This is a genomic window from Leptodesmis sp., from assembly GCF_052746595.1.
Map to the genome: position 1 here is coordinate 72189 of NZ_JBRAGO010000001.1, position 48666 is coordinate 120854.

The window sequence follows — 48666 nt, forward strand, 5'->3', positions numbered from 1 at the left end:
TACCTTAAAAACCCTTCCCCTAGCCCCTTCCTGAATTACCGTGAAGCAAGACCATGACCTTTACAATAACCTGAAACAAATTCGGCTGCGGCTGGGGATGAGCCAGCAGGATTTAGCCGCGATCGCTGGTGTCTCACGACAAACTATTGGCGGGGTGGAATCTGGACACATCTCCCCTTCCACTACGGTGGCATTGCGATTGGCAAAAGCATTGGGATGTCAGGTCGAAGATTTGTTTTGGCTTGAACACGATACGCCTGAAATTGAAGCCATTCCTGCCCAACAGCCCCCCGTCAGCGAATCACTGCGCTTGAGTCTGGCACGAGTCGGTGGACGCTGGATCGCCCATTCGCTTCTCGGTAATAATGCGTTCCGTTTAGAAATGATTCCTGCTGATGGTGAAGGAAGCTATGAGGCTGGCGCGCCCACAGTGCAGGTGAAGTTGCTGGATGATCTGAGTAAGTTGCATAATACCGTTGTCCTCGCAGGTTGCACTCCAGCATTTTCTCTATGGGCACGGGCAGCAGAACGTTGGCATCCAGACCTGCGCGTCCACTGGACGTTTGACAACAGCATGAGTGCCCTGCATCGGCTCTGTCGCGGCGAAGTCCATTTAGCTGGAATGCACTTACATGACCCTGTTACTGAAAACCATAACGTCCCCTTTGTGCAGGCTGTTTTACAAGATACTCCAGCCGTTTTAATTAACCTGGGCATTTGGGAGGAAGGGTTACTCACGCCAGCAGGCAATCCCCTAAATCTCAAAACGGTAGAGGATTTGACCCTGCCTGGAGTAACAATTGTAAACCGGGAAGAGGGGGCTGGCAGCCGTCAACTTCTAGAACGATCGCTGCAAGCCGCAGGCATTCAGCAGCAATTTATCAAAGGATTTGATCGTATTGTGCATGGCCACTTAGAAGTTGCTCATGCAATCGCAACAGGTGCAGCCTCCGCGGGAGTCAGTACCGCGTCGGTTGCAGCGGCTTTTGGCTTAGGGTTTATTCCCCTGCATCGCTCCCGTTACGATCTGGTTGTGCTCAAATCCTATCTAGAGGAACCGCCTGTACAGCAATTACTCAGCACATTAGGACACCGCCGAGTGTTATCGCAGCTGCAGGCATTAGGTGGATACGACACCAGCCAGACAGGTGAGGTCGTCGCAACCGTAAATCCAGCTTGACCAAGTACCAATTTGCGAGACAGCAAAGGGGACTTGCTCTCCCATTCCATTGGTTGGCTTTAAATCGGAACTCTTGCCTATTAGACCCAATCATCATCAGTAGGATGGGCAGAGTCAGCAACCTAGCTCTTGAAAAGGAGAGATCGATCGCTAAGTTGAGGGAACCACTCGTTTTTGTAAAGCGTCGGCCCGTCGCTTTGCGGTTGCATTTTGCGGATCCAGTTTGAGCACTTGTTCATACGCTTCTAAAGCAGGCATGGTTAACTGCTTGCGCTCGTAGGCATGGCCCAGGTTGTTCAACGCCGTAACGTAAGTGGGATCAATCTTCAGCGCTTCTTTGTACTGGCGGATCGCGAGGTCGTACTGTTCCTGAGCAAAGTAGGCAAAGCCCAGCGCATTGTAAACCAGAGCGCTTTCCTGTTCCGGCAAGTCTTCCGCTTTCAAGGCTTTTTGGAAGAGGGCGATCGCCTGAGAATAAACTCGCTTATCCAGATAAAGGCTCCCTAATTCGTAATATTCCTGGGCCGTACCTTTTTCTTTCGTTAGCTTATTTTGTAACTTGCCTAAGGTCGTTTCAATCTTGCGTGTTTTGAGAATTTGCCGAAAGATTGCCCAGGCTGCCGCGCTCAACAGCAGCAATAGGATTGAGATATAAACAACTGGAAGCCCGTTTTCCATGTCAACTCTTAATCACTGTTTGATTTGTTAAGAACAATTTTAAGGCACTCACTGTCCCAACCAATCTTACCGCGATGGGGAAGGGGGTGGGGATCGGAGATTGGAGATGAGGAAGCAGGAATTGGGGGAAATTAGCGGAGGGAGTGACGTTCCTGGCTGAGAAGGGCAACGCTGAGGGTAACAATGAGTACACCGAGAAGCTGAACATTGGTTAAGGTTTCCTGGATGGTAAACCAGGCCAGCACAACGGTCAGGGCGGGGTTAGTAGCCGCAACCATAGATGCTGAAGTGGCTCCAATCAGCCGGATGCCAAAGTTATTCAGCAGGTGTCCGCCAAAGGTAAAAATTGCTGATAACAGGCTACCGATCCATAAAGCCAGCCAGGGAAGTTGGACATCCTGCAGGTTCCCCAGAATTAAACTGATCCCAGACAAAAGCAGGGCGATCGTGAAACTCAGCCAGGTGAACGGCACCGGATGCATGGTTTCAAAGCTTTTTTGGGCCAGGATGGTGTAGAAGGCATAGGTAAATCCGGAGGCCAGCCCCAGCAGAATGCCGATCCAGGTATTTTGACTCACGGAAGTATGAGCAATGGGCATGGTCAGGGCGCTGCCCAGCAAAATAGCCACCATGACTCCCCAACGTAAGAGCGTAGGACGGTTCCCAAAAAATCGCCAGGATAATAACGCCGTAAACATGGGATAGGAAAAAAACAGAGTCAGGGCAATGCCCGTAGGAATTAACCCGATCGAGATATACAGCAGCGCCAGATACAGGAACATCAACACGCCGCTTCCCAGACATTGCCAGAGGAGCGATCGCTGTTCTGGTAAGTGTAACTGGTGTACCTCTTTCCAGGTTCCCGCGTAAAGCCAGGGAGCCAACAGCGCCATAGCAGGCACGACCACCAGCATTCGCATAAACAGCAGTAGAAAGGAATGCTGCAGAGTAGGAGTGACAAACCCACCAATCTCAGTGATTCCAAATAGTAGATGCGAACTGAACAGAACTCGCACCACCACATTCTGAAAACAGAAAAAGACAGATGACAATAAAACGGTGACAAAGCCCAGCACGATCGCAGATTCCTCAATGACCTCCTTGATCATACCGATTGCCATTCCTGAACTTTTTTCATCCAGCTGAAATATGGTCGCCACAACCTTGACATAACTCCGGTCTAGATTGGCAATGGAAACAGTTTTAAAGTTCTACAAAAATAAAACGCACCATGGCTATTCATCTCTCCTGGAAACAACCGATCTCCTACATTGCGATTGCAGCCTTGGGAGCAGGCGTGGCAATCACGGGCGATCGCTTACTCACTCCACCAGCATCCATTGCCCAAGCTCCTACATCCTCACAGACCACTGCTGCAAAACCAAATCCTCAACCGGCTCCGGTTAATTCTCAAACTCCAACAAACTTTATCACCGCTGCTGTTGACAAGGTCGGCCCTGCAGTGGTGCGGATTGACTCAACTCAAAAAGTGCAAAGTTTTCTCCCTGAAGGATTCGATGATCCGATGTTCCGACAGTTCTTTGGTGGCAAAATACCCTCATCACAAGAAGTCAGACGTGGTGTTGGTTCTGGTTTCATTATTGATGGCGATGGTAAAATTCTAACGAATGCCCACGTAGTTGCAGGTTCAGATACCGTCAAAGTGACATTGACTGATGGACGCAGTTTTACAGGCAAGGTTTTGGGTGCAGATAGCGTGACTGATGTGGCAGTCATAAAAATTGATGCAAATAATCTGCCTGCTGTACCATTGGGTAATTCTGACCAGTTGAAGCCAGGAGAATGGGCGATCGCGATCGGTAATCCCCTTGGTCTGGACAATACCGTGACTGAAGGAATCATCAGCGCTACAGGCCGCTCCAGCAATAATGTAGGTGTGCCTGCGGAACGGGTCAACTTCATTCAGACGGATGCCGCCATTAATCCAGGCAACTCCGGTGGGCCATTATTAAATGCCCAGGGAAAGGTGATTGGGATGAATACAGCCATTATTCAAAATGCTCAAGGCATCGGATTTGCTATTCCCATCAACACAGCCAAGAATATTGCCGATCAACTTATTGCGAAGGGTAAGGTCGAACATGCTTATCTGGGAATTCAAATGGTCAATTTGAGTCCCGAACTGAAAAAGCAAATCAACCAAGATCCTAATAGCAATATAACGGTGCAACAGGATCAGGGAGTGTTAATTGCAAAAGTAATGCCAGATTCTCCTGCCGCCAAAGCTGGATTAAAGAGCGGAGACGTGATCGACAAGATCAACAATCAGACCATGAAAGATTCCAGCGCCATACAGCAACTGGTTGAGCAAACCCCCGTAGGCAATGAGTTGCAGATTGGAGTCACTCGTAATGGTCAACCCATGACTCTTCCCGTTCGGGTTGGCACACTACCCAGACAAGACAGTTAAGAATGGGGTGGCACCGTGGAGGGTGAGCAAGTAGCCCATGATAAGTGGACAGCAGAAACTTGCCCATCCTCTCAGCACGCCATTCCTGGACTCAGTACCATGAATTCTTGCGTGTTCCTCTATGTTTCGTTCATGTTCTTATAGGTAGCTACTGCAGATGGGGAAATGCGGTTGAGGTAGCGGAAGATCCAGTATTTGAAGATTGTGTCCAGGATAACTGGGAAGGTGGCAATAAACAGAAAGATAAAATCTCGGCTGGCAGGTAATCCCAGATGTCTTGCTATCCCTTCTAGCAACACCTCCCATCCGTGGGGAGAGTGGAAACCGACGAACATATCAGTAAACAGGATGATGATAAAGGCTTTGGCACTGTCGCTCAGACCATATACCGTTTCATCAATAAAGCTTTTTAAGATTTGCAAATCTCGCCGATTTGTAATCAGCACGATCGCAAACGCAATCAGGGCAAACAAATCTGCAAACACATTCTTCACGGCCCCAGCACTGGTTTTGGAGTAGCTGGCTGCAATTTCCTGGGCCTTCTCTTGCAATAACTTTTCCATTCCCGCTTCTGACTCGTTGATAATATCAGGCGCTCTGCCCAGCATCTTGTCAAACTCAAGTCTTTCCTTAAAGGTATTAAATTCCTTTAAAGCTTCTTCCTCAAGCTCAAAATTAATAAAAATCCCCTGCTTTTCTGGCTCCCAAATGCGATCAACGATCGGACCAATCACAAAGGTTTTAGAAAATTGCTGGGTCAGCAGCGGCACGATAATCAGCAATAAAATCAGCCGCATGGAAATTAATGTTTTGGCTTTGGAGTTGCGGAAGGTTTGCACTACTTCCTGCTCTGAATTAGGATCTAAATCCCGTTTAATGCGATTTAATGTACCCAAAATTGAGCGGGGTAAAGCTCCAGTTTTATCTAATACACTGTTGTCATCCTCTTCACTAAAGTCTCCATCATAAACCTGCTGAGGTCTTTGGGCGCTGTAAGCCTTCGCATTTGCTCTTACCGATACATTTGGATTCTGAACTTGAGAGACGGGAACCAGTGCCTTTGATCTGGAAGTTTCTGGCTTGTAGCGTTCCAGAACCGCATCAATAAACTGCAGCTTTTCTAAAAAAATATCTGCTTTTTCTCGATCTCCCGGAGTCAAGGTCATAGAGCGGTTGTACAACGTCGAATTAGTAGAATCCACCACAAAACGACTGGCCTTAAACTCCGTTAAACGCACTTCAGCAATTTTCAAATATTTTCTGAGTTCTGCCTCAAAATAAGCCAGAACATTTTCGCTATGGCGACCAGCATGGCGGGAGATTTTCTCCCCGTTAAAGTGTTGATCTTCAATGGCCTTAATCATTAAGGCCGCATCATAAGCCTGGTCTAATGCTCGTTCAGGAGTTTGGGTTAGCCAGCGGTTGGCATTGCGGAAATAGCGACGAATGGGTGTCATAAAAGATGAACTCATAAAAGAACACACTCACTGAATGGCAAGCTTAGATTCCAGAAATAGAGGTTTATAGCCATACTCAACGATTTCCTATCCTAAGACGCTAAAGTTAGAGTACGAAGTGATTTTAACAAAATCGTTCAAAGACAATTGGCTAATCACAAACTTACCTGGATTACAGGCCCAACTCGTAGCGGCAAAACCACCCAACTGATTCAGCACTGTTGTACCTGGGTCAAGCAGGCGGGTAGACCAGATAACTTGCAGACACCGATCGCCCTGCCAGGAGTTTTGGTACTGGCAGCCAACGGAGATAATCGTATTGACCTGGATGCCTGGTTAACAGGAGCCTTGCAGGGAACTTATCCCTTTCATTCCACCACGCCACTGGGCTTCTTCCAGGATGAGATCACTCTTTTCTGGCCGTTACTGATTCAGCAGCTTGATTTGAAAGCTCAGTTTCCAATGCGGCTGAACCCAGAGAATGAGCAAGAACTGGCCGCCCGGTTCTGGCGATCGTCACTGGATGAAATCATTGTCCGTCAACCCACTGTTAACGAAGAACGGTTCGTGCGCCGCCTGCTGGATTTATTGCAACTGACTCATCTGGCAGGCATTCCCCTGAACGATATGCCCACCATTCTGCAGCAGGGACTGGCCGGACAGGAGCAGGAATTACCGCTGCCCTTTGCCCAGGTCAAAACATTGTTACAGGAGTGGGAACGCTGGTGTTTGGAGCGGGGCTTGCTGACCTATGGCATTATGACGGCTCTGTACTGGCAGTACTTACTTCCCCATGCCACCTATCAGCGCCATTTGCGAGAACGGTATCAGATGGTGCTGGCCGATGACGTGGATGAGTATCCTGCGATCGCCCGTTCCCTGTTCGAGGTTTTTATTCAGGGAGGAAGTGAGATCGTCTTCACCTACAACCCGGATGGAGCCGTGCGCTTAGGGTTAGGAGCCGATCCAGCTTACCTGGCAGAGCTCGCGAATCGGTGCCAGATTGTGGCTTTGACTCATCCACCAGTCCCCTGCCTGGGTAGCGAGTGGGGTAATGCGATCGTGGAGTTTGTCACCGATCCGATGGTACTTCTGGCACTACCGGAAGCCATCCAGACGATCCAAACAACTTCACGGGCAGAATTGTTGCGACAAGTTGCCGAATTAATCGTTAAAGCGGTGCAATCCGGGCAAGTCGAACCCAGGGAAGTGGCCGTAATTGCCCCCGGTTTGGATGCAATCGCCCGCTACACCCTGAGCGAAATCCTGACCAAACATCAAATTCCCGTTGAATCTCTGAATGATCAGCGACCACTCATCAGTTTCCCGATTATTCGTTCCCTGCTCACCCTATTGGCCTTGATCTACCCTGGCTTAGGTCGTTTGATCAATCGCGATGCCGTCGCCGAAATGCTCGTCGTCCTCACCCAAAAGCAAGGCACTCCCACCCCCCTGATCGACCCTGTAAGAGCCGGATTGTTAGCCGATTCCTGCTTTGCCCCCCATCCCGATCGCCCCCGATTGCTGCCTGCCACAACCTTTCCCCGCTGGGATCGACTGGGTTATCGGGCTTCTGAAACTTACCAAGCTCTCTTGCAGTGGATTGAAACCCAAAAAAACCAGCTAGAGCAGCGCCTGATTCCCAATGCCGTGACTCTTCTGGATCGCGCCATTCAACATTTTCTGATTGCAGAGCAGACGCTACCGTTTGATCAGCTTTCCGCCCTCCGACAATTTATTGAAACTGCCCAGCACTATTGGGACATTAGTAATCGTCTGAAGCAAAGCCAGTTACCCAACAGTGATGCTCCGGCCTTTATGACTGTCGGTCAGTTTATTCAACTGCTGCGCAATGGAACGGTTACTTCCAATCCTTATCCAGTACGGCCGATCGGCCCCAGCAGCAATGCAGTGACGTTAGCGAATGTGTTTCAATACCGTTCCAATCGGCGTGCTCATCGCTGGCAGTTCTGGCTGGATGCCGGTTCACCCCGCTGGCTGAGTGGCGTGGATGCGTTATTTGCGGCACCGCTATTCCTGCATGAATGGTCAGGACGGGCCTGGACAGTAGCAGATGCATTGACAGCTAACGAGCAACGCCTCCGTCGAATTCTCCTGGATCTGCTGAGTCGGGCTGAGGAGCGGGTTTATCTCTGCCATAGTGACCTGGCTACCAGTGGGCAGGAGCAGACAGGAGTTTTGTTGTCGCTGGTGAATGCGGCGATCACGGTAAGTGGATAGGCAGAAACGCTACCAGAAGAATTGATAGATTTGCCGTTTACCGTGTAAACTGTCGGCAGGCGATCGTGAGCTGGCGCTGGCTCATCCCTAATCATTCGGTTTGCTGAAACGAGAGAGTGGAGTCCCTTGATGCCAACGCCAAATCCAGATGAGGTGATGAGTATCCTTTAGGGATAATCGTGGATAAGGGGCTGACTGGGCAATTCTTCCAGAAGTTTTTGCTTAAATTAGTACGTCCTATCACCAATTCGCAGCGCTATACAGCCCAGGTGAAACGAAAACAGGGGCGCATTGCTGACACCCCTACAGACTAAAAATATTGGAACAATGAATCTAAATCATGCCACCTGCGGCCTGAAAACGGGCACGTGCCCGTTTTAGGGCTTTAGAGGCTTTGATGAAATCCTGACGGGAGGCTCCACTTTGCTGTGCTCTGGCAAATTCTTCCTGAGCTTGATTGAAAGCAATCCGGGCTTCTTCCTTGTCGATCGCATCACCCCGTTCAGCAGCATTGACTAGGATCGTCACCTCGTCCGCTTCCACTTCGGCAAAGCCACCCATCAAGGCAATGGGAACCCAGGTTTTATCCGCCCGAACTCGCATCACGCCGGTATCCAACGCAGTCAGCAACGGTGCGTGCCCCGTCAGAATACCCAATTGGCCAGTAGTGCTGGGCAGAATTACTTCCTCTGCCTCTGAATCCCAGACCGTCTTGTCTGGAGCAACAACACGAACAGTGAGAGTCATATCTTTTCTCTAGGGATGGTTGAGATAATTGGTGAAGCGAGGAATTGGGAATTGAGGATTAGGAATTGGGGAATAGTATGAAACCCTAATCCCTAGTCCCTAATCCCTAGTTCCTACTTCCCTTCAGCTTTCAGTTTCGCGCCTTTTTCGATCGCTTCGTCAATGCTGCCGACCATGTAGAAGGACTGCTCTGGCAGATCATCCAGTTCGCCAGACAGAATCATCTTGAAGCCCTTGATGGTGTCGGTCAGGGGGACGTACTTACCAGGAGATCCTGTAAATACTTCCGCTACGAAGAAAGGTTGAGACAGGAACTTTTCAATCTTGCGGGCACGGGCTACCGTCAGGCGATCGTCTTCCGACAGTTCTTCAATCCCCAGAATCGCAATAATGTCTTGCAGTTCCTTATAGCGCTGCAGGGTGGCCTGTACCGCACGCGCGGTGGAATAGTGATCATCACCCACAACATCCGGTTGCAACATGGTGGAGGTAGAACCGAGGGGATCCACAGCGGGATAAATGCCCTTAGAGGCCAGACTACGAGACAGCACGGTAGTTCCGTCCAGGTGAGCAAAGGTGGTGGCAGGAGCGGGATCAGTCAAATCGTCCGCTGGCACGTAAACGGCTTGAATCGAGGTGATGGAACCTTCGGTGGTGGAGGTAATCCGCTCTTGCAGATCACCTACGTCCGTTCCCAGAGTAGGTTGATATCCTACCGCAGAAGGCATCCGACCCAGCAGTGCAGATACTTCAGAACCCGCTTGTATAAACCGGAAAATGTTGTCGATGAACAGCAATACGTCTTGCTTGTTGACATCCCGGAAGTATTCAGCCATTGTCAAAGCAGACAGACCAACACGCATCCGTGCTCCAGGGGGCTCGTTCATCTGACCATACACCAGCGCAATCTTGGAAGCACCCAGGTCATCCTTATTAATTACCCCAGATTCGATCATTTCATTGTAGAGGTCGTTGCCTTCGCGGGTGCGTTCGCCCACACCACCGAATACCGACACGCCACCATGCTGAGTCGCAATATTGTTGATCAATTCCATCATGATCACGGTTTTGCCAACCCCAGCACCGCCAAACAGACCGATCTTGCCACCCCGGCGGTAAGGAGTCAGCAGGTCAACCACCTTAATCCCGGTTTCAAATACGGAAGGCTTGGTCTCCAAATCAACCAGTTTGGGAGCGGGACGATGGATGGGGAAGTACTCGGAGGCGTTGACTGGCCCTTTCTCGTCTACAGGTTCTCCCAGTACGTTGAAAATCCGTCCCAGGGTGGGAGCACCAACGGGAACACTGATGGGAGCGCCCGTATCCTCAACTTCCATGCCCCGCACCATACCGTCGGTAGAACTCATGGCAACGGCCCGCACTTGGTTATCGCCCAGTAGCTGTTGCACTTCACAGGTAACATTAACGTCCAAACCTGCGGAATTTCTACCTGTAACCTTTACGGCGTTGTAGATTTCAGGCATTTTGCCGCTGGGGAACTTGATGTCCACAACGGGACCGATGATCTGCGTGATGTAGCCGATGTTTTTCTTTTCTGTGGTGGTGACCATGCTTACGCCCTACTCTGTGACTCAGCTATTCTAATGCTTGGAAAACAATCTTAAAATTTCCATTCACCAGCTTATCACTGAAGGGGAAACGCTAGTTCAGGAAACTTAAGAATTAATAGGTATTTCTTACCAGGAGGTTCTAAAGGATCATGCATTACGCCTCTCCTCCTGTTAGGATGCTGGCAAAAGAACGATTTGCTCAGGATGAGGAACTCAAAATATGGCAGATATGGCAGATTTTTCAGAGTTCAAGTTTACCTATGAAGGTTCGACTCGTCCTGTATATGTTTAGGGATCGGGGCCTGCGGCTGTTCTCTTGCATGAGTTACCTGGCATGATTCCTCAATGTGTTGATCTGGGCCGAGCGATCGCCAGAGCAGGATTTACCGTGTTTCTGCCGCTGTTATTTGGTAAACCTAACCAATCACACCTGAACACAAGGCGACTCTAGGTCTTTCGTCCGCAGCATTAGACCAGGCCAAGCAACGTGCCAAGGAGGGAGTCTCACGCTAGGATTCCGCTTTACTAAGGATAACACCTGTCCTGCCGAACAGTTCAATACCTTACGTCGGGAGTTTGGGGATGCGATTGAATTAATTGGAATAAGGAACAAAAACTGCTTGATGCCCTTACTCTGGTTCAAATTGAGCTTTAGTGGCATCACAAACCAGACAAACCCAATCATCTGCTTTACTTTACAATCATCTACTTTACTTTATAATCATCTACTCTACTACTTTAAACATACTCACTTTCCAACACATAGCCATGACAAGCCGCTACCGGAGAATCCCTCAGACCGTTCATGGGGCACTCTCTACGGCCACAGTACTGGCAATTGGCCTGAACGGGCAGGGCCAGTTCCATCGCTGGATAAACACTAATTCCCTGACTGATGAACGCCTGGGCTTCCAATTCCGAAATGGTGTTGCAAATCAGGAGTACTCGCTGAGTGTTTAAGTCTGTTCGCTGGCGGTTAATTCGCTGTAATGTTTCCCCAAATCCTTGAATTTCTGGCTGAATTACCACCAACACCTTTTGCAGTTGGCTGGTAAAGCAACTGGGTTTTTCGTATTCAAAGAAGTCTTTGTATTGCAGGGTCAGGGTGCCGTCGGGATAGTGCAGGGTGCGAATGTAACGCAAAAAGGGAATTGTAAATTCACCGTTGCGATCGATCGCGTACCACCAGGATTTATACCACGCATAATGAGGCAACCGCAGAATTTCTTCAATCCAGTCTGGAGCAAAACCACTGTTAGAGAGTAAGGCGATCGCAGGAGCCAGGGGCAGATTCTGGGCCAGGGTTTGCAACTCTGACTCGTGCTGGGTTAGGCGGGCCATTTCCTTACTTCCCCGCGTCCAACCACCCTTGCTGTTGGAATCAACCTGGGGTTGGGTGTTCGCCAGTACGCAATGAATCGCCTCAAATTGCAAAATCCCATCAGCCCCTTGAGCATCGCTGGTGGGAACAGCAACTTCACTGGCAATATTTCCCACCCTCTGAGGCTCAGTGATGGCTGGAATGCAGTTGACCAGTAACGATTTGAGTATTTGGGGGTCAGCGATCGCCAGCGCCATCTGAAGTTGCTCCCGCAGGTCAACAGGCGATCGTTCAGTGACTGGATGAAACAGGGGGTTATTGGGCATTCCTGAACCCTCATCAAACCGTTAGATCGGTGTCTGCATTCCGTTTAGATTTCTCTTTAGAAAGAGGATTACCAGGTCAGTTCCATGACTGGTTACTGTCATTCTGGCGGCAATCCCACGGGTCAGTCCGCTTTTTTGGTTTTGTTTAACAACTAGTTTCAAACCGTAATCACGTTATTGCTTTCCAGAATGCTAGAGCCGCCAACTTCCAAAGGTAAGTAAACGGTCATCACTTCGCCCTGTCTGGGACGTTGTTTGACAATCAATTTGCCACCGATCGCCTGGAACAGATTCTTTGTCACCGTTAAATTCAGGCTCAGGCAACCTGTTTCAGGTTGGAAGGTGAGCAGTTGACCCAGTGCTTTGGGTAAAGATTGAGCACCGTGCGCAAAGTTGTCCCAGCCATTCTCGTTCTCTTCTGGTTGAGATTGCAGCTGCAGCTTTAACTGATTTCCGGCCAGGGTTACTTCAACTTGAATATGGCTACCTGCAGGAAGGTTGCGGGTAAAGCGTTCAATCAAGCTAGTCAATGCCTGATCAAGCACTGTTGGATCGCTGACAACAGTAGGCATCCGTTGAGGCAAGGTGACATCCAGAGTCATTTGCCGTTGGCTGGCCTGTTGTTGCCAGCGGGGAATACTTTGTTGGAAGACCTCTGCCAAAGAGGTGCGAATTAGGGACATCGAGGCTGGCTGAGCCGCAGACGTTTCCAGTTCAACTGCCCGGAAGATTAGCCCAAAGCGATCGATCTGTTCACTGCATTCCCGGTCAATAATCCCCAAGCGTCGCATTACATCAGGGGGCAAATCAGTCCGCCTCAAGAGCGATCGCGTCAGGGTGCGAATGGTCGTTAGAGGAGTCCGTACTTCGTGCGCGATCGCCTGCACCAGTTCCACATCCAACCGTTCTGCAGGGGAACTACTGGTATGAGCCACCTCTTGCAGCACAGGCTGAGCACTAGCAGCCTTGCTATGGAGACGCGGGGACTTGCATCGCTGGCCATTGGTTATTCCCTGACTTTCTGCCTTATGGCTTTCCCCATTGGAGTAAACGTCCTTTTCCTGCTGAGTTCCTGGCACCTCATCCGGCATCTGCTCTAGCATCAAACGGCTGAATTGCATCACCGTTTTGTAATCTGGGGTAACAGGTGGAAAGTGCTGGAGCAAATCGTCCAGATGATCCACCTGTGGAGAATTCATCAGCAAAATTCGGGGACGAATTGCATCCCAGGCTTGCTGTACAACTTCTGGAGTAAAGGAAAACAGAAAAGCGGGATCGCCACTCAATGTTTCTCCCAACACCATAATCAGGCTGAAGCGGGGAGTCAGTACCAGGCAGAACTGCTCTGCAGCGAGTGGATCACCGGGCAAGAGGGGGAGTACGGGTGGTGTGTCAGCGGTGGTAACAGTCGTTTTATCGACGGGCAACAGTTGAAAGGCCATCCAATTGGGAGAATGGATGGAATGAGCAGCTAACGTCCAGGTGGAGATATGCCGAACAACGTTGGGCTGGCTGAGAACGGGAGCAGGCCCAGAAATCACGATTCCGTGGCGGATGGACTCGCCATGCACATCAATGGTGGCAGCCACAGCATCCGGCTCATTCAAAGACTGTTGCAAAAGGATATTCAAAGCTGCGATCGCCCCATACCACTCTCGTTCGGCTCTGAGTTGTCGTAGCGTAGGTGAGCTACCCTGCGGGGATGGGCTAGTCTCAAACTCAGAGTTTTTGGAGTTGACAGCATACGCTGTCTTAGAATTGTTCTGCCCAGAATTGCCGAGGATCCGGGTTGGATCACTCAACGTTAATACTTCACTTAAGGTTGGTAACAACCACTTGGGCACCCGTTTCACCCCCTGTGTCTAAAATTCTGACTGCTGGTAGCATTCCCCACACGAGACGATGGCTTGCTGTCTTCCAAAGGGGTGAAGTCAGCGAGCCAATGTCCTGCTATTACGAAAGTATCTGGAATAAGGAAGAAATGGTAGTCGCTGAACCGAACCGATTAGGTGACGATTTCCGCTTCTCAACAGGTGGGTGTCATTATCCCTGGTCTAAATGATTAAAGTGTCAGGGTAGGGAACTTGCGATCAAGCTTGATCGTCTACCTGAAACTAAGCGCTGTTGCTAGAAACCCGTTTTTTTACATCATTTCCGAACTTTTTGAATGTTCTTTTAAGAAACCGGGTTTCTTAAAATCATTACATCCAGAGGTTCGCCATGTCACATCAGCCATTGTCAGCTAAATTAGGGATTCTCATGCCACCGATTCCCCGCTTGAGCCGAGCAACGGGGATCACTTTCTCCGTATTATTGCTGCTTGGAAGTACTGCCGCCAGCACTTTGGCCTTACCACTAGGTGGAGAACCTGCCAGCTCAGCGACTCCTCAACCTGCTACCGGACAATCGACCGATCCTGAGCAGGACGTAATTGTGAATACAGAACCCTCCTCTCCCGGTTCTACCCGTCCTTCTTACCCAGGTACCAGCACGGGAAACAGTACGGGTACCCGGTTTACCTGCGAAGTTAGTAATGGTCAGTACACCGTCATGTATCGTCCAGAAAGCCAACCCGGTCGTTCTTATCCCTGGGCGGTTCCCAGTGCTATGGGTGGCGGTTGGGATTCGGCACGTCGGTGTAATGAAATCAGTCGGCGATTAGAGTCGTACCGACCGGATGGCTTACTGGAAATGCAAACAGGTTTAGAAAATGGGTACAACACAGTGTGTGTAACGACGCAGCGAATTCCCACCTGCCGCATTGTGTTTACCGTTCCTCCTGGCCAGGATCCCACCTCCACTCGCGATCGCGTCTTCCAGAATCTCACAGTTGCTGATAGTGGTCAGCAAACTCAAGGCGTGATAACTTTCACCAGTACCGGTCAGGGAGGAATTAACGGCATTATTGGCCAACTGGGACGCTGGCTGAATATTGGTGGCTTACCCGGTACCGATTCTGGCCGTTCTTTCGCTAACGGTATCTATCTGCGGCCTTTCCTCGATCGCGCTGATGGTGGCACCGGCACCTACTTGAAACCTGGATTTTCTTCCCAACCCGGACGGAGATTAAATCCAGAAAATTTCCGGTAAGGTTTGAGGAAGCAGGGAATAGATGGGAAGTGCAGTTGAGTATCTGCCCCCAGAACAACGTCAGTCCATAATTTTGGCTCAATCCTGGAGAAGGCTAACAAGCTGTATCAATCTCTACTGATAGAGCGGATCAAATCCGATAAGGTCACTTCAAGTAAGAAGTGTGACCTACGTTACACTGGGATTTCATGCGAGTAGAGCAATTACAGGCATTTTTAGCCGTAGCAGAAACGGGCAGCTTCCAAAAAGCCGCATAGCAGCGTGGGGTCACTCAATCTGCTATCAGTCGTCAGATTCAGGGGCTGGAAGCGGATCTGGGGGCACCGTTGTTTCATCGGACAACACAGGCCAAGCTGACGATCGCGGGCGATTGCCTGCTGCCTCATGCCAGAAAAATTTGCCAGGAATGGAGAAATGCTCAAGAAGATATCCGCGATTTATTAGCTGGAAAGCAACCCGAACTCTGCGTCGCGGCGATTCACTCGATTTGTTCCTATCATTTACCTCCCATCTTGCAGCAATTTTGTCGAGACTATCCCGATGTGCAATTGCGGGTGACGGCTCTGGGCAGCGATCGCTCCTTAAAAGTGCTGAAGGATGGCCTCGTCGATCTGGCAATCGTCATGAACAACCGCTTTCTCACGGCCAGTTCAGATCTGGTGATTCAAGTCCTGTATGAAGAGCCAATTAAAGTGCTGGTCGCAGCGACCCATCCTCTGGCACACCATAAAGCCGTGCCCTGGGCGGAATTGACTCAATATCCCCAGGTGGTCTTTAAAGATGGGTATGGTATGCAGCGAATTGTTCAGGAACAGTTTGAACGGCGAGGGGCAACATTGCGGGCGGTACTGGAGTTGAACACGCCCGATGCCTTTCGGGGAGTGGTAAGACAGGGAGAACTGGTTGCCCTCCTTCCGGAAACGGCGCTGGTCGATGCCTACGCCGATCCCTCCCTGGCAATTCGTCCGATCGAACTACGGTTCATGCCGATGCAGGAGCCAATGAAGCGGAATTATCCGATCCACCCCTGACCCGGCAGGTGGTGATGGTGACAACACGCGATCGCTTGCAGATTCCTCCCATTCAGCATTTCTACACCCTTGTGACAGAACAACTGCCGCAAAGTGTCCGTTCCCATCCCCTGTCTACGGTTGCGATCAAAGGTTAAGGGAGAACTAGCAATGAGTCACACCTTTAGAGCACTCCTGCGAAAAGTTGGGAGTGGCCCCCATACAGGAGAAAAGCTCACCCGTGAAGAAGCAGCTACGGCCACTCGCTTGATGCTATTACAGGAAGCCACCCCTGCCCAGATTGGCGCATTTATGATCGCCCATCGCATACGCCGACCCACAGGCGAAGAATTGGCCGGAATGCTGGATGCCTACGAAGAACTCGGCCCCCAATTGCAACCAATTCAGTCTTCTTACCCAGTAACGGTGTTAGGCATTCCCTACGATGGTCGTACTCGTACCGCTCCCCTCGGCCCCCTTACAGCCCTGGTGCTGGCCACGGCTGGATGTCCAGTCATTTCACATGGGGGCGATCGGATGCCCACCAAAGAAGGTGCCCCCCTGATTGAGTTCTGGCAGGGGTTAGGTGTGGACTGGATAGGCTTATCCCTGGCTCAAGTACAAACCGTATTGGAAAAAAACTGGCCTGGGTTTTATCTATCTCCCGACTCATTTTCCCCTGGCACACGGATTAGTTCCTTATCGGGAGCAAATTGGCAAACGTCCTCCTCTTGCCACTATGGAGTTGATGTGGTGCCCTTATGCAGGCCGCGCTCATGTGGTGCCAGGATTTGTTCACCCACCCACCGAATTCATGTTCCAGGAAGCTCTGGCGCTGCGGGGTGTACCCTTCTCACTACCGTCAAAGGCTTAGAAGGAAGCTGCGACCTGCCTCGCGAACGTACCGCCATCATCGGCCTCAGCAATTCCTCCACTCTGCCACCCCTCTGCCCACCCGCACTCCCCCATCCTCCCCTCGATCGCCTTCACCTCCATGCTCGCGATTTTGGGTTTGAAGCGAAAAATGTTCCCCTGACTTCTGTACCTGACCTGGTAGAAACCATGAATTCGCTTCTAAATGGCAATCCATCGGAGTTAATGCAATCGATCGTCTGGAATAGTGGCTTTTACCTGTGGCGGTGTGGTGCCTGTTCATCCATCGAAGCAGGGATTCGCAGGGCTGAAACTTTGCTCATCCAGGGTCAGGTCAAACAGACCCTGCAAACCCTGCAACAAGCTACAATGCCGTTACCGACCCTTTAGGAGGAAGTGACCCCAGGCATTAGTGAACCGCCGCCAAAGACGGTAGACAAGCCGAACGAGATCCAACATGAAATAGGGGACTCGTACCCGTAGCGGACTTAAGAACGGACGATAGAGCCAATAGTACGCTGTTTTTAAATCCTTCCAGGCAGAACACGTCTCCTGGTGCAGAAAATCAGAAACATCTACCACCAATCCCCGTCCGTCTTGCATCATCACATTCCGCCCATGGACATCATGGGGAAATAATCCACGTTGACGAGCATAGCGAAGAGCCTCATCAATATCCTGGATTACCTGTTTGGGAATTGGTATGCCCAGATGCATCGCGTCATATAACGTAATGCCGTGCAACCGCTTGAGAACCAGAAACTCGTCTCCGGTATAAAGCAGTTGCGAAAAAGCGGGATGTGATCCCAAACGGCGATAGACCTGAATCTCTTCTTGATGCCCAGGACGACCAGGTGCATAAATCTTAACAACCTGATCTGGAAAATCAGGATGGTAAAACACGGCAGCATAATTTCCAGTGCCTAATACTTGCCAGGGGGAAGGAACGTAATGAACAATGACTGGATTGTGAGGATCCAGGCTGGCAATTTTGACCCCAGGCAGCAGGATTTGACGGATGCTTTCCAGGAGTGCGTTCATTAGCTAATCCCGCTTCCAGCCCAAATAATGAACTGACTTTTGGCACTAATCAGAACTAAACAACGTTTCATTAGCTGCTTGCCAGACGATAGTTTTTCCCATGATGGAAGATACCACTTGAGAGTCACCCTGGCGACTGAAGTCGCGGCTATCTGGAGAAAACCTGTCGACGCAGGTTACTGAAAACCTTGATTTTATTGAGTCTGCGTCGGCAGACTTGGGGAATGTAATCGCGGTTTTAACCGCCAGATACTTTGCAAACGCCCTCTAAGCGACCAGATTATCAAACGAACCTGTCAGACTATAAAAAGACTCGATTATAATTATTGAAATTTGTTTAAGATACTTTTCGCTTAGGGGCTTGCGTAAAAATAATCACTCTGTCAGGTCAGTTATATCTTTGAGGTATATCTTCGAGGGGATTCAATGGCTGCTTTCTACGCAACGCGATCTCAGATGCTAACTGATTTCTGTAAATCTCATTAAACTTGATTCTAAAAGTAATAGAAACCTTATCCAGGTTCAGAACCATAGTTTCTCTTACAGGAAATAGTTTTTCTTATAGGAAAACGATTATTCTCTGACTGAACCTGGTTTATTTTTACGATCGCTGGTCTTTCCTTCTCTGTTCCTGCTTGCATGGCTCATCGTCTCTTTCGCCGTTACCTATCTGGTATCCCCTTACGCTGGGTATTGGTTATAACCTTTGTGCTGCAAACCGTAGGAGCCGTGGCACTGGTGGGGTATCTGTCTTATCGGAGTGGGCAGCAGACGGTCGAAAATCTGGCCAATCAGTGCTGGAGGAGACAGGCCATCTTGTCGCTCACCAGTTAAATGAGCATCTGGAGTTTGCCAAACTAGCCAATCGCGCCAATGCCTCTGCTCTTCGGGCTGGATACATCAATGAGTTTAATCTCAAAACTGTAGAACCCCATTATATAGAACAGTTGCGATTCATGCCCAGCCTCAGTGCACTGGGGCTGGTTAACGAAAAGCGTGAATTTCTTGCTGTGGAACGCCCTCAGCCTGACTTTTTGATTCTTCGCAGATTTAAGCCAACCGGTAGCGATTGGGGGTTATATCGCTATTTTGCGGATCAAAATGGCAAAAATTTAGCCCTGCAAGATATCCGCCGGAATTGCGACCCTCATAATGATCCGCCTGGAAATCCCTGGTATGAGAAGGCACGGCGATCGCCCGATGGCACCTGGCGACTGGTATTCACCTTGGCAATGGGGCAAGACTCTCCCATACTGCAACTGATGCATGCGTTCCCGTTCAACAATGCCAATGGCAAGTTTAGTGGAGTTTTGGCGGCAAGTTTTTATCTCACCCAACTCGGTGATTTTCTAAAAAATTTGCAGATCAGCAAAACCGGGCAGGTGTTTCTGATCGAACCAGATGGGTTGCTGGTTGCCACCTCTACTGGAGAAGTCCCATTTGATCAGCAGCGCAGGCCAAATCATGCTCAAAATGTGGCTGTGAAGCATCGGCGGTTATCTTCTCTGCAAAGCCAAAATCCGCTGCCTCGTGCGGCTGCCGCCTATCTGCTGACCTCTAAGGGGCAGGCACCAGGCCATGTTTCCTTAAACCAGTCTCAGTCTGCCAGTTTCTGGTTCAATCATCAACGATATTTTGTGCGTACCGTTCCCCTCACCGGGGAGTTGAACTGGCTGGCGATCGTCGTAGTGCCAGAGTCTGATTTTACCGCAGCGATCGAGGTCAACAATGCCAAAACCGTGTTTCTATCCTGGTTGACCTTATTTGTGGCGACGGGACTGGGCATCCTCACCTCGCGCTGGATTACTAAACCGATCTTGCGGTTAAGTCAAGCCAGCCGTGCCTTAGCCCAAGGGAAATGGCAGCAATCCTTAAAAGAAGACAGCCCGATTACAGAGATCAAAACTCTGACCACATCCTTTAACTAGACAGCCGAACAACTGCAACGCGCTTTCGATCGCACAAAACTGGCGCTGTATGAATCCCAGGATAAATTTGCCAAGATTTTCCGCACCAGTCCAGATGCTGTCAACATTGTGAGCATGCAAGATGGCACCTACGTGGAAGTGAATGAACAGTTTGTTCAGATAACTGGTTATGCTCGTGAGGAAGTCATTGGTCGTACTGCCCTGGAATTAAACCTGTTAGCAGAACCGGAACAGGCTCTGCAATTGGGTGAAATGTTACAAACCGGGCAACCCATTCGAAATCTTGAAATTAAATTGCGAACCAGAGCTGGACAGATCAGAACAGGATTAATGTCCTCCGAACTGCTTGACCTGGAGGGGCAACGATGTGTGCTGTCGATTTTTAAGGATGTCAGCGATCGCACACAGGCAGAACAAGCGCTGCGGGACAGTGAAGCCCGTTTCCAAAAAATTGCGGATGCGGCTCCTGGCGAAATTTACATCCTGCTGCAGCATCCCGATGGCTCCTATGAGTTTGAATACATGAGTCCGGCCTGCCGGGATATTCAGGAACTGGAGCCAGAGCAGGTCTTACGATATCCGGAGCTTTCGTTTGAGCAGGTGCATCCGGACGATCGGGCCGAAATGTATATCTGCGCGGCTGAAAGTGCCGCCACCTTGCAACCCTTTTCCCATGAATGGCGAATTATCACTCCCTCTGGTCTGGTGAAATGGGTGCGGGTGTCTGCCCGTCCCGAACGCCGCGAGAATGGAGATATTGCCTGGTATGGTATGTTGCAGGATATCAGCGATCGCAAACAGGCAGAAGCGGCATTACGCCAAAACGAAGAACACTTCCAGAAACTGGCCGCAGCATCACCAGGCGTCATTTACACCGTGGTGGAATATCCAGATAGCCCGGTATGTTACGAATACCTCAGCCCTGCCTTTGAGGAAATTCATGAAGTTCCAGTTGCAGATGCGCTGCAGGATGCCACAATTACCTTGCAGCAGATACATCCTGACGATCTTGTATCCTATCAACAAGCCGTTGCCCAAAGTCTTGCTTCTATGCAACCCTTCAAGCATGAATGGCGAATCATCACTCCCTCTGGCAAGACCAAATGGATTCAGGCCAATTCCCGCCCCGAGCGACAAGAAAATGGTGACATTGCTTGGCATGGAGTCGTAGTTGATGTAACTGATCGGAAACAAGCTGAAACAAAACTGGAACAGGCCATTCAGCAACTTGATACCCACTTTGAAAATTCCCCCCTGGCGATCGTGCAATGGGATCAGCATTACCGGGTGCTGCGCTGGTCAAAGCAGGCAGAACGCACTTTTGGCTGGACAGCGGCAGAAGTGATTCATCGCTCCTGGCAGAACTGGAACTTTGTCTATGAAGCTGATCTGGAAGATGTGAATGTCAGACTAGCTCCTTTGTTAAATGGCTCCGTCTCCAACGTCTCGATCCAAAACCGGAACTACACCAAAGATGGTCGGGTGATTACCTGTCAGTGGTATACCTCAGCCGTGTTGATGAGATGGGAAATCTGCTCTCCGTGCCTTCTTTTGCTCAGGACATTAGCGATCGCTTGCAGGCAGAGCTGGAACTAACCAAAGCTCATAATTTACGAGAAGCCATTTTTAATGAAGCGACAGATGCCATTTTTCTGGTAGAAGCTCCTCCTAACCAGTTAATTCTCGACTGTAACCAACGTGCCGTAGAGATGTTTGAGGTGGAGTGTAAACAGGATTTAATTAGGATTGAGGGTAATACCTTACAAAAGACCCAATTCACTCCAGAGGAATTAGCCGCCATCGGAGCAGAACTCATGCAGAAGGGCTACTGGAGCCGGGAGATTGAATACATAACGAAGAAAGGGCGGATTTTCTGGGGCAGTATGGCGGCTAAACCAATTCAAGTCGGCGATCAAATGCTGCAATTGGTACGATTAACAGACATTAGCGATCGCCACGAGCTGGATCGAATTAAAGACGAATTTATTTCTATCGTCAGCCACGAACTCCGGACTCCCCTGACAGCTATTCGCGTGGATCTGGAGCGGCTGGAATCGGGCAAAGTTCAGCTCGTCATGGAACCCTGCTGGGTCAGCGACTTGATAGAAATGGCAATGGAAGGCGTGCAAGTGATCGCTGCTGAGGCAGACATTACCCTACACAGTACTCCCATCCATACCCAGGTTTGTGCGGCACCAGACGCGATTGTTCAGGCTCTTACTAATCTCCTGGCAAATGCCATCAAGTTTTCTGCCCCAGGTAGTATGGTGTGGCTCAAAGCGGAAATAGAGAATGGGAAATGGGGTACTCCCTACATCCTCTTCTCCATCAAAGATCAAGGACGCGGCATTCCGACTGATAAACTAAACAACATTTTTGGACGATTTCAGCAAGTAGATATCTCTGATGCTCGTCAGAAAGGAGGAACAGGTTTGGGATTAGCCATTTGCAAGAGTATCATTCAGCAGCATGGAGGACAGATCTAGGTAGAGAGTGTCCTCGGGCAGGGCAGTACCTTCTACTTCACCTTGCCCTTGCAGCAGGATCCGGAAAACAAGGGGAAATCGGAAACCCTGATCACAATGACGAATGACCAATGACCAATGACGAATAACAAAAAGAATTCTTGTAGTGGATGATGACCAAGATATCCGGGATATGGCTCAGTTAGCCTTGCGGAAGTTTGGCCGTTGGGATGTAACCGCCGCACCTTCAGGTCAGGATGCTCTGAATCTAGCTAAAGCCAATCCTCCAGATGCTATTTTGCTGGATGTCTCCATGCCCGATATGGATGATATCTCCGTGTTTGAGCAATTGCAGCGCGATCCCGCCACGCAACAGATTCCAGTGGTGTTGCTGACTGCCAAAGTACTACCCAGCGATCGCCAGCGGTTTGCGACCCTAGGAATATGGGGTATGATCACAAAACCCTTCGATCCAGTAACTCTATCAACTCAAGTTACGAAGTTATTAGGTTGGTAGTGCAATTTTTGGTTGCATTCAGTAAAATTCGGCTAATATAGCGGCGGTTTATGCATTCGCGGGGTTATATGAAACATCGCTTGCCCCAAGCATACATTAGTCATTCTCGTTTCAGTAGGCTACACACTACCAGTGGTGATTTTGACCACTGCTCAAGTTTCCAGAGTTGGATGGCTGACCTCCTCAAGACCCGGCCCGTGGTCTTTTGGGGGGGAGTCTGGGCTTCCATTTTTCTGGTCTCTCTGGTGGCTGTGGGTTGTTTATTAAGCCCCAGTGCATCCTCAAACCGTACCGCTGCCATGATCGCATCCGATGACGAGCCAGCGGTAGAAACCTTACCAATGCCCAATCCAGAAGGTCGGGTTTCGGTGTGGATGTTTGGCGCGATCGCCCTGACCTGCACAGCTAGCTCGATCCTGATTACTCGGTATCTCAAGCTTGCTTCACCAACCGGAGCAAACAAAGCAAAACGGACTTTCAGAGCCTTACAGCCAGTTGCCGATGCCCAGCCAGGACAACATCCTGCATCATCCAGGCAGTTGCAGCCGTTTTCTCCTACAGCACCGCTGCCGTTTCCGATGTTGCCTACTTTTGTTCAGTCCTCAGCGAAATCAGGGGTGTTGGTACCAGAGCATCAAAAGACAGTTCAGGGAAAGACTCAGAAGCCAATTGAGCAGCGGACTATACAGGAGCAAATGACTTGCAGTGACTTAATCGCCTGGTTGACTGCGGAATTGGAAGCACCCTCATCCCCGCTGGTGAATCCCCTGGATCCATTTACAACTTCTCGCCAATCGGGTTCTGAGCCAGTAGTTACCGTTGTGCCAGTCGCTCAAAGCCATCCCCTGGATAGAGGAGAAAGCCGAATGGCGCATACTACCAATCTGGATCGACTGCGTTCTCTTCAGACATAGTTAACCAACTCATGAACCATTGCAAAAGCTCCGATTCTCCCGTAAAGAAACCAGTTTTTTAGGACTGTTGGAGGAGCGATCGCCAATCCTGGATTGCCTTTTCTGACCACATCCAGTTTTTACCTAGGGCATCAGGTTGGAAGTTTGCTGAATCTGTAGCTAAAACTCGTTGGCGCAGTTTCAGAGCTTCGGCGCGTAAGACTCTTTGCTGATCCGGCGGAGCAGTATCTGCTTTTTTCAGGGAAGTCATCGCTAACCCAGCATAAGACGTTAAGGCCGTAGAGTTATCGATCGCCCCCGGTTGTAGAACTTGCAGTGGAGTTGTTCCCTCGCTGGATTGTAATGCTTTTAACCAGGCTTGTTCGGCCTGATCCCATTGGCCCTCTGCATAGTAAGCAAAACCCAGCGCATTCTGATAGAGAGCCGTTGATTCGTCTCTGGCTGCTGCTTCCCAAAACTCTCTGGCTTGAGCCACACTATAATCTTTATTACCAGCCAGCCATTGCTGCCAGATTATCCTGCCCTTCAAAAAGTTAATGGCTGGAGGATTCGCTGGATTGCTGGGGATTTGCTGGAGGACAGTCGCCGCTTCCTGTAATGCGCGACGATCAAGCAAAGCCGCGATCGCCGATTGTGCTCCCATCAGATTGCCCTGACTGACCTGCTCTGCGGCGATCGCCTGCACTTTGGCCGTATCAACACTACTCCAATCCTCTACTCGACCTGGGCTAGCTCTCCCCATGGAAGAGCTTGTAGGACTGGGAGAATACAACCAATTTCGGAACTGTAACACCTGGCTATCGAACAGGCGGGTGGCTACGATGGCAGACAATCCAACAGCAACCAGTCCAATCCAGAGGAGGGGTTTCCGGAGTCTGACAGGGTGCGACTCGGCGGATCTCGACAAGCTCGGCTGAGGCTGAGAAACTACTGGGACAGGCCAGACTTTGGGACGATCGTCATCCTGCAGCAGATTCCGCAGAATCGTAGGAGCATCCCCTAGGCTGGAATCCAACTCCACGGCCCGATTGAAGACCTGAATGGCTTCCTTGACTTCGCCTTGCTGATGCAGTGCCACTCCCAAGCGACTGTAGGCATCGGCATAGTCAGGATTCAGCCGAATGGCCCTATAGTAAGCAATCTTCGCCTCTTTGGGATAGCCTTGCTGAAACAACGCCCAACCCAATTGGGTAAAGGCTTCCGCACTGGTGGGATCAGACTGAACCGCTCGTTGCGCTGCCATCATCTTGTCGGTTGACTTGCCCATGATGTTTTTGAGCACGTCTAACACATCTTCCAGACTGGCTTCATTAACGCTCTCTACATGCTCATTGTTCTGAGAGGTCAAAGAAACTGGAGAACGGCTAGGGGATAACGTTGATTGAGAAAGGGGGGGAGCCAATAAAACTGAATAATCTGGGCTGGGTTTTGGTTCCCAGGGGTTATTGTTTGGAGGAAGGGAATCTGGCTCATCGGGTTCCAGGACGGTCGGGCTTTGGGAAACCTCATAAACCAGCCGAGCTACTGCTTCCTCTTCGGGAAGATCGGGATCTTCTTCTACAAAATCTTCATCCTGGAAGTAATGGCTATCTCGTGGCTCACTATCCGTGTAGGCATCCTGAAGGATGCTAGCATAATCAGTGGCCCACTGTTCTGAAGGCTTGGGCAAGTGCGATCGCCCATTTCCTGATGACGGCAAATCACTGTTTGAGTGATCGACAATCGGGGGTAACGCTGTGTCTGTATCCCCATCCAGTCCTCCTGTTAGAGGGAAATCCAGGGACATCCTTGAGGCAGTGATGCTATCCGGAATGGATTGTACATAGCCATCAAACTCAGGATGCAGATAGAGAATAGGCAGTGCCCAGTAGAGTTGATCTGACCCGTAGGAAGTAATTAATCCCTGACGAGTCCGATTCAGGCTCAAATCAACCGGTAAGGCTCGCTTTAAATTGCGATAAAATAGCCGACTCAGATGCAGGGCAACATCATCGGGAATTCGTTCTGCCATGGCCAGCACTGCCGGAATTCCCCGCCGCACTAAGGCTTCTGCCAAATTCCCCTCCTGATCAGCGGCTTCGGAGGTGGCCGAATACACGCCTCGACAGGAATTGAAGACGGCCATGCGAATGCCGTTGTTGACTAACAGCCCTGCCAGGTCATCTCCGCTCAACAGTTCGGTTAGCCCTGTCTTGCGATTCACCAAATAAAGACTGCCGCCCGACACTCCTAGATCACTGTGTCCGGCATAGTGCAGCACCTGATAGTGATTGTGCTCAAGGGCTTGAGTCAGTTCTTCCCGTCCAGGCTGTTCCAAAATGGTGAGTTCGATCGCGGATAAAACGGTGCCGTCCTGGGGACTGGTCTTTTGCAGTTCATGTTGCAAATACTCTGCTTCTTGCTTCAGGGCCAGCATTTCCTGATCGTTAGGAGCCGCTAGCACCATCAGGATTTTCAGAGGAGGATGAGCCTCATAACCAGGGGTTTTGTGGAAGGGAAAGCGGGATTTAAGGACTGAGAAACTGGAGTGATAGCGGGAAAAGACCACTCCTGTACCACTGGCTAAAGGACGATCGCCTGCATACATGACTTCCCAGGGCAACCGATGCAACTCAGTTCCCTTCAAGCCCAACCGAAAGCGGAGGCGACTGCGCTGGTGCTGAGCAATTCCCTGTGCCCTCATCCAGCTTTCCTGTATACTGCCCTGAAACAGGGCAGTATACAGTTGTTGTCCAAAGGCAATTAAGTTATCAGAAGAGGAGTGCCGACTAGGTGAGGGCATGCGATGGGTACTGGCACCATTCAGCAAGAATTCTTCTGCACTGCCGCTCCGTAGCAATCCCATCAGCGGGTCATCCATTAATCGACTGGCTTCCATTAACCAATCCTCTACAGGCCAGATCACCGAACTCTCTGCCAATTGAGCGCCATCCGGCACTTGCTCTGTACGTATCAGGTACTCATAATTATGAATTGGCGTAATAGAGAGGTGAAATTCCTGGGTCACAATAGCCCTCCCAGAACAGTGCAGATGCTGATAATGGTGCCCTCTAATCGTCAGGTATTTGCTTTGCCCATCTTTAAGAACTCAAGGGCCAGGTGATCGAGCCAGGTAGAAAATTTACTGAGCTAATCGAATCATTTGGTAGTCTCAGTTTGCCCACAAATAACGACAGCAACACCACCTCTTCATCATAACCCTGAGAAATTTAGATCAGGGTGTGGAGCAGCGCTGGCTACTGTGGAGTCAGTGAGATGAGTCAGCAAATCTAACGAGAGAAAGTATCGATATTAATTAAATTCTCACAAATTCTGGCATGGGCTGTCTTTACGAAGATCCAAATCATCAAAACATTACCGAAACTTCAAAACTAAAAGGCTTGCTTCAAAGGATTTTCGTCTAAATCCTCCGGATCTGGTTTTCTTTTATACGAAAGCCTTAATGGTAAATGCACCCTGATTTAGTACCCCGACCCATTGATGAGTCGGGGTTTTCTGCTAGCCAGCATAGAATACAAGAGGATGGTTAGCTCAAGAAACGCGATCGCCCCAGGGTCGCGATCGTCATTTCCAAACCACCCCCTTTATCGAACTGCTTCGGGAGCAATCAGTGTTATGGATCGAGCCGTCATCAAATTTTCTTCAGAAGACTGCGGTATTTGCCACAAGATGTCGTTTTATGACCAGAAAGTCGTAGAAGAACTAGGGCTACAGTTTATCGACTGCAAGATGCAGGACACCGCCACCTACCGCAAATATCGCAAGATTTTGTTGACTCAGTACCCTGACAAATCTGAGATGGGTTGGCCCACTTACATTGTGTGTGACGCTCCTGAAACCGATAATTTCAAGATTCTGGGTGAAGTCAAAGGCGGCCATCCGAAAGGAGAATTCAGAAGCCGCATCCAGGCAGTACTGGCTGAGACAAACTAAACCTTGTCCAAGTCCAGAACCGGAGTTTCTCTGATCGGAAAACGACCGTTCTCTAGCTGGACTTGGTTTAGGTTATTCCATTAGCTCAAAACTCTGTACCTCCAGCACAGGGCCAATCATGGCGAAGGTCATCACATCGTCGCGAATTTGTCCCCGAACTTTTACTTTTAGGCCATCTTTTTGTAAATCGTGCGGGGCTTGGTGCAGTTCGTAAGTGTCCCCACTGGAACTGACCAAAGCCCAAGTGCCGGGACCAAACCCTCTGCGTTCAACCTTACCCTCAATGTGAATACTCATCGGGTGCGAACCTCCGGTTTTAAGACAAGATAGGCCAGACCTAAGCACAGCAGAGCATTCATACACAGGAAAGTGCGGGCGATCGCACCATCCCCCAACCAGAAAACAGTAGGGGCGGTAATTGAACTGACGATCAGACAGACGGCAACACCGATCGTGGTACCCACAGCAAACCATTTCCACTGAGCATGACCAAGCAGTAGCACCACCAGGATGGCAGGAATCAGGACACTGGCAAAGAACGGATTCAGTCCATTGCTAGCCTGTAACGCATTGCCCAATTCGGGAATGGAGCTTCCGGCCAATCGGAACGGCCATTGGGGTGCATCAAACAGGTAAACTCCTTTCAAAAAGAATAGTCCAGAGCTACCCGCGACCAGTCCAGTGGATAAAGACCATGTCCAGGTGAACGGGAAGTAGTTTTTTAAGAACCAGGCCAGCAGATAGGAGCCAAGCACCATAATCAGCTTAGGCCAGAGGGCAATTACTCCCCCATCAATCCAGAAGCGGGGATTCAGGTAGCCATTATCCCGCAGCCACTGGAAGAAATCTTCAAAGGTAATTTTGCCGCTGAGAGCCAGTTTGACCGCTTCTGCTGCATTCAACTTGCCTGCCCCGTAGTGATTCAGGTTGTCATCCGTCACAGGCAGGGCAGATTTTTTCAGAACTGCTTCAATTTCATCGGGATTGGTCACACCTGATGCCTTAATCAGAGCAGCCACTCCCGCCACATGAGGAGCCGCCATACTGGTTCCCTGATAAGCCTCAAAAATTGATTCTCCCGTTTGAGGATTCAAGGTGTTTTGCAGAACGCCACCCGATTTATCGTCACCTGTAATCAGACCACCGGGGGCAGAAATATCCACTCCCGCCCCATAGTTGGAATACGGTGCTTTGTTTCCTGATGGATCCAGAGCCGCCACCCCAATCACATGGGGATAACGGGCGGGATATTCAGCGGCATTCCGGGCAGAGTTTCCTGCCGCTGCAATCACCACTACTCCTTTACTGTGAGCGTAGTCGATCGCCTCTTGCATCAATTGGCTTTCCCCACCACCGCCTAAACTCATGTTGATGATGTCGGCCTTGTGATCAGCGGCAAATCGAATGGCTTCGGCAATATCAGCAACGGTGCCTCCACCACTGGAACTGAGTACCTTTAAGGGCATGAGAGCAGCCTCGTAAGCAATGCCAGCGACCCCAAAACTATTGTTTGTAGATTGGGCGATCGTCCCAGCGACGTGGGTGCCATGCCCGTTATCATCCTTGGCCTCGACCTGATCGTTCACAAAGTCATAGCCATCTACAAATTTCGTTTTGCTCAGATCCGGAACAGCGCTGATCCCCGTATCAATCACTGCGACGGTAATTCCCTTGCCCCGCGTACGTTCCCAGGCAGGTTCCATATTGATACTGCGAAAATTCCACTGTTTGCTGTAGTCCGGGTCATTTGGGATGGAATAGGCATGATAAACGTAATCTGGCTCAATAAACTCGGTGTATTTGGCTACATCCGATCGCCGCAGGGCTTTCAGGGTTTGCTCATCACCCCGCATGATGAAAATGCGATCGTTAAACGAAAACTCACTGTTGTAATGGGGGGAGGTATTAAACTGGTGGGCGATCGCGTCTAGCTGATTTTCTACCTGAGCAGCTCCCACATCCTCGCGAAAATTTAGAATAATCGAGTCATAACTACCTTTAGCCGCCAATCCCTGAAAGTTGGACAACGCCCAACTCAACCCAATTAAAAATAAAACTAGCAGCAAAACCTTTTTCATAACATCTGCCTACGGTTAGGACTGCTTACCACCATAGCTCACACCCTTCCCCTCTGTAAGCCGTAGTCATGTTTCAGATAGTTAAGCGTTGAAAGTGGAGAGTTAAGAGTTCTAAGGTTTGAGTTAGCTGTCCATCACCCACCCCTCATCCACCCATCCACCCACCTACCCTTATGGAACGCGGTCTTCTCTGGTTGCCCCTGTTAGCCTTTTTTATTGGATTGGCCTGGATTGGCTGGCGTGAATTTCAGAAAGTTGAAGCCTATCAAACCTGGGCGAAGCAGTTCGATCGCGCCAAATATGATATTTACGCAGTACTGGGACAAAAAGGTAATGCTCTCACCTGGGGCAAACCGACTCGCCAAGGCCCGATCGATCTGGAAACCTTCTCTTTGCAGTCAGTAGAATCAATTCAGCTACAAGTCAATGGCCAACCTGCTTCCCTGGAAAATCCCCCTGCTCAAGGACGGGCAGCACTGGAATTTATCTGTCGCGATCGCTCTTCTCCCCGTTCCATCCCCTTCACCGACCCCTCACTGGCAGCCAAATGGGGTCAACATTTACTAAAAGAGCTAGAACGCTTAGCTAAGAAGTGATGGGATGACGGGACGGTGGGAGGCAGTTTTGATCTGGACTTGGGCTAGGTTTAAAATCGCAAATCCAAAATGTTTTCAGATTTCCTGTGACATTCCGATCGATTGCCGCTAAATTAAGGCGCATCTTTGTATTTTCTGTGCTACATGGCAATCTGTCCGTCAAGTTCGGTTCCCAATCGTCACCAGGATGGTCACTCTGCTCCCAAGCAATTACCAACCTCAGCTTCGTCTCGTTCAACGTCGGTGCCAAAACGGGTTGCGACTCCCCAAGTAGTGGCTCCACCGAAAAAACAATTTTCTCGTAGAGCTATCTGGGAAATACTGCTGGCGATCGCCTTGTGTGGACTTGCGATCGCGGGCCTGGTTAGGATGGGGCAAGTGGGTCTGCAGCTGCTGCTGAGTCCTCAATTCTTTAGCTGGGTAAATCGCTGGATACCAGGCTGGATTACGTTACGAATTACCGAAGCCACTCCCAAAACCTTACATGACATCCGGGATGCTCTGAACAGAGCAGGGCAACGGACTGGAGAACCAATTCCCTTAGGCAAAGGGGTCAGTTTTTTGGACGGCAAATCAGCCGCTACGGATCTGTTGCTGCCAGTTCTGAAATCTCAGGCGAATTGTCAGACAGATTGCGATCGTGTCGTGGAATTGCGGGTTTATCAAACCTTCCCTGCTAGCCAGACTCCGCAAGGAGAAAGTGCTTACTATCTGGTCAACCAGTTAGCTGTAAAAAGCCCAGAAGAATCCTTTGTAGTTGCCTCCCTAGTGGATGCTCATTCAGATAGTCAAGGCTCCAGCCATGCGCTTCCCCTGGCCCATCTCAGTCGGTTTGAAGGGAAAGTTCCGGCACAGGGAATCTGGTTGAATTTAAGTGGGCAGCGGCAGTGGGGCAATGACACGATCGCCTATGGGCAAATCATTCATTACTATCCAAAACATCAACATCTGGCGGTCAAACTGCAATGGACTAGCCCAACAGGAGAAGCACCCTTCTGGAAACAGGTCACTGGCAACAGCAATCCAGAGTTAATTGTGAATCACACCCTGGGGCTGGAACCTGAGTTTGAAATCTATCAGGTGAAGCCATTCAAATTTATTTCCAGTCCCGTCCAGTTGGAAGCAGTGTCCCTGACCGATCCGGTACTGCAAAATCGGGCTTACCGGGATGCGATGCTATTAGCCCGGAGTGGGTTATGGTCAACCAGCCTAAAGGAATTGCAAGTGCTGAAACAGCAATTACCCAAAAAACAATGGACAGAGGCAGTGCAGGCTCAGATGGATGTCGTCCGCTGGCACGCCCAGGTAACAAAAGTACAGGCTGAAGGATCATGGGCCAGTCCGAGACAACAGGTGATGGCCAACTTGATTGATGGACGCTGGCAATCTGCGCTGTTGGCGTTTCAAGCGTCTGCGGAAGCCAGCCAGGAAACGCTGGCTATCTTGAAAGGCGATCCGGGAAGACTGGCAAAACGAGTGAAGACAGCCCTACAATTACATCCGGCTCAAACGGAACTCATGACCTGGAATTCCTTGCTGATAGCCGCACAACAAAATCCAGGAGCCGCGATCGCTGGTTTAAAGAAGCAAAAGTTAACTCCCAAAGATCGGTTAACGATCACCACTTTAATCAAACGCTTAGAACAGACTTCCAGGGAGTCAGGGTATTAAGAGTAGTCCTATCTCCTATTTCATCTTTCGTACCAAATTAAACTCGTCTCCCCAGCCACCGTTGCAGCCTCACCTTGCCTGCCACATAAATGGGCAGTTGGTAATGCTCCACTAGCAACCACACGACAAAAGAGAAATGCGAGAAAAATGCGAGACTTACCCAAACCGTTGGAAACCAGTACCAGGCACTGCCTCGCATGGGTGGAAAGGTATGGGACGAGAGCCAGACTAAAGTCGGCGGCAAGGCAACGAGCGCTACTCCCACCAACCAAACGATCAACGACAAATCTTGATCGACTCGATTAGCCGCTTGCCAGGACTGCCCATTCCAGCGCCAGGTCATCGGTTGAGAACTATCCTCTACCCGAATCGACTGATCCCGTAGATTGGCCGTGAAAATGTGACGACAAAAATCACAGGCAAAGGCATCCATCAAGGCGATCGCCGAAATGTGTCCATGCCGACACACAGGGCATACATACATATCCTGGTAATTCAAACTATGGCATTCATAGCCATGAGCATTCGGTTTCGGCTCATTCATTGTTCCAACAGCCAGGGTGCATCAAGCTTTTCTCAAGCCTAGACCACAGACTTACGAATCTCAACCCCGTTTTGTTGGAGAACTACCACAGGACTCGAATTTTCGGTGGCCACGATCTGCTTAACCAAAACTTTACCGTTTTCTAAATAATCTCCCACCGCTACATAACGGCTACTGCTGGCATTTGGTTCCTTAACAATCACATTCCATTTGCCCCCGACCTGCACCACACCGCTGACTTCGATCGCATCGGCTAAAGAAGTTCGTGAAGGTGGTTTGACTGGAGTTGCTGGAACTGCCGGAACACTAACGGGAGGCAAGGCCGCTGAGTTGGGAAGATCTGGTAAAGCACCCAGAGGAGATCTGGCAGCCAAAGGTGGCAAGGCGATAGGCGGCAACTTAGCTGCAGGCGGCAACTTGCCCACAGTAGGAGCAGGCAAAGGCGCGACGGCAACTTTGGGAGCTGCAGGGGTGGCTGTTGCAACCACGATCGGCGGTACTGAGCTGGGAACGATCGCAAAGGGATCGCGGCGACCCACAACAATACTGGGCATCCGAGCTGCAGCATTGGTAGGCTGTAACAGACCTGGAACAAGTGCAGTTCGATTAGCTCTCGCCGGAGCCTGAGTCACGACGGGATTGGCAAACTGCTGAGATTTGGCTAGTTCCACCGTTGGTGGAGACTGAGCCTGATCTCCCCCAGAGCTGCCGGAACAACCCACCAGGAGAGCGGCGATGCCGAGAAAACTAAACCATAATTGCCCTTTCATCGCTGGCAACTCCCTACTTATGCTTCAACCTAGCCCCAGGATAGCCTTGATTTTTGATTATGACGCACTAAGTTTACGGTCATTGGTCACTGAGGAATCTGGCACGAGGCGAAGGTTTTAAGTTGCCAGCGCTAGCTAACCCACTTACTGATTGTGGAACTCCCGGAAGGACTGATACCCGCCATCAGGGGAATAGAGATGACACTGGCCTGAAATTTGCTGCATTAGTGACCAGGAGAAGCGCGTTTCGTTCAGATAGACCCCCCAATTGTACTGCAAACTGCGGTGAGCCAGCCGCAAATTATAAGAAGGAATGGCGGTGGAAAGGTGGTGCGGAATATGGACGTTGATGTCGTAGCACAAGAATTCTACCCAACCTGGATAGGTACAGTGCACAGTGCCACAAAGCTGGGCCTTGGCTGCATTCCAGTCTTCTGGTTCCTGAAATGCAATATTTGGCGCAGTATGATGTACCAGGGTAAAGGTACTCATCCAGAAGTGATACACCAGCCAGGGCATCAGCCAGAACTTCACAAAGCCCCAAAGGCCAACTGTGGCAAACATAAGTGGAAAGGCGATCGCCGCAAAAATGACCACAACCGCGATCGATAACTTAACCTTTTGTCGATCCTTTGGCTCAAAGTTATTCAAATCAAAGTGCAACTTAACCCAATGCACAATAGACGCGAGCCACCATCCCCATCCTCTGAGCAGGCGATAGCCAAACTGTAAGGGAGCAGGCAAGCTTTTATAAACCTCTGGTCTTAAAGGTTGCCATGCATTGTCCACATCCATCTTGTTTGTATGAGCATGATGTTTGTTGTGCAAAATCCGCCAGCTATGAAACGGGTAGATCAGCGGCAACATCACACTATGCCCAACCAAATCATTAACCCAACGACGCTTCGCAAACGAACGATGACCACAATCGTGACCAATGACGAAAGACCCGGTTAAGGCTGTTCCTGTCAGAATCCAGGCCAGGGGCAGCAGAAACCAGGGAGCTACGGCGATCGCAGCATAGCCCAAAGCTACCATGCAAATATTAATGATTACAGTTGTCCAGGCTTTCCAACGATTTTTCTGAAAGCACTCTTTTGGCAAAGTCTTTAGAATATCGCGCAAGCGCATTTCTGGATCAGGGCGAACAGCAAAATCTCTGGGAGACGGGGATGAAACGGTCATGTAGGATGTTTTTCTCCTGAATTTCAGATGAGAACAGATAAGGAACAGTTGCTTGAGGTCAGAAGTACACAGTGCCCAATCTCCAGACACTGGTTATCTGCAACTGAGTTCTTGTAGAACAAGGGGTGACAGGTACCCGATGGTTAGGCAATAAAAAACCTGCCACAGGCTGACCGCCTTAGGTAGGTAATTAAGCTGCAAAGATTTTCTTAAAAAAACCTCAACAACACCTCACTATGTATAACACACTCCAGGGGGAGTATATCGAAACACAAAGTTGAACCAGTGCCATGACATGGGAGGAACCCAGCCAGAATCCAGAGTGCGATACCATCAAACCATGCGTATTTATTAGAATGGCAATGGAAGCACTGAACCTTTCTACAGAGGTGATTTTGACTCACCCAAAACGCTCTTTGGGTAGTGTTCAGTTAGATTGGATGCCGCAACCAGGCTCTTTTCTGGAGGTGGAAGGACGTACTTATACGGTTTTGGAACGTCGTCACCGTTACCAACTGCGAGCAGGTCGCTACCGATTACACCAGATTTCTCTCTACGTTCAGTCATCTCCTCGGCTTTCAGAACGGAGTTTAGTCAACGGTCATTGGGTGCTTGGTGACGCCAGTTGCCGCTTTAATGCGCGTTCAGAACTCATCCGCTGTGCCGTCAGCCCAGAAGGGCCATGTGGAACCTGTCGGTTTTATGAAACACTGGCTGGAAAGGTCAATTAAGTGGCTACTCAATTTAGGACGATCGCTTTGCGCCACAACGCTCAGCGACTAAGTCTGTGGCAGGAGAGTAGGCTGGCTTAGGCACTGGCTTTAGCAACAGCAAGAGCAGACTTCGCCAACTTTCAAGATAAGTAGGATAAATCATGGTCGCTCTCAGACCAATTTTTAAAGCCTGAAACTTCCGTCCCTCAGCGTGCTTACTCCAGGCGGAACCAACCAATAGCCCATGAATATGCTCTTCCGAAGAAAAAACAGGGCCAGGAAGCGGAGCAGTGAGAACAGGCGGACAACCTCGTTGTAAATCATCACTTCCCCTTGTGAGCCGTTGCCGCTGGAATTCCTGGGCAGTAGATTTAAAGAATTCTTGTTCCGGTAGGCTCTGAGTATGAGTAATTGAAGTGCTATGCAGGCGGTAGTAATAGGATGTCTCAGGACTATACCAAACTCTGCCAAACTCTCCCAACCGTAGCTGGAGATCAATATCTTCTGCGGTGCCAAAGTAAGGCCGAAAACCACCTAGAGCTTGCATGGCAGGCATACGAATTGCATAAGTACAGAGGTGAGTACGGGTTACTCCCTGTTGTAACTCTTTCGTAATCTCTTCTGCTTTAGAGCCGCAGGGAAAGGAAATCACTTCCCAGCCCGCTGGGGCAATGGCGGTATAACTGCTGCAGACCGCCACAAAGTCAGGATGATTGAGCAACCACATTACCTGTTGCTGGATGCGACCACGAGCATATAGATCATCGGCATCACAGCGCATAAAAATGTCGCCTTTAGCCTGAGCTAGTCCAGCATTGAGAGCCGCAGCAATGCCTTGCTGCGGGCCAGAAATCAGGCGGATTCTAGGATCCGCGATCGTTCCTACTCGATTTGTTGAACCGTCCGTAGACCCATCATCCACCACCAACACTTCTAGGGGAATTTCACATTCCTGCAGAATCGAAGCCAGAGCACGATCCACGAAAGCCCCTGCATTCCGCATTGGCATGATGATGCTGACGATCGGCTGTTTTAGCAGGGCAGAATTGACAGAAGCCGGACTGGGATATTGCATAACTACCGGATAAATTGTGCTAGGTGAATGTACAAAACTAGAGTTTTGCCTGGAAACAATCTGCACCGCTTTTGAATGCCGCTGTAATTAGCAACTTCCAACCTTCAGGAGTAAATGGTAATGCATAGATCGCACGAAATCCATAAATCAAAGCAGTTCGCTTTTGGCCATTGGTAAACGCCCACCAACCATACTGCAGCATAAACTTGTGGCGAGAACGTCTGTCTTTTCCGGGTCTCCAGGGTTCTTTGGCTTCAAAATGCCCCTCAATGCCGCGCCGCTTCCAGGCTTGCTCACACGCCAAATACGCTTCCTGCCGCTGTTTGCCACAGTATTTTTCACTCAGGGAGGCACTATGGAGGCGATACCGGACAACAGGTTGGGGTAGGTTTGCCAGTTCCCCAATTTCACCCAGTCGTAGCCATAGGTCGAGATCGTGGGCTAATCCCATTGTTTCGTTATAACCACCGACTTGCAAAAGAGCAGAGCGCCGCATCATGACACCGGGATGGCACATGCTGCCATGACCAGCCAAAGCTGCCTGTTGGATCTCGGCATTTGTTTGAGGTAACTGCAAGCAGGTAAGAAAACGTCCAGCCTCATCAATTAAGTCCTGCGCTCCACTGACGCAAACGACTTCTGGATGCTGGTCTAAAAAGGCTAATTCATCGGCTAATCGATTTGGGAGGGCCACATCATCATGTTCTAGGATCGCAATGTACTCGCCGCGTGCATCCTGAATCATGGCATTGAGAGTACGGGTTAATCCTCGATTGATCTGGCTCCGCAGCCGGATGCGGGAGTCTTTACAAGCATAGGATTGCAAAATTTTTAAGGAACGATCGCAAGAACCATCATCTGTAATCAATAACTCAAAATCACCAAAACTTTGTTGCAGAATACTTTCAACCGCTTCAGCCACATAGCGTTGTGCATTGTAGACGGGCATGAGAACAGACACACGGGGCATTGGGGTCATATGGTTTGCTCCTCTGCATCTGGTAGGGGTTTAAGTAGAGCACAGGCAAACAATTTCCAGGCTTTAAGGTTGAACGGTGCTAACTGAACTGCTCGCCACCCATAATGAATCGCTGTTCCTCGCTGTCGACTGTTAAAGGCCCACCAACCATAGAGTAGGGCATAGGTTTCCTGAGATTGGCGATCGCTACCGGGACGACGTGGCCCTACAGCCTTAAATTCACCGGTAATTCCCCGCCGTTTCCAGGCCCGCTCACAGGCCGCCCTAACTTCTTCCCGAGGACGGGTATAATTACGTTCCGTGAGAGACTGGCTATGCACCCGGTATTGCAACACAGGCTCTCTCAAATTAACGAGCTGACCGACCTCGCCTAGTTTCAGACACAGATCAATGTCAGATCCGGTGATCATCGTTTCGGTATAGCCACCAACCTGTAGCATGGCCGATCGTCGGATCAGCAAACAGGGATGGTGCATTCCCCCAAATCCAGCCAATAACTGAGCCTGAACTTCAGCATCTGTCTCCGGAACAGCAAATCGGCTCAATAGCAACCGACCTGCTTCATCAATCAGTTGGTAGCTGCCCCCAACACAGACTACCTCAGGATGATGGTGCAAAAATTCGACCTGGTGAGTCAGGCGATCGGGCAGGGCAATGTCATCTGCATCCATCACTGCCACAAATTCACCCTTAGCCATGGCCAGCAGTTCATTGCGAGATTTGGGTACACCTCGATTTTCACGACGAGTTATCCGAATTCGAGGGTCCCTCCCAGCATATTCCTGCAAAATTTTCCAGGAACCATCAACTGAACCATCATCCAGTAGCAATAACTCAAAATCCTGAAAACTTTGATTCAAAATGCTGTCTATAGCAGGTCTTAAATATCGCTCAGCATTAAAAACAGAAATTAATACCGAAACAACAGGTGAGAGTGACATAGCTTTACATCAATATTCGATAAAGAACTTACCTAGTGAGGCATGACTAAAGCTGCAATGCCGATAGCGACGGCAATAAGCGGCAAATCTAGCTCAGGTTGCCAGACAGATTGGCGAGCATGACAGATAGCAATGAAGGGATACATCAGCCACCCTGTTGCTGCAATGCCAATGATCACTCCATGAGGCCCAGCCCAGTAATTGCCTAAAATCATGGCACTGAGTTGAATTACCGTTTGAGTTGCCAGTAAGCCAGAGATCGTCATAGTATGACCTTTGGCTAACAACACATTGTCGTAAGTGTGGCCCACACGGGCCACCAAAGCTCCGATCGCCAGGGTCTGCAAAATCCATCCAGCCTCCGCGTAGCGTCCATCGTACAAAATACCAATCAGAGTTTTGCCAAATACTATAAAAAACAGGGAACCGGCCCAACTAATGAGAATCAGCAACAGTCGAGATTGGCGTAGCACCAGATATAAACGGTCGGGCCGTTCACGAATTATCTCGGCGTAGGAAGGAAACAACACGCGATCGCCTACCATATTGATCACTTCTGCGGTGACCCTGGATAAACTAAGCGCCACGGTATAAATTCCCAGAAAACGAACATCTAAAAACCGGGCGATGAGCAGGCGATCGCCCTGTCCAGCCAAAAAGGTCAACAGAGTGCTAATAAATACCCAGCGACCAAAGCGATGCAGTTCCTGGAAACATTCCCGATCCCAGTGAAAGGAGTTTCGGGGACCAGGAAGAGCCAGATGGCTGAGGATCATCGTGGTGAAAGACCCAACTAATCCGCCGATTACCAGTCCCCACACAGAGCGAGTCAGCCAAGAAGCAATCACCATGACAACGATTCCGATGATCTGGCTCCCTAATTCGAGGATCGTTAATCGCGCCAGGTCTAAATCACGGTTCACGGTGGCAAGTTTTGTGGAGTTGAAGCCTGCGATCGCTGACCCTATGCCAACTACAGGCAACAAATACACCAGCATGGGTTGGTTAAAGAAATTGGCTGCTGGAATTGCCATTAAACAAGCGCCTAGCCATAGCAGAAATCCCCGCATGACCTGGATAGTCCAGGCTGTATTGAGGAAGTTTGGATCTTTGCCCCGGTGATTTTGAATAATGCTGGGCCGAATACCCACATCGGAAAACATTTCCAGGCCAATGATGAAGGTTTGTACCAGAGCCATTAATCCAAATGCTTCTGGAAACAACAGTCGGGTCAGGATTAAATTGCTCACCAATCGCAAAAGCTGGCTGGAGGCATGGCCAGATAATGTCCATAAAGACCCTCGGATGGCTCGCTGTTTGAGGGTTAAAGAGGACTTTTGATCCGGTCTCTCCGGCTCAGAATTGAATTGAGCTTTGGTCATCAATCACTCTCACCCATACGTCTGGTTGGCTAGGCACAATAGTTCGTACTTGGAATTGAACTTCCACTGTTTTTACAGATGGATATCTCTTTCTAGGAATTTAGAACAGACTAACGATGCTGACGTTAGTAGTGTGCCCGTTTTTAACAGTTTTCCATTCAAAACTACTTTCCATTCAAAACTACAGAACCTGTAGATAGATCAAACAGTGGTCACCTCTATGCTCTGGCTGTAATCCAACAAGATATTCTCTCTTCGTTCTTCCGCTAAAAAATCCGGAGGAAATGACTGGAATTCATGTAATTGTTATATCGTTTGTTGGGTGTGCTCCCTAGCAAATTGTGCGAAGAAGCCGTAAAGATACTGATTAATTTTATGAAAGAAGTATTAAGACAAGCAGCGTATACCGTATCGATACTTCTCTCCTTCTAACTAAGACTCCATACTTTCACAGGCTTTATCTGTAATTCAATCGCTCTCCCAGCATCAAGCGGTTGCCATTGGCAAAATCTATGCCTGACTGAGGGCGTTTGCCAGGAAGCTGCACCTCACGCAATAGCAAAAGGCCATTTCCAGTTTGGACAATCGGGCCTACCCCTTTTGCGATCGCAACAATTTCTCCGGGCTGAGCGGGTTTCTCCTGCCATTTCTGCCAGTCCGTCGCTAAGCTGCTGATTTCTGCAGGTAACTGAGGCCAATAGGTTGGTCCTAAGGGAGCCGTTGCCCTAATTTTTAAGGGTTCTCCCCGAAATTGGGTCACACAGTTTGGATAAAATCCCCGAATTTGGTTATGCAGAGCGATCGCGGTACGGCTCCAATTCAACTCATAATCAACTTTCCGAATCAGGGGGGCATAGGTAGCCTCAGCATTGTCTTGCGGGACAGGTTGTAGCGTTCCTTGCTCCAGTTTCAGCAGCGTTTCAACTAATAAATCAGCCGCCAATTCTGCCAAACGGCCTGCTAAATCATAAAAATTCTCTAGAAGTAAAATCGGGGTGCGAGCTTCCAGCAACGTTGGCCCAGTATCCATTCCGGCATCCATTAACATGGTGGTAATACCCGTTTCCTGTTCACCGTGATAAATGCTCCATTGAATCGGTGCAGCACCTCGGTACTTAGGCAAGATAGAACCGTGAGCATTTACACATCCCAAACGTGGCATATCCAAAATGAATTGGGACAAAATCTGACCGTAAGCCACAACGACAAAAGCATCTGCCTGGAGTTCCTGAAGTTTTGTTAATGCTTCCTCGTCTTTCTTGACACTTTTGGGTTGCCAGACGCTCAATTGATGCTGTAGGGCTAAAGCTTTAATGGGAGAAGGCATCAGTTGGTTACCTCGACCCCGGCGCTTATCGGGTTGAGTCACCACGGCCAGCACCTGAAAAGCTGGATGAACCAGCAGTTTGCTAAGACTGGGAACAGCAAACTCAGGCGTGCCAAAGAATACTATTTTCATCTACTCCCCTCGCTTGGTGTCTTCTGAGACTAAAAAGCTTTACTTTACTAAATATGGCTAGCTTGCTGACCGGCAGCAGATAATTTGCTTTCGCGTCTTTAAAGCTTAAATCTCTTGGAAACTTAGGCCACAAGATCGTAATTCGTCAATAATGCTTGCTATACATGAGGTAAGCTTTCCTGCTGAAGTTTTCTCCAAAGCCTATCTGGTTATTTCCTCAGATTCAGACAGGGTATCTCGTTCTGAAACAGTTTCGGAAAGTACAGATGCTCAGCCGCCAGGATAGGTTGTAGAAAATTTCTCCCAAATCCTAAAAATCGTTTTGATTTTTAGTCAATAAAATGATGTGTTTCCCATTTCCTGAACGAAATTACTTCAGGTGGTCATTTTGTATCTAATTGGTTCTTGTCTTCCGGTTCCCTTATGTCTTACCAGTCCAGGCAAATCGATCCTTTGGATAGCCCCCATCCAATCCCCTGGGGTTGGGTACTGGCCACGATAACGGCTGGTAGTTCGGGCAGTCTCTCTAGATTGTATTACTATCGCAGTCAGTCTTTGATCTCTCCAGATCAGGATTATGCGGCCTACAGTCGAATTCAGATTCGGGTGGAGCCAAAATATTTTCAGAGTTGCGTGACAAGTGTGTTGTTTCTAGAGAATTTGCGGACAGGGGATTTACAAGCGATTACTCCCTCCGCTCCCCTGGCAGATAATCCTTTCCTGGATACCGGGATAGATTTGTTAGGAAGAATTTCTATGGTGATTCCTGTTTCCTGGTCCGCTTCGGGCGATCGCCTATTAGCCCGTGAATTTGAATCGCTCTTTGGCTCAGATCTTGCCTCTGACTATGCTGTAATTGTAGACCGTAATGGGAATCAGGTTTATACTGTAGCTCCTACCCGGATCCAATATACTAACGCGGTTTTGCTCGGTTGGAGCCAGCTTTATCCTGAACAAGTATTGTTCCGAGCCGGTATCCTGGGAGAAGAGCATTGGCCTCACTGGACGGTTGACGTGCATGGACAAACCACGCGGACTACAGGCGATCGCCCCCTGATTTATGGGCAAGTCCTGAACAGTGTCTGGACTGGCCCACAAATGCAAAAGCATAATTCCTAAACAATGCTGATCAGCTTGCTGGTCACATTGTTTGCGATACCACCTGTTAGTTCATTCAACTCCAGATCTTCGTCCACGATCACAATCAGATAATAATTGTTGTCTAGTGGAGCTTGAGTATAGCCTCCCCAGTTTGTTGGTAGGGTAACGGATTGGCTGAAGGGAGTTTGAGCACCAGCAAGGATCGGACTCAAGGTTGAACTGCCTAAGAAGAAATCTGCTCCAGAAAGTTGATTATCCTTGGATAGATAGAATTTAACCTCAAAAGTAGTGCCAGGCGGATTTTGAGTATCAGAGGCTGCCGTTCCAATATTGCTGATATTGCCTGAAACTGTAATCTGGCCTCCCTTCGTGCCTGCAGTGGGGGCAGTGAAGTTGTCGGGACGTAAATCCGGTAATCTGGCATCGCGTACCTGGATGGCAACAGAAGTCTGATTATCATCTTCCTTGGGAACACCCTGCAAATCCGCCTCAGGAATTTCATTTTCTGGGTCTAAGACAATGCGAATGTAGTAAGTCCCATCTTGAACCCAGAACGGATCCTCTTTGCTGGGTAAGGTTAGCTGGGTTGTTCCTGAAACTACCGTACCGGGAGGTTGATTGGTGATGGTGATAAAGTCGTTGGTGTTGCGCAGTCCATCATTATTTAAGTCAAAGCGGTAGTCATTCGGTGTACCAGCCGGATTTTGGGACAGGAAAAAGGCTAACTTGAACGAACTTAATGGTCTACCTGTATATTCAACGTTGTAATTGACGTTTAAGGTATAGGGAGTTAAGACACTGACAGGTGTAGTCGGTGTGATGGTCGCTCCAGCCAGTGTTTGTAATTGCAGCGGTGCAGGAGTGGTTGGCAGGAAAAGGTTTACCGGCAATTGCGGTGCTGCTCCAATGCTAATGTTGTACTTGATGGAGCTTGATCCAGACGAAATAACACGCACAAAGTAAGTTCCGGGATCAAGCGTTTGATAGGTGATCTTTTGTTCATCCGCACCATTGGCGGTAGAGGTTCCCAAAACTGTACCATCTGCCGTTTCAATTTGGATCTGTGTGGCAGCAGCTAGACCTGTCCCTGTTGTGGTGATAGAAACCACGGACTGTTCATCTAAAGTGAAGGAGTAGTAATCGTTGGTATTAGAGGGGCCAAGGATATTACTGTAATTAGCGGTTGCATCTAGCTTGCCAATATTAAAGGCTGTGCTGGCAGTATCACCTGCTAGATCTAGCTTTTGGGAAGTTGTAACAATTCCGCTAATATCCCAGATGGGGTCGACAGCAGTAATGGTGGTAGAGGATAGAAAACTGGTTCCATTCATAAACCACACATCAACCTGTCCAGTAGTCCTATTACGGAAAACTACATCCGGCTTGCCATCTCCATTAAAGTCACCTGCTCCTCTCGCATCAAAATTAGGATCCAAAGAGGGCAGACTGACCAGGCTTTGATACTGTACTCCATTCATCAACCAGATCAAGTTTTCTCCGGTTGCAAAATTCCGATACCAGAGATCGGGCTTACCATCCGCATTAAAGTCAGCTACCGCTTCAATCAGCCAGTTCGGATCTCCCATTGAGTCAATGGCTTGGAATGAGACAACGCTGGTTCCATTCATAAACCATAAGCCGACCTGGGTACCGTCCAGCGCATTTGTCCACAAAATATCTTGTTGACCATCGTTATTAAAATCTGCTATCCCACCGGGGTACCATCCGTTGCTCAAGAACGCAGGTAAATACACGCTACTTTGTAGAGAAGCGCCTGTGGAATCCATCAACCAAATACCATTGGTGCCTGTAGATGCATGCCGCCAGATGTAGTTGGGGTTGCCAGTTCCGTCGAAGTTCCCGATCCCGTAGAGAAACCAGGATGTATCAACATAACCGGGGTTAAGAAGGCTTGTCCTAACAACTTGGGTACCATCCATATACCAAATACCGGTTAATCCCCCACCCTGGGCCGGGGAACCATAATTGCGCCATAGGATGTCAGCACGGGTTGTGGGAATGGTTTCAACTGATAAGGTGTAGTTGATGGTGGTAGCGGGATTATTGGCAAAGACCCTAATATAGTAAGTCTCTCCTACTTGTAGAGGTGCTGCTGGGTCGGTCACGATCGCATCCGCTAGCGAATTCGGGTTGTTGCTGCTGGGCACAACCGTAGTATTTGGGTCACCTGCAGAGGTCAGCAAAGAAACACTTGCATTACCGCCACTAGAGTTCAGTTTGATAATGACGTTGCTACTGCGGCTCACCGTCAGTTTGTAGTAGTCATCTGTGTCCCCTGGCCCCAGCGAAAAACTATTATCTGTGCCACTATTGGAAAATATTTGAATGCCTGCAGTTGCATTAATAATGCGCTGAGTACCTAAAGCTGTGTTATCGAAAATACCATTGTCAGCCATTGTTAAACCCTCTACATTCGCCCTAATAGGTTTCCCCAGTTGATCTGATTTCCAAGCAGGGAGCGGTAAATTTATTGAACTTTTGCAAATGATTTGCCTAGTGACGGGTACTCCAAGTAGTTTTACTGTCGATTACACGGCTGCTTGCTGGCGCTGATAAAGCGAGTAGTATAATCCCTTACTACGGAGCAATTCATCGTGAGTTCCCTTTTCCACTAACACTCCTTTTTCCAGCACAACAATCAGATCCGCTTTCTTTAAAGGAGCAAAGCGGTGGGCAATCAGGAATACCGTTCGATCTTTTGAAACTCTTTGCAAGCTTTGCAGAACTTGCTGTTCTGTCTCACTATCCAGAGCACTGGTGGCCTCGTCCAGTAATAAAATTGGAGCTTGAGAAAGAAATAGGCGAGACAGCGCTAGGCGTTGCCGTTGGCCACCAGAGAGGGCTGTACCCCGCTCTCCAATGTTGGTTTCGTAGCCATGAGGGAGTTCACTAATAAAATCATGAGCAGCCGCCAAGCGAGCAGCTTCAACCACTTTTTCAGCCGTGGCATCAGGATGGCCAAGACTGATGTTGTCAAAGATGGTGCCGTTAAACATAAAGTCTTCTTGCAAAACAACCCCAATTTGTTGCCTGAGGGAAGCCAAATCAGCACTCTTGATATCAAACCCATCAATGAGGATGCGACCAGATTCCACGGGATACAAGCGTTGAATCAGTTTAGATAGGGTACTTTTTCCAGAGCCACTACGTCCTACAACACCCACTAGCATCCCTGGTTCAACGGAGAACGATATGCCTCGTAACACGGGTTCCTGTTGGGGGTGATAGCGGAAGAAAACCTGATCAAACTCAATTTGTCCTCGCAAGGGGGGTAATACCAAGCCGCTGCCTGCTTCAGCTTCGGGAGCCGTGTTCAAAATATCCCCAATGCGATCGACAGACAATAGCACCTGTTGCAAGTTTTGCCAAAGTTGAATCAGGCGCAAGAGCGGCCCAGTCATCCGACTGGATAACATCTGGAAGGCGATTAGTTGACCGATCGTGAGCTTCTGTTCAATGACAAGTTTCGCTCCAAACCAAAGAATAATCAGGGAAGAAAGATGCGTCAGAAAATCGGCGATATTGTTACTGATATTTGAGGTGGTAGAAGCTTTGAAGCCAGTGCGAACAAATCGGGCAAACAAGCCTTCCCAGCGTTCTCGTGAAACTTGCTCTGCGGTATGGGCTTTGACTGAATGAATGCCCGTTACTGTTTCAACTAAGAAGGATTGGCTATCCGCACTCCGGTTGAAGGTTTCATTCAGCCAGCCTCGCAGAATAGGAGTAGCGATCAGGGTAAGCAAGGCAAACAAAGGTAGCACCGCCAAAGCAACCCAGGTCAATGGAACGCTGTAGTAAAACATGATCGTCAAGTAGACAACCGCAAAGATGGCGTCTAGAACAACGGTTATCGCCGTACCTGTGAGAAACTGGCGAATGTTTTCCAATTCCTGAACACGGGCAACGGTATCTCCTACTCGGCGGGACTCAAAGTAGGACAGAGGCAACCGCATCAGATGCCGAAAGAGTTGAGCCGATAGACTCAGATCCAAACGCCGAGCGGTATGGGTAAAGATGAAGAGGCGCAGAGTTCCCAGAATGGCCTCGAAGAAGGCGACTGCTAGCAGTGCAAAAGCCATCACATCTAGAGTTGAGAGGCTACCCTGAACCATCACTTTATCAATCACCACTTGAGTGATGATGGGGCTGGCCAATCCCAACACTTGCAGGGTAAAGGAAGCCAGTAAAACTTCACTCAGCAGGAGGCGGTATTTCCAGACAGCAGGTAAGAACCAGGCGAGACTGAACCGATCCTGTTTCTGAATCGTTTCGGCCTGCCACAATTGACCATCCCAACCGGCTTCTACTATGGCCCTGGGAACACTTTCACAGGTTTGATTGGGATTCAGGGGATCCGCGATGATCAGCCGATCGCCCTTGACGGCATAGACAACAACCCAGTGTCGTGAAGTACGAGTACCATTTCCCACTGGTCTTGCTTGAGAACTATCCTCAGTATCCTGCCACAACATCAGAGCCGGAAGTCCCAGAAGGCGCAATTCCGACCAATCGATTTTGACGTGACGTAACTGAAGACCTACTTTCTCTGCTGCTTCCATCACATCGGACGAGCTCTGGCTTCGGAGTTGGCGCTGTACCCATTCCAACTGAGTAGAATTCTGGAGATGATTGGCCACCATGGTTAAGCAGGCCGCTCCTGTATTTACGCCAGCGACAAAGGGGAACCCAGTAACTGGTTGAGGAGTATCAGCCGTTTTGGGAAGGCAGCGCAACCGTTGCGCCGTCCAAAATCGTTCGAGTTCGGTCGATGAGATGGCTGTCCACAGGTGCGATCGCCAAACGACGACCACCACATCCTTGTCTGCTGCTCTCGCCTTCCAGAACCCAGGAAGATGCAGCAAATCTCCCAGCCAATCGCCAGATTTAAGGATGACAGATTGTCCTTCTTCAGGTACCAACCGGACTTTTCCGACCATGACCATTGCCTGCATTCCCGGTTGATCCGTAGCCCAGATCATTTCTCCCAGGCTAAATCGACGAATTTCAGCCTGTTGCTTGAACTGCACTTGTTGTTCTGGGTTTAGCAGGCTAAGTGGAGGAATGTTCCATGGTAAATCAGTGGCAAGGTCGTTGGCGATCATTGGGCTTCCTAATAATGCTGAATGGTCAGAGCCTGGGGGCCAGCTTGGATTTAGAGATTTTCCAGGGGAAAAGCATTGCCTGATTAAAGTTTATTCATTCACCTGCAATTTAACGGTCATCGCCTGAATTTTTTCTGCTATCCAACGTTCAAACAATTCATTCTGCAGAGCCTGCTTCAACTGATTATCCTCCAACGTAGCGGGAATGAATTGCTCTACGCGGAAGATGGCCCAGTAATTCTCAATTTGCATTGGCCCGACTAAACCACCGGGATTTGCAGAATCGATCGCGGCTCGCAAGACATCTGGCATGGTACCCCGACTAACGGCTCCCATCATGCCATTAGCAATTCGTTCGTCAGCTTTGGAATACTCTCGAGCTAACTGCTCAAAACTGGCTCCTTCAGAAATCTGGCTATGCAGTTCTTCCGCCAGTTCCCTACTGTCAACCACGATTCGGGAGATAACCACTCGATCAAGAACTAGCTTTCGCTCAATAAAATACTCCTGCAAGCGGGCTTCCACAATCTGCGCTTTCAGCTTTTCTAGCTTAAAGCTGTTGGTAATTTGGTTGTGAAAGAGTTCATAATTCGTTCCGTTGCGGATCAGCCAATCTTGAAAGGCTTTAGCATCCGTGAGTTGATTTTGCAAACGAAAATCCACGACGGCTTGCTCCACCAGAGCTGAGGGCACATCCAGATCGGTGCGGGTTTCTATTTCCCGTTCCAGAACATATTGCCGCAGAATATCGCCGATAAAGCCTTGCAGTTTGCCAGTTGTCTGCAGGTATCTTAGACACTGCCGTAAGGAAAGAGGCTGATCATCAACAATGAGAAGTGCTTTCGAGTCCATGAATACCTAATTAAAGTTTGGGTTCATTGCTATCTTGACCGAAATTACGATATGTCTGGCTAAGCCATCTCTACTCTGTAAGATTTCCCTAGCTTAGATCCCAACCTGACATTGCCCACAGGATTTAGCACAAAATGGGGAGCCCGTCATCCGCCAAATCATTATATTGATGCCTATTTTATAGGCATGAAAACTTTATTCATGCTGATTTTGCGCTTGCATGGGTTAGCGCAACCCATTACAAGCTAATAGTTGAGGTACTCAGCCCTCTCTGATTGGCAGGGGGTAAGGATGCTTCTTAATTCTATGCACCCTTGAAAAGAATTTGTTTTAGAACTTAAACCTTGTCCAAATCCAGAGGTGTAGTTTCTCTTATAGGAAAACTCCACCTCTCTAGCTGGACTTGGCTTAAGAGGATGTTTGAGAAGTTCTCTTGCTGGTAACGAAACGGTTTAGATCCCCCTAAATCCCCCT

General features: G+C 49.4%; 41 protein-coding genes. 19 read left to right on the forward strand and 22 right to left on the reverse strand.

Annotated elements, in window-relative coordinates; genetic code table 11:
- Positions 1-40: 40 nt before the first annotated feature.
- Complete coding sequence (locus ACUVQO_RS00380) at positions 41-1180, forward strand: substrate-binding domain-containing protein (protein ID WP_445923909.1); 1140 nt, start codon at positions 41-43, stop codon at positions 1178-1180.
- Between the two features lie 150 nt (positions 1181-1330).
- On the opposite strand, the gene ACUVQO_RS00385 is transcribed toward ACUVQO_RS00380, so the two are convergent.
- Both ACUVQO_RS00385 and ACUVQO_RS00390 read right to left on the reverse strand, forming a co-directional pair.
- Positions 1331-1858 (reverse strand): tetratricopeptide repeat protein, encoded by a 528-nt coding sequence (locus ACUVQO_RS00385; protein WP_445923910.1) that lies wholly within the window; start codon positions 1856-1858, stop codon positions 1331-1333.
- 131 nt (positions 1859-1989) lie between these two features.
- Positions 1990-2967 carry a DMT family transporter gene (locus ACUVQO_RS00390; protein WP_445923911.1) on the reverse strand — a complete coding sequence of 326 codons (978 nt, stop codon included), beginning with the start codon at positions 2965-2967 and terminating at the stop codon, positions 1990-1992.
- Positions 2968-3089: 122 nt separating this feature from the next.
- Here ACUVQO_RS00390 and ACUVQO_RS00395 point away from each other — a divergent pair, with 122 nt between their 5' ends.
- Positions 3090-4289 (forward strand): HhoA/HhoB/HtrA family serine endopeptidase, encoded by a 1200-nt coding sequence (locus ACUVQO_RS00395; protein WP_445923912.1) that lies wholly within the window; start codon positions 3090-3092, stop codon positions 4287-4289.
- Between the two features lie 119 nt (positions 4290-4408).
- Here ACUVQO_RS00395 and ACUVQO_RS00400 read toward each other — a convergent pair whose 3' ends face one another.
- Entirely contained in the window at positions 4409-5761 is a 1353-nt protein-coding gene (locus ACUVQO_RS00400) for a proton extrusion protein PcxA (protein WP_445923913.1), read from the reverse strand.
- 132 nt (positions 5762-5893) lie between these two features.
- Between ACUVQO_RS00400 and ACUVQO_RS00405 the strand changes: the two genes are divergently transcribed.
- On the forward strand, positions 5894-7987 hold the full coding sequence (locus ACUVQO_RS00405; RefSeq protein WP_445923914.1) for a recombinase family protein: 2094 nt from the start codon (positions 5894-5896) through the stop codon (positions 7985-7987).
- A gap of 333 nt (positions 7988-8320) precedes the next feature.
- On the opposite strand, the gene atpC is transcribed toward ACUVQO_RS00405, so the two are convergent.
- Positions 8321-8734 carry an ATP synthase F1 subunit epsilon gene (gene atpC / locus ACUVQO_RS00410; RefSeq protein ID WP_445923915.1) on the reverse strand — a complete coding sequence of 138 codons (414 nt, stop codon included), beginning with the start codon at positions 8732-8734 and terminating at the stop codon, positions 8321-8323.
- A 113-nt stretch (positions 8735-8847) separates the two neighbouring features.
- Positions 8848-10305: a F0F1 ATP synthase subunit beta gene (gene atpD, locus ACUVQO_RS00415; RefSeq protein WP_445923916.1), complete on the reverse strand. Its 1458-nt coding sequence runs from the start codon at positions 10303-10305 to the stop codon at positions 8848-8850.
- A gap of 316 nt (positions 10306-10621) precedes the next feature.
- On the opposite strand from atpD, the gene ACUVQO_RS00420 reads away from it, so the two are divergent.
- Positions 10622-10756 carry a hypothetical protein gene (locus ACUVQO_RS00420; protein ID WP_445923917.1) on the forward strand — a complete coding sequence of 45 codons (135 nt, stop codon included), beginning with the start codon at positions 10622-10624 and terminating at the stop codon, positions 10754-10756.
- A gap of 287 nt (positions 10757-11043) precedes the next feature.
- Here ACUVQO_RS00420 and ACUVQO_RS00425 read toward each other — a convergent pair whose 3' ends face one another.
- Together ACUVQO_RS00425 and ACUVQO_RS00430 are read right to left on the reverse strand one after the other, a co-directional pair.
- Entirely contained in the window at positions 11044-11952 is a 909-nt protein-coding gene (locus ACUVQO_RS00425) for a hypothetical protein (RefSeq protein ID WP_445923918.1), read from the reverse strand.
- A gap of 158 nt (positions 11953-12110) precedes the next feature.
- On the reverse strand, positions 12111-13796 hold the full coding sequence (locus ACUVQO_RS00430; protein ID WP_445923919.1) for a sensor histidine kinase: 1686 nt from the start codon (positions 13794-13796) through the stop codon (positions 12111-12113).
- A gap of 376 nt (positions 13797-14172) precedes the next feature.
- On the opposite strand from ACUVQO_RS00430, the gene ACUVQO_RS00435 reads away from it, so the two are divergent.
- The 4 genes from ACUVQO_RS00435 (at position 14173) to ACUVQO_RS00450 (ending at position 17315) form a co-directional block, all read left to right on the forward strand.
- Positions 14173-15042 (forward strand): COP23 domain-containing protein, encoded by an 870-nt coding sequence (locus ACUVQO_RS00435; RefSeq protein WP_445923920.1) that lies wholly within the window; start codon positions 14173-14175, stop codon positions 15040-15042.
- 326 nt (positions 15043-15368) lie between these two features.
- A complete protein-coding gene (locus ACUVQO_RS00440; protein WP_445923921.1) occupies positions 15369-16073 on the forward strand; it encodes a LysR family transcriptional regulator substrate-binding protein in 705 nt (234 codons plus the stop codon).
- A gap of 14 nt (positions 16074-16087) precedes the next feature.
- Positions 16088-16210 (forward strand): hypothetical protein, encoded by a 123-nt coding sequence (locus ACUVQO_RS00445; protein ID WP_445923922.1) that lies wholly within the window; start codon positions 16088-16090, stop codon positions 16208-16210.
- A 13-nt stretch (positions 16211-16223) separates the two neighbouring features.
- Complete coding sequence (locus ACUVQO_RS00450; RefSeq protein WP_445923923.1) at positions 16224-17315, forward strand: hypothetical protein; 1092 nt, start codon at positions 16224-16226, stop codon at positions 17313-17315.
- On the opposite strand, the gene ACUVQO_RS00455 is transcribed toward ACUVQO_RS00450, so the two are convergent.
- Positions 17301-17966: a serine/threonine protein kinase gene (locus tag ACUVQO_RS00455; RefSeq protein WP_445923924.1), complete on the reverse strand. Its 666-nt coding sequence runs from the start codon at positions 17964-17966 to the stop codon at positions 17301-17303. The genes ACUVQO_RS00450 and ACUVQO_RS00455 overlap by 15 nt on opposite strands.
- Positions 17967-18605: 639 nt before the next feature.
- Here ACUVQO_RS00455 and ACUVQO_RS00460 point away from each other — a divergent pair.
- From ACUVQO_RS00460 to ACUVQO_RS00485, 6 genes are all read left to right on the forward strand, one after another.
- Positions 18606-18800 carry a hypothetical protein gene (locus ACUVQO_RS00460; RefSeq protein WP_445923925.1) on the forward strand — a complete coding sequence of 65 codons (195 nt, stop codon included), beginning with the start codon at positions 18606-18608 and terminating at the stop codon, positions 18798-18800.
- On the forward strand, positions 18761-19894 hold the full coding sequence (locus tag ACUVQO_RS00465) for a cache domain-containing protein (RefSeq protein ID WP_445923926.1): 1134 nt from the start codon (positions 18761-18763) through the stop codon (positions 19892-19894). Before ACUVQO_RS00460 ends, ACUVQO_RS00465 begins: the two co-directional genes overlap by 40 nt.
- 45 nt (positions 19895-19939) lie before the next feature.
- Positions 19940-21490, forward strand: a complete 1551-nt coding sequence (locus tag ACUVQO_RS00470; protein ID WP_445923951.1) for a PAS domain-containing protein — start codon at positions 19940-19942, stop codon at positions 21488-21490.
- A complete protein-coding gene (locus ACUVQO_RS00475) occupies positions 21436-22380 on the forward strand; it encodes a sensor histidine kinase (protein WP_445923927.1) in 945 nt (314 codons plus the stop codon). The genes ACUVQO_RS00470 and ACUVQO_RS00475 overlap by 55 nt, the downstream gene beginning before the upstream one ends.
- Before the next feature lie 145 nt (positions 22381-22525).
- The gene (locus ACUVQO_RS00480) at positions 22526-22876 is read left to right on the forward strand and encodes a response regulator (RefSeq protein ID WP_445923928.1); all 351 of its coding nucleotides are present in this window, start codon (positions 22526-22528) and stop codon (positions 22874-22876) included.
- 170 nt (positions 22877-23046) lie between these two features.
- A complete protein-coding gene (locus ACUVQO_RS00485; RefSeq protein ID WP_445923929.1) occupies positions 23047-23790 on the forward strand; it encodes a hypothetical protein in 744 nt (247 codons plus the stop codon).
- Positions 23791-23848: 58 nt separating this feature from the next.
- On the opposite strand, the gene ACUVQO_RS00490 is transcribed toward ACUVQO_RS00485, so the two are convergent.
- The gene (locus tag ACUVQO_RS00490; RefSeq protein ID WP_445923930.1) at positions 23849-26797 is read right to left on the reverse strand and encodes a CHAT domain-containing protein; all 2949 of its coding nucleotides are present in this window, start codon (positions 26795-26797) and stop codon (positions 23849-23851) included.
- Positions 26798-27312: 515 nt separating this feature from the next.
- On the opposite strand from ACUVQO_RS00490, the gene ACUVQO_RS00495 reads away from it, so the two are divergent.
- A complete protein-coding gene (locus ACUVQO_RS00495; RefSeq protein WP_445923931.1) occupies positions 27313-27723 on the forward strand; it encodes a thioredoxin family protein in 411 nt (136 codons plus the stop codon).
- A gap of 72 nt (positions 27724-27795) precedes the next feature.
- Here ACUVQO_RS00495 and ACUVQO_RS00500 read toward each other — a convergent pair whose 3' ends face one another.
- A complete protein-coding gene (locus tag ACUVQO_RS00500; RefSeq protein ID WP_445923932.1) occupies positions 27796-28020 on the reverse strand; it encodes a hypothetical protein in 225 nt (74 codons plus the stop codon).
- Entirely contained in the window at positions 28017-29801 is a 1785-nt protein-coding gene (locus ACUVQO_RS00505) for a S8 family peptidase (protein ID WP_445923933.1), read from the reverse strand. The genes ACUVQO_RS00500 and ACUVQO_RS00505 overlap by 4 nt, the downstream gene beginning before the upstream one ends.
- Positions 29802-29974: 173 nt before the next feature.
- Between ACUVQO_RS00505 and ACUVQO_RS00510 the strand changes: the two genes are divergently transcribed.
- Both ACUVQO_RS00510 and ACUVQO_RS00515 read left to right on the forward strand, forming a co-directional pair.
- Entirely contained in the window at positions 29975-30397 is a 423-nt protein-coding gene (locus ACUVQO_RS00510; protein WP_445923934.1) for a hypothetical protein, read from the forward strand.
- Between the two features lie 144 nt (positions 30398-30541).
- The gene (locus ACUVQO_RS00515; RefSeq protein WP_445923935.1) at positions 30542-32068 is read left to right on the forward strand and encodes a hypothetical protein; all 1527 of its coding nucleotides are present in this window, start codon (positions 30542-30544) and stop codon (positions 32066-32068) included.
- A 37-nt stretch (positions 32069-32105) separates the two neighbouring features.
- Here the strand turns inward: ACUVQO_RS00515 and ACUVQO_RS00520 are convergent, their stop codons facing one another.
- From ACUVQO_RS00520 to ACUVQO_RS00530, 3 genes are all read right to left on the reverse strand, one after another.
- Positions 32106-32612, reverse strand: coding sequence for a hypothetical protein (locus ACUVQO_RS00520; RefSeq protein ID WP_445923936.1), 507 nt, complete (start codon positions 32610-32612; stop codon positions 32106-32108).
- Between the two features lie 38 nt (positions 32613-32650).
- Positions 32651-33382 (reverse strand): hypothetical protein, encoded by a 732-nt coding sequence (locus ACUVQO_RS00525; protein ID WP_445923937.1) that lies wholly within the window; start codon positions 33380-33382, stop codon positions 32651-32653.
- A gap of 144 nt (positions 33383-33526) precedes the next feature.
- A complete protein-coding gene (locus tag ACUVQO_RS00530; RefSeq protein ID WP_445923938.1) occupies positions 33527-34567 on the reverse strand; it encodes a fatty acid desaturase in 1041 nt (346 codons plus the stop codon).
- Positions 34568-34857: 290 nt separating this feature from the next.
- On the opposite strand from ACUVQO_RS00530, the gene ACUVQO_RS00535 reads away from it, so the two are divergent.
- Entirely contained in the window at positions 34858-35298 is a 441-nt protein-coding gene (locus ACUVQO_RS00535; RefSeq protein WP_445923939.1) for a DUF6464 family protein, read from the forward strand.
- A gap of 13 nt (positions 35299-35311) precedes the next feature.
- On the opposite strand, the gene ACUVQO_RS00540 is transcribed toward ACUVQO_RS00535, so the two are convergent.
- From ACUVQO_RS00540 to fmt, 5 genes are all read right to left on the reverse strand, one after another.
- Positions 35312-36355: a glycosyltransferase family 2 protein gene (locus tag ACUVQO_RS00540; protein ID WP_445923940.1), complete on the reverse strand. Its 1044-nt coding sequence runs from the start codon at positions 36353-36355 to the stop codon at positions 35312-35314.
- A 37-nt stretch (positions 36356-36392) separates the two neighbouring features.
- Complete coding sequence (locus ACUVQO_RS00545; protein WP_445923941.1) at positions 36393-37334, reverse strand: glycosyltransferase family 2 protein; 942 nt, start codon at positions 37332-37334, stop codon at positions 36393-36395.
- Positions 37331-38275 carry a glycosyltransferase family 2 protein gene (locus tag ACUVQO_RS00550; RefSeq protein WP_445923942.1) on the reverse strand — a complete coding sequence of 315 codons (945 nt, stop codon included), beginning with the start codon at positions 38273-38275 and terminating at the stop codon, positions 37331-37333. The genes ACUVQO_RS00545 and ACUVQO_RS00550 overlap by 4 nt, the downstream gene beginning before the upstream one ends.
- Before the next feature lie 32 nt (positions 38276-38307).
- Complete coding sequence (locus ACUVQO_RS00555) at positions 38308-39657, reverse strand: oligosaccharide flippase family protein (protein ID WP_445923943.1); 1350 nt, start codon at positions 39655-39657, stop codon at positions 38308-38310.
- A gap of 457 nt (positions 39658-40114) precedes the next feature.
- On the reverse strand, positions 40115-41116 hold the full coding sequence (gene fmt / locus ACUVQO_RS00560; protein WP_445923944.1) for a methionyl-tRNA formyltransferase: 1002 nt from the start codon (positions 41114-41116) through the stop codon (positions 40115-40117).
- 423 nt (positions 41117-41539) lie between these two features.
- Between fmt and ACUVQO_RS00565 the strand changes: the two genes are divergently transcribed.
- Positions 41540-42235, forward strand: coding sequence for a hypothetical protein (locus ACUVQO_RS00565; protein ID WP_445923945.1), 696 nt, complete (start codon positions 41540-41542; stop codon positions 42233-42235).
- Here ACUVQO_RS00565 and ACUVQO_RS00570 read toward each other — a convergent pair.
- The 3 genes from ACUVQO_RS00570 to ACUVQO_RS00580 form a co-directional block, all read right to left on the reverse strand.
- Positions 42232-44634, reverse strand: a complete 2403-nt coding sequence (locus ACUVQO_RS00570) for an FG-GAP-like repeat-containing protein (RefSeq protein ID WP_445923946.1) — start codon at positions 44632-44634, stop codon at positions 42232-42234. The two genes, ACUVQO_RS00565 and ACUVQO_RS00570, sit on opposite strands and share 4 nt — an antisense overlap.
- Positions 44635-44766: 132 nt before the next feature.
- A complete protein-coding gene (locus tag ACUVQO_RS00575; RefSeq protein WP_445923947.1) occupies positions 44767-47340 on the reverse strand; it encodes a peptidase domain-containing ABC transporter in 2574 nt (857 codons plus the stop codon).
- Between the two features lie 90 nt (positions 47341-47430).
- Entirely contained in the window at positions 47431-48192 is a 762-nt protein-coding gene (locus ACUVQO_RS00580) for a peptidylprolyl isomerase (protein ID WP_445923948.1), read from the reverse strand.
- Positions 48193-48666 lie beyond the last annotated feature (474 nt).

Coding starts and splice junctions, on each gene's coding strand:
- ACUVQO_RS00385 (WP_445923910.1), bottom strand. CDS start 1,858: ATGGAAAACGGGCTTCCAGTTGTTTATATCTCAATCCTATTGCTGCTG.
- ACUVQO_RS00390 (WP_445923911.1), bottom strand. CDS start 2,967: ATGATCAAGGAGGTCATTGAGGAATCTGCGATCGTGCTGGGCTTTGTC.
- ACUVQO_RS00395 (WP_445923912.1), top strand. CDS start 3,090: ATGGCTATTCATCTCTCCTGGAAACAACCGATCTCCTACATTGCGATT.
- ACUVQO_RS00400 (WP_445923913.1), bottom strand. CDS start 5,761: ATGAGTTCATCTTTTATGACACCCATTCGTCGCTATTTCCGCAATGCC.
- atpC (WP_445923915.1), bottom strand. CDS start 8,734: ATGACTCTCACTGTTCGTGTTGTTGCTCCAGACAAGACGGTCTGGGAT.
- atpD (WP_445923916.1), bottom strand. CDS start 10,305: ATGGTCACCACCACAGAAAAGAAAAACATCGGCTACATCACGCAGATC.
- ACUVQO_RS00425 (WP_445923918.1), bottom strand. CDS start 11,952: ATGCCCAATAACCCCCTGTTTCATCCAGTCACTGAACGATCGCCTGTT.
- ACUVQO_RS00435 (WP_445923920.1), top strand. CDS start 14,173: ATGTCACATCAGCCATTGTCAGCTAAATTAGGGATTCTCATGCCACCG.
- ACUVQO_RS00445 (WP_445923922.1), top strand. CDS start 16,088: ATGGTGACAACACGCGATCGCTTGCAGATTCCTCCCATTCAGCATTTC.
- ACUVQO_RS00450 (WP_445923923.1), top strand. CDS start 16,224: ATGAGTCACACCTTTAGAGCACTCCTGCGAAAAGTTGGGAGTGGCCCC.
- ACUVQO_RS00455 (WP_445923924.1), bottom strand. CDS start 17,966: ATGAACGCACTCCTGGAAAGCATCCGTCAAATCCTGCTGCCTGGGGTC.
- ACUVQO_RS00460 (WP_445923925.1), top strand. CDS start 18,606: ATGGCTCATCGTCTCTTTCGCCGTTACCTATCTGGTATCCCCTTACGC.
- ACUVQO_RS00485 (WP_445923929.1), top strand. CDS start 23,047: ATGGCTGACCTCCTCAAGACCCGGCCCGTGGTCTTTTGGGGGGGAGTC.
- ACUVQO_RS00495 (WP_445923931.1), top strand. CDS start 27,313: ATGGTTAGCTCAAGAAACGCGATCGCCCCAGGGTCGCGATCGTCATTT.
- ACUVQO_RS00500 (WP_445923932.1), bottom strand. CDS start 28,020: ATGAGTATTCACATTGAGGGTAAGGTTGAACGCAGAGGGTTTGGTCCC.
- ACUVQO_RS00505 (WP_445923933.1), bottom strand. CDS start 29,801: ATGAAAAAGGTTTTGCTGCTAGTTTTATTTTTAATTGGGTTGAGTTGG.
- ACUVQO_RS00510 (WP_445923934.1), top strand. CDS start 29,975: ATGGAACGCGGTCTTCTCTGGTTGCCCCTGTTAGCCTTTTTTATTGGA.
- ACUVQO_RS00515 (WP_445923935.1), top strand. CDS start 30,542: ATGGCAATCTGTCCGTCAAGTTCGGTTCCCAATCGTCACCAGGATGGT.
- ACUVQO_RS00520 (WP_445923936.1), bottom strand. CDS start 32,612: ATGAATGAGCCGAAACCGAATGCTCATGGCTATGAATGCCATAGTTTG.
- ACUVQO_RS00525 (WP_445923937.1), bottom strand. CDS start 33,382: ATGAAAGGGCAATTATGGTTTAGTTTTCTCGGCATCGCCGCTCTCCTG.
- ACUVQO_RS00530 (WP_445923938.1), bottom strand. CDS start 34,567: ATGACCGTTTCATCCCCGTCTCCCAGAGATTTTGCTGTTCGCCCTGAT.
- ACUVQO_RS00535 (WP_445923939.1), top strand. CDS start 34,858: ATGACATGGGAGGAACCCAGCCAGAATCCAGAGTGCGATACCATCAAA.
- ACUVQO_RS00540 (WP_445923940.1), bottom strand. CDS start 36,355: ATGCAATATCCCAGTCCGGCTTCTGTCAATTCTGCCCTGCTAAAACAG.
- ACUVQO_RS00545 (WP_445923941.1), bottom strand. CDS start 37,334: ATGACCCCAATGCCCCGTGTGTCTGTTCTCATGCCCGTCTACAATGCA.
- ACUVQO_RS00550 (WP_445923942.1), bottom strand. CDS start 38,275: ATGTCACTCTCACCTGTTGTTTCGGTATTAATTTCTGTTTTTAATGCT.
- ACUVQO_RS00555 (WP_445923943.1), bottom strand. CDS start 39,657: ATGACCAAAGCTCAATTCAATTCTGAGCCGGAGAGACCGGATCAAAAG.
- fmt (WP_445923944.1), bottom strand. CDS start 41,116: ATGAAAATAGTATTCTTTGGCACGCCTGAGTTTGCTGTTCCCAGTCTT.
- ACUVQO_RS00565 (WP_445923945.1), top strand. CDS start 41,540: ATGTCTTACCAGTCCAGGCAAATCGATCCTTTGGATAGCCCCCATCCA.
- ACUVQO_RS00570 (WP_445923946.1), bottom strand. CDS start 44,634: ATGGCTGACAATGGTATTTTCGATAACACAGCTTTAGGTACTCAGCGC.
- ACUVQO_RS00575 (WP_445923947.1), bottom strand. CDS start 47,340: ATGATCGCCAACGACCTTGCCACTGATTTACCATGGAACATTCCTCCA.
- ACUVQO_RS00580 (WP_445923948.1), bottom strand. CDS start 48,192: ATGGACTCGAAAGCACTTCTCATTGTTGATGATCAGCCTCTTTCCTTA.